The sequence below is a fragment of the Pseudomonas lyxosi genome (assembly GCF_047758685.1).
Taxonomy (GTDB): domain Bacteria; phylum Pseudomonadota; class Gammaproteobacteria; order Pseudomonadales; family Pseudomonadaceae; genus Aquipseudomonas; species Aquipseudomonas lyxosi.
Genome location: NZ_CP180481.1, coordinates 5865343 through 5923013 on the forward strand (window position 1 = coordinate 5865343; position 57671 = coordinate 5923013).

Here is a 57671-nt window from a genome sequence, read left to right on the forward strand (position 1 = left end):
GTCGTAGCGATCGAGCTTGAAACCGTGACCGCTTTCTTCGGCGCGCATGGCGTTGTCGTGACCGTCCCAGACGTACGACATGACAATCGCCGGTTTGCCGAAGAACAGGCACTCGGTAAAGCTGTTGTTGCCGCCGTGGTGGATCACCGCATCGACCTGGGCAATCACCGACGGCTGTGGGAACCAGTTGGAGATCAGCACGTTGTCCGGCAGGTCCGGGTATTCATCGAGGTGCTCACCAACATTGAACAGCGCGCGGTAAGGCAACTTGCCCACCGTCGCAATCAGGCGCTTGAGCAAATCGACATCGCCGGAACCGAGGCTGCCAAAACTGACGTAGAGCAATGGCTTGTCGTTGTTGGCGCGGAACTCGGGAATCTCGTACGTCGTATCGTGACGCACGCACCCTTGCAGGTAGTGGAAGCGCTCGGCCGGCAACGGATGACGGCGCTCGAACTTGACCGCGTCCGGGTACAGCAACAGGTTCATGTAAGGCGAGGCTTCGAAGAACGTGCCGAGTGGATACGGCTGCTCGCCATGGGCTTGCAGGAACTGGTTGAAGTCTTCGTGAATCGGCCCGATCACTTCGTCAAAACGCTGCCGAAACTGGGCGTGACCGGCCTTGTCGTCGATGCTCATGCCTGACAGGTGCGGTGGGATATCCGGGTCTTCGATTTCGTTTTCCGAGCAGGAAATAATCCGCACCCAGGGCTTGCCGTATTGCTTGATCGCTGGAAACAGGATCACGTTGTCGACGCAGATCAGGTCGGGTTTGACCTTGTCCAGCACCGCCGGCAGATCCTTTTGCGCCCACTTCGCGGTGTCGACGATGGCGGCCCAGCATTCCTTTACGTAGTTGTCGATTTGATCCAGCGGGGATTTGCGGAAGTTGGGAATGTGGCTGTTGATGAAATCGACCCAGTAACGGGCCATTTCTTCGGTGGGCATTGGCGCCGACATGTTGACCATGTGTTCTTCAAAACCATACCCGGCATACACGCCGCTCATGCCGGGGTCGGTGAGGAATACAGCTTTGTGGCCGAGGGCCTCGCACGCCTGGGCGATACCGACTGAGTTCAGCGCCGGGCCATAAGCGGCTTCCGGAAAGAAGGCGATCACTTTCTGTTTCATCGAGCGGTACTCCTGCCTGGTCTTTTTTTATTGTTCAGCGCGTCAGAACACGGGCATGGCGAGCCTGCCAGCCGAGCCGGACGCTCATACCGATAGCAAAATGAGCAAATTCGAATTGCGAGGACGGCACCCGGACGATCAAGGCCTTGTCGCTGAGCGCCGTTTGCACATGCACGTTGGTATCGAGGCCGTGATAGGCGATTTCGACGATATTGCCGGTCACCCGATTGGCACAGTCGTCGCCCTCCTCCGCCAGCACCTGTAAACGTTCCGGGCGAACGACGACGGCAACTTTTTGGCCCGGAATCAACGGTGCGTCGGTCTCGACTACTAGCTCATGACCGTTGACGCGCACCGTGCGCTCACCCGAACGCTCGCCTTCAAACAGGTTGCTGACGCCGATAAAGTTGGCAACAAATCGGCTGTTGGGGTTTTCGTAAAGTTCGGTCGGGCTGCCGCACTGGCAGACCTTGCCGCCATCGAGCACGGCCATGCGATCCGACATCACCAACGCTTCCTCCTGATCGTGGGTGACGATGATGAAAGTGATACCGCTCTCGAGTTGCAGGCGTTTGAGTTCGAGCTGCATTTTTTCCCGCAGCTTTTTGTCGAGTGCACCCAACGGTTCATCGAGCAGCAACACCCGCGGTCGTTTAACCAGCGCCCGCGCCAGTGCGACACGCTGACGTTGACCACCGGAGAGCTGATCCGGTTTGCGGTCCGCCAGCTCACCGAGCTGCGCGGTGCTCAGCACTTCATCGACCCGGCGACGGATCTCCGACTCAGGCAGACGCTCCATCTCCAGCCCGTAGGCGATGTTCTTGCGCACGGTCATGTTGGGAAACAGCGCGTAAGACTGGAACATCAGGTTCAGTGGGCGCTTGTTGGCCGGCAGCGGCGAGATGTCTTTGCCATCCAGATAAATGCAACCGGCGCTGGGTGTTTCGAAACCGGCGAGCATGCGCAATAGCGTGGTCTTGCCGCAGCCGGACGGACCCAGCAGCGCAAAGAACTCGTTCTCGCGGATGTTCAGCGACACCTCGTCGACCGCCAGACCGTTGCCATAAGACTTGCTGACCTTGTCCAGGATCAGTACCGCAGATGAATTATTCATGGGTGCGAGGAGCCTTGTTGAGACGCTGCGAAGCCAGCAGCGCGGTGATGCTGACCAGCATCACCAGCGTCGCCAGAGCGTTGATTTCCGGGGTGACGCCAAATCGGATCATGGCGTAGATCTGCATCGGCAACGTGGTGGAAGCCTGGCCGGAACCGGAGTTGAAAAAGGCGATGATGAATTCGTCCACCGACAGCGTGAACGAGAGCAATCCACCCGCCAGCACGCCGGGGAAAATGGCTGGCAGGAGCACCCGGCGAAAGGTGGTGAACCAGCTCGCGCCCAGATCGATCGAGGCTTCAAGAATCGAATAGTCGAAGTGTTTGAGCCGCGTGCGCACCACCGCGCAGACGAACGCGATGTTGAACACGGCGTGGCTGATGATGATCGAGTGCAAGCCCAGCCCAACCTTGAGCAGGTTGAAAAAGCTCAGCAGCGCAATCGCCAGCACGATGTCGGGAATGATCATCGGCGCCATCAACAAGGTGTCGACGACTTGTCCCTTGTCGTTGCCCTTGCGGCGCAACTCGATGCCCAGCGCCAGGAACGTCCCGAGTACGCAGGCAATGAATGTCGCCGACAGCGCGACGATCAAGGTGTTGAGAGCCGCCGACAAAATGGCCGAGTTATGCGCCAGCGCCACGTACCACTTCAGCGATACGCCGCCCCAGGCCGTGGGCAAACCGGACTTGTTGAACGAGAGCAGGATCAACACCAGGATCGGCACATAAAGGAAGGCGTAAACCAACCCCAGGTGCGTGCCGAGCACCGTGCCGCCAACCGAACGAGGCTGACTCATGCGCGGCCCCCTTCTGCACGACGGGCAACCAATGCCTGAACGAACAACAGAATCAGCATGATCGCGATCAGGAAGAAGCTCAGCGCTGCACCGAACGGCCAGTCCCGCGCCGTGAGGAATTGCGAATAGATCAGGTTGCCGACCATCTGCACCTGCTTGCCGCCCAACAGGTCGGCAGTAATGAAGTTGCCGATGCTCAGGACGAAGACAAACACGGCACCGGCCGCAACTCCGGGAACGCTCAGCGGCAGGATGATCCGCCGAAAAGTCATCCAGCCCGAGGCACCAAGGTCTTTCGACGCATCCCAGAGTTCGTTGTTGATCCGTGACAGCGACGAGAAAATCGCCAGGATCACAAAGGGGATGTAGTTGTAGACCAGGCCCAGCACCACCGACGCTTCGGTGTACAGCAGGCTGATCGGTTCGCCGCTGTAGCCGAACATCTGCAGCATCCGGTTGATCAAGCCTTCGCGATTAAGCAGGACGATCCAGGCGTAGGTGCGGATCAGGTAGTTGCTCCAGAACGGCAGCATCACCAGAAACAGGAACACCGCTTGCCGGCGCCGCGGAGCACGAGCAATGGCGTAGGCGGCCGGGTAGCCGATCAGCACCGCAAACACCGTCGCCAGACCGGCGATCTTTGCCGATTTGAGCAAGATGCCCAGGTACAGCGGATCGAACGCGCGCTGGTAGTTTTCCCAGGTAAACAGCCAGTCGATACCGCCATAAGCACCGCGTTCGACGAAGCTGTAGACCAGCACCAGCAGGCACGGAATCACCAAAAAGGTCAGCAGCCAGCCAAAGCCGGGCGCAAGAAGCCAGGCCGACAGACGCCTGTCAGCATGCAAAGCACTCATTACCCATATCCTCCCGCCCCGGAACGGAGGCGGCTTGCGAGCGTGGCGAGGCATGCCGGGCATGCCTCGGATCGGTGCGGCTTACGGCTTTGTGAGGCTTAGTTCTGTGCCGCCATGATTTCGGTGACGGCCCGGGTGTAGGCCTTTTGCGTAGTGCCACCCAGATCGCGCAACTGTTCCATCTTCAACAGCTCGCTCGGGGCGATCGTCAAGTTGGGGTATTGCTTGAGCAGGTCAGCGGACAACCCAGCCATTGCGGCCTGGTTGGGGACTTTGTAGAGGATGTTTTCAGCCACCCAGACGTGGTTTTCCCTGGCGAGCATGAAGTTGACGAACTTGAACGCCTCCTCCTGATGCTTCGAGCTTTTCAGCACGACCATGGTGTCCACCCAAAGATCGGAACCTTCCTTGGGCACAACAAACTTGATGGCCGCATTGGCTTGAGTGCCGTAGTTGCACCAGCCATCCCAGGCGTGCGCCATCAACGATTCGCCGGAAGCGAGCTTGGAGTAGAAGGTGGTGTCGTCGAACGCGAGGATGCGCTGCTTGGTAGCGATCAACTGATCGCGAACGGCGGCGATCTGTTTGGGATCGTTGTCATTGACCGACCAGCCCTTGGCCAGGAACCCGGCGCCGAGCATCCAGCGGTCGGTGGCGAGCATCGTCACTTTGCCTTTGAGCGCATCGCTTGGATTGAGCAGTTCGTTCCAGCTCACCGGCGCCGGCGTGACCTTGTCGGAGCGGTAGCAAATCCCGGTCGTGCCCCAGGTGTACGGCACCGAGAAATGGTTTCCCGGGTCATATTCCAGCTGGGTCGCTTCGGGATAGAGGTTTTTAAGATTGGGGACTTTGACCGGATCAATGTCTGCCAGCAGACCTTGTTTGTGCAGGACTTCGGCGAAGGGAGAGGAGACAAACACAACGTCATAGCCTTCACCGCCAGACGCCATCAGCTTACCCATGATTTCTTCGTTGGTCGCGTGCAACGCCTTGTCGACGTCAACGCCGCTGGCCGCTTTGAACGTGTCCAGCGCATCCGGGGCCATGTAGCCGTCCCAGATCGAAATAACCATGTCTTTTGCACTTGCAGCCTGTGAAGCGATCGCCAGGGAGACGCTCAATCCCAGACACATAAGGCCTTTCAGCTTTCTCATAATACTCACCCGACGATTGATTATTTTTGTGTTCGAAGGCAGTACGGCGTAAAGAGAAACGATTGCATGTGTTTTTTTTTAGAAATTAGGACCAGCATGATTGGATGTCAACGGTTTTTTTTGCGCCTGACGGTTTTGCGATGCATGGCATAAGATGAGCACCGGAGTCGATGCGACTAAAAGAGATCAGACGCTTGAGCACAACACCCGAGAAGAAACCCCGCACCAACCACCTGGAACTCGCCCGCCGGATTCTGGAGCACACCCAGGAAACCGGGCTGGTGGCCGGAGATCCGGTCGCCGAACAAGCGCTGGCGCGGACATTCCAGGTGTCACGCACACTGATTCGTGGCGCACTTAAAGTGCTGCTGGAAGAGAACCTGCTGAGTCATGAGGCCGGCAAAGGCTATCGACTGATCGCTCCGCCGACCGGTCAGGCGTTCAATGCCGCATTGCCACAAGCCGAGGAAGAAGAACTGGCGACCTCGGTGCTGCGCGACCGCATGGCCGGACGCCTCGGGGACAGCATCAGCATCAGCGAACTGATGCGTCGTTACGACATCGGCCGGCCGGCCGCGCAAAAAGCCCTGCAACAATTGAGTGAAAACCAGGCCATCGAGCGCGGCCCCGGCCAGTCCTGGCTGTTTCGCCCTTCGCTGAACAGCCTTGCCGCCCTCGAAGAAAGCCTCAAATTCCGGCTGATTCTGGAGCCGGAAGCCCTGCTCAGTCCCAACTTCAACGCCGACCCTCAACGCTTGGCGTTACTGCGAAGCGCTATGCAAACCTTGCTCTCGAGCCCCGTAGAGCATTTCGATATCCAGCAATTTCGCGAACTGGACATCAGCTTCCATGAACTGATTGGCCAGAGCTGCGGCAACCGTTTTATCGGTGACGCCCTGCTCCAGCATCAGAGCCTTCGGCGCCTGCCGAACCTGCTTCCGACGGTCAGCGTGCACCGCCTCCAGGAAGCCCTGCGCGAACATCTGCAAATCATTGCGCACATCGAGCGCGGACAGCTGGAGATCGCCGCCGACCTGTTGCGACTGCACCTGCGCCTGAGCGCCGCCCAGCGCCCGCAAACCGCAAACCGCGGCATCCCGCAAGGCCAGTTGTTCGGGCGTCGCTGAACAGCCCAAAAAACATGATGATTTTTTTTATAAAATAAGACAGCATCCAGTCATCTTCAGGCACGGCGGGCTGTACCCGCCTCGGACGTCCTCGCCATGCACACACAAAAACTTATCGCCTTGTTTCCGGAAGCCAGTTTCGGCGCGGCCTTGAACTGCATTGGTATCGCCCAATCGCTGCGTGAGCTGGGAGCAAAACCGGTCTTCATCTGCCACGAACATTTTCAGGGACTCTTCGCCGAATACGGCTTCGACGAGTACCCGATTCCACAAGCCAGTCCATTGTCGGCCGCAGAACACCAGCATTACTGGGAACGTTTTATCGAGCGCAACATTCCCTACTTCGACCAGACTCCGCTGGCACAGATCGACAGTTATATAGCGCCGGCCTGGGAAGCCATTATCGACACCGCGATTGAAGCGGAAAAACCGCTGCAACAGTTGCTCGTGCGCCTTAAACCGGACGTCATCGTCCTCGACAACGTGGTCATGTTCCCCGCCATCGCCAACGCGGGATGCCCGTGGGTGCGGATGGTTTCCTGCGCTGAAACCGAACTGCCGGATGCCGCCGTGCCACCGTATTTGTCAGGCTGCCTGGCCAGCGACGCGGATGCCCGCGAACGTTTTGCCGAGCATTACCGCAAAGCCGTCGCGCCGGCCCATGAACGCTTTTCGCAGTTTCTCGCGAGCAACGGCACGGCGCCCTGCCCGCCCGGCCAGTTCCTCAACGATTCACCGTGGCTCAACCTGTTGCTGTCGCCGACGCCAGTGCGTTATGAACGCCAGTTGCCGCTGGACCCGCAGCACTATGTGTACCTCGACGGTTGCGTACGCCGCGAGGCGCCTTACATCGTTCCCGACTTCCCACGGCACAACGACGCGCCGCTGATCTACATCAGCTTCGGCAGCCTCGGTGCCGCCGACACCGACATGATGAAGCGCCTGATCGGGACCATCGAAACCCTGCCCTATCGCTTTCTCATCAACGTTGGCGCTTATCGGGAGATGTACACCACCGTCCCGGACAACGTGTATCTGGACAGCTGGTTTCCACAGCCAGCCGTGCTCAAGGAGTGCCAGCTGTTCGTCCACCACGGTGGCAACAACAGTTTCTGCGAAGCGCTGTACTTCGGCTTGCCGTCACTGATCATTCCTTACTGCTGGGACGGTCACGACAACGCCGCACGCGCCGAGGAAGTCGGCGTCGGCCGCTACTTGCCGCGTTTTGCCGATCCACTGTCCGCGCTGCCCGCCGCCCTCGAACAACTGCTGGCCGATCAGTCGATGAGACAGCGCCTCAAAACGTTCAGCGAAAGTATGCAGGCGACTCGCGGCACTGACATTGCGGCGCGAGCGATCATGGCGTTGCCTGACGCCTAGCGGTTCCGACGCCACCCCTGAGGATCATGAACACCTTGCGCACCGGCGTCAGGTTTTCCCAGGTGCCTTTGAAGCCGGCGGCGACCACAAACGTGGCGCCGGCCTTGAACTCCTGGCTGACGCCATTGCTGTCGGTCAGACGAACGTGTCCTTCGAGCAAATGACAGAGTTCGTCGTAGTCGCATTCACATCGCTCAAGGTGCTCCGGCGCTTCCCAGATGCCGCCGACCGCTTTTTTCTCCGGCGCCACAAAGTGCCGCCAGCTACGACTTCGATACGGGGTGTCGACCGCTTCGGGATCGCTGGTTTCCAACTCGACGATGGGCAAATCGGGGTTGGCAAAATCGATGATGTGATCAGGTTTACTCATGGTCATTCTCACTCCAGTTCAAGAATCAAAACCGATACCCAGCACATCAAACCCTTTGAGCAGCCAGTCGCGGTGTCCGGTAAGGTCTTCGCGGGCCAGTGAGCGTTGCGCCAGCGAAACACCCACATAACGCAGGGGCTCGGGTGGAAACGGAAAAGGGGCTGTCGAGGTCATTGCCAGTTTCGTGCGCTCGGTAGATTTTCCCTCGAGCAAATCGAGCATGGTCAACGCCGCGAAACGACTGGCAGACACGCCCTGCCCCGTGAACCCTTGGGCGTAGGCAATGCAGCCGTTGGACGATGTTCCGCAGAACATGGTGGTGCGCGCGGAGGTATCGATGATGCCACCCCAGGCATGGCTGAACGTGACGTCCGCCAACGCCGGGAAAGCCGATTGAAATTGCCGAGCCAATGTCGCGAAGCTGTCGGGGCGTTGCGTCAACGCCTCATCACGCCGGCTCCCGAAGTGATAGATGGCGTCGTAACCGCCCCAGAGGATGCGGTTGTCTTCGGTTTTGCGCAGGTAATGAAACTGGTTGCCACTGTCGGCAATGCCATAGCGGCCGACCCAACCGATGGCGCGCAGTTGAGCATCGTCGAGCGGCTGAGTCGCTAATGCGTAGTCATAAATGGGAATGACCTTGGACTTCAGCTCCCCCAGCAACGGCGGCGCGATGTTGGTGCCGAGTGCGACTTTGACCGCTTTGACAGAGCCCAGTCCGGTTTCCAGTACCTGATGATTGCCGTCTTGATGCAGTGCGGTCACCGGCGAATGCTCGAACAGCTGCACACCTTGCGCAAGACACACGCGCCGCAGTTCCTCGACCATCTTGACCGGGTTCAGCAGCGCGTAATTGGGCTCGAAAACGGCCGCAACATAGGCCGGTGAGTCGAGGTGCGACTTGAGCCTCTCGCCATCCAGAAATTCACAGGCGATGCCAAAACGCTCGTAGTTACGCTGCATCAACCTTAGCCCTTCAACCTGCCAGGGCTGACTCGCGGCATTCAATTTCCCGGAGCGCTCAAACGCTACGTCCATGCCATAGCGCTGCAGATCCTCCTCAAATGCCACCAGGTTTTCCCTGCCCAGTCGCACCAGTTGCTCTGCTTCCTTGGGCCAACGTTTCAGCGCATTGGAAACACCGTGGGAAATACTCGGCGCACAGAACCCGCCATTACGCCCACTCGCCTCGCCCCCGCACTGCCCGGCTTCAAGCACAACGATGGTTGCTTCAGGCCAGCGCTGACGCGCCATCAGCGCAGTCCATAGCCCGACAAATCCGCCGCCCACAATCGCAATATCACACGTCACTTCACCTGTGAGCCTCGGCGCGGCGATCGCTGGCGTTCCTGTTTCCTGCCAGACAGGATAAGGCCGAGCGTCTGCCAGGGACTGGTTCGCGATGTGAAGTGTCATGCGCTCATGCTCCGTAAAATTCCTGGGCTGACGCTAAAGCAATAACCGACGTTTTCACAGGCACAACGGGCAGGCAAACATCGCAGCGGACACGGGCGGAAAAGTACGGCTTCTGGAATACTCTGGGCTTTGCCCTGATCTGCACCCTGGAGTTCGTCGTGGAAGTACCTGATTTACCCACCACCCCAACCTTCCTGGCGGATCCTTCGAGCACACAGACTCATGAAGTTGTGGTGCGTTATCACGAGGCATGGAAGCGGCGCGACTTGGACGCGGTGATGTTGCTCTATCACCCGGCCATCGAGTACAACGATTTTTTCCAGAACCGGACCATCGACTACTCGCAATTGCGCGACTATCTCGCGGCAAGCATGCCGGTGGGATCAGAAGAGTTTCAGATTTATACCGATCGCTTGCGCATCGATGGCGACACCGCGTTCTTGCAGTACCGGGTGACGCTCAATGGCAGCGAGGGTCTTGTTTCATTCCGCACTGTTGAAGCGCTGTCGGTACGGGACGGGCTGATCATTAAAGTCAACGAACACGCGATGCTGGTCAGCCATGCCCCAACGTTAACCCGCCCGGCCTATAGCGCTGAGGCGGTCAGTCGTTTGGGATTATCAGCCCGTCAGGTCGGGGCGCTTGCCAATGATTTGCAGCAGTACTTCGAGCAAACCAAGCCCTACCTCGATCCACGGCTGGACCTGTCGCATGTCGCGGCATCAACTGGCTACACACGCAACCAGATCTCGTTCTTTCTCAATCAGGTTCGGGGGCAAACGTTTTATACGCTGCTCAACCAGCTGCGCCTGGATGAAGCCCTTTCACGCTTGAATGCGCAACGCCACGCCTCGCGCATTGACGAGATTGCCAGCGCCTCAGGCTTTAACTCGCTGTCCACGTTCTACCGTTGCTTCAAGCAAAAAACAGGGTGTTCGCCGAAGGCCTATCTGCAGCAACTGTCTCGTCCTGAATAAGGCTTACACCCATCCATAAGCCTTTAACTAGCCCTCCAAAACCTGCACAATCGCCGGCTTTTTTCGCGACAGGAAGTCCTCATGCAACGGATTGTAATTCTGGGAAATGCCGGTAGCGGCAAATCTACATTCGCCCGTGCCCTCGGCAAGCTTCTGAGCCTGCCCGTGGTTCACCTGGACACGCTGTTCTGGGAGCCTGGCTGGGTCGAACCCGACGCTGAGCAGTTCCGCGCACGGGTCCGCGAAGCGATCGCACCGGATGCCTGGATTTGTGAAGGCAACTATGCGCGGCGAACCTTCGACCTTCGCCTACCCCGTACCGACCTGATCATCTGGCTCGATACGTCCCGGCTCACCTGTTTCACCCGGGTGATCATGCGCAGCGTAATGAACCGCCCTCGCCCTGACCTTGCAGCAGGCTGCACAGAGAAACTCGACCGGGCGTTCCTGACCTTTCTGAACTTCGTGTGGACTTTCGATCGTGGCTATCGCCCTGGTATCGAGGCGGTGCGCCTGGCCATAGGCCCGCAAATTCCTACGGTGCACTTGCGCGGTAGACAGCAGATTGCCGCATTTCTCGATAGCTTGCCCCAGGCCCAACGAGGGTTCTGAGAGAAACCCCTCGGGTTCGCGAAGAAGGCCGTATGTCGCACAAAGGAGAGTCAGGTTTCGATGTGGCTTTTTTACGACTACCGTTATCCGTCAGAACTACCACTGCCCCCATAGGCGAGCAATAAGCGGCACGGATGCTTATGAATACACGCCCCCACTTCGAGGATCAGACATGCATCCATCCTTTCTGCAGCGCATCGATGAGCTCGGCGCTCTGCTCGTCCACTCCAACGCAGCACGCATCGATTTCTTCCGGCGCACTAATCGACAGAAGTCGCGCCGCGGTGTTCGCTTTCAGGTGGTGACCCTGCAGCTCGGCATCTTCCAGGTCATCGAGCGATACACTGGCAAGACCTGGGCCTACCGTTTCAACTACCGAGAGGCCATGGATTTCGCCATCCAACTCGAGGAAAAGTCCAACCGTCGAAAGGGAGTTGCGCGGTCTTCGGCGAGCTGATGCCGCATCCGCGAGACGCGGTCGACGCATTGCGGATTGACCGCCACCGCAGTCGATAGCTAACACAAGTTAGATCCGAGCGATGGATGATGCTGGATGGCATAATCGCGAACGGTTCATAACAGGGGCGGATCAATGACCGCTGATAGCTACGACCAACTTGCGATCTTTTCGGCCGTGGCACAGGAGCGCAGTTTCACCCGCGCCGCTGCCAAACTGGGCATGTCACAGCCGGCCTTGAGCCGGACCATGCGTCAGTTGGAGGAACGACTGGGCGTCAGGTTACTTGCTCGCACCACTCGCAGCGTATCCCCCACGGAAGCGGGGGAACATCTGCTGCGAGTGATCGCCCCCAGATTCGAAGAGATCGACAACGAGCTGGCATTGCTCAGCGAATTCCGTGACAAGCCTTCAGGCAAACTGCGTATCACGGCCGGCGAGCATTCAGCGATCACGATCCTGCATCCCGTGCTCGCAAAGCTGCTGCCCGACAATCCCGATCTCAAGATCGAGATCATCGTCGACTACGGCCTGACCGACATCGTGGCTGAAGGCTTCGACGCCGGCGTCCGGTTGGGTGAGCAGGTCGCCAAGGACATGATCGCGATGCGTATCGGCCCCGACATGCGCATGGCAGTGGTCAGCTCCCCAGCGTATTTCGCTCGGTATCCGAAACCAAAAATCCCGAGCGATCTCATGCAGCACAACTGCATCACACTGCGCATGCCGACTTATGGTGGCCTCTTCCTCTGGGAGTTCGAGAAGAACGGGCAAGAATTGAAAGTACGTGTGGAAGGCCAATTGGTGTTCAACAACATTGCCATGCGCCTGGAGGCCGCCCTCCAGGGGTTGGGGCTGGCTTATATGCCAGAAGACCTGGTGCAGGAGCATGTCGCACAGGGTCGGTTGATTCGCGTACTCGCGGATTGGTGCGAGCCTTTCTCGGGATACCACCTCTACTATCCAAGCCGACGCCAGAGTTCACCCGCCTTTACGTTGCTGCGTGAAGCCCTGCGCTATTCCAGCTGACAGGCCTGCGCGCTTGACGGGTGGCCGATCCCTGACTCACGGCCGCCCGGCCATTTCAGCCAGAAGCTTGTCCAGCGCTTCGCCGGCACGCTTGGCCGCATCAGCGTCACCTTGGTCGGCCAGTACCTGAACGAGTTGACGCAATTGTGCAGCGCTCAGACCTACTCTCATGCTGGCAGCCATGTGCGATCGCAGTTGCGGCTCCACGCCGGGCGTGGCGGCCAGCGCTGCGACCGTAGCCAGTTCACGACTTTGCCAATCCAGGTTGTCTCGCTCGAAAATGTCGCCGAACAAATGCGCCTGCAAATATTGATTGATGACAGGTGCAAAGTCGAACAGCGGGCCCTGGACGGGTGCACCGGAAAGGCGGGTCTGATTGGCCTTGCCCACCACCAGCAATTCAGCGCCGGTTGGAATCACACGACCGGGCTCGCGTCCCGGATCATCCTGAATGCCGCGTTGTTTGCGCGCGTCCACCACTTTCATCAGCTCGCCGAGTGCGTTGAGACTGCGAGGAAAACCGGTGTAAGCGTAGAGCTGCACCAGGATTTCTTTCGCCTCGCTGACGGTCAGTCCCGCATCCAGTCCCTTGTTCAAGGCAGCATTGAGCATGGGCATGTTGCTTGTGGCCATGGAGGCTGCAATCAACGGGATAGCCTGCTGCTTGGCTGACAGCACCTCGGAAACGGCATGTTCGGCAGACGTTGCTTGCGGCGTCGCCGGACTTTGCGCGTTGTTTGGGTAATCGGTGACTTTTTCCAGCCATTGCACGCTCTTGCCATCCACCACGCCGGTCACAGCCAAGTGAGTCATGGCGCTTGTCGGAGCTGCACCGTGCCAGTGCTTGACGCCCGGTGGGCAGACGATCACGTCTCCCGGACGGATTTCCTGCACGGGCTTGCCCCATTCCTGAGTCAGGCCCACACCGGCGATCACCACCAATCGCTGGCCTGCTGGATGGGTATGCCAAGCCGAACGCGCGCCCGGCTCGAAGGTAACGTAGGCGCCGGACGCATTGATTTCGCCAGTGGCGGCAAACAAAGGATCGACGCGCACCCGCCCGGAGAAATAATCCGCCGGCCCCGCTGCCGAAGCCTGTGTACCTGCACGGCGAATCTGCTGGGCAGTCAGGGATTCACTGGCATTGTCTGGTCCGGCGGCGCTGGCGAAGGGCGTCGCTGCGCACATCGCGATCCCCAATAGGGTCTTGTTCATGATGACGGCTCCTTGAATTTAGAGCGTTCTGGCGTAAAACGCGGTCAGTTGGTCCATTGCGACGTCCACATAGGCAGGCACCCAGTAGGTTTCGATATGGGTCGCGCCATCGATCAAGAACAGTTTTTTATCCTTCGTACCTGTGGCCTTGGCAAACGCCTGCTCCGACATGTACAGGCTGTCGGCCTTGCTGCCCGCGATCATCAGCAATGGCTTGTCGATCAGTTCGATCTGGTCCGTTGCATCGAAGCTCATCAAGTCCAGCAAACTGCTCAAGGTGTATCTGAAGGTCGAGTTAGGATGGACATGGGTTTTGCCGTAATACTCAAAACCCTGCCGATACAGATCAAACGGCAATTTGGCAATCTGCTCGTCCGTCAACTTGGCATCCCCGGTGTAGAGAATTTCCCCGCCGGCCGCTTCTTGGGCGCGGGCAGCGGAAGCTTGCTGCAAGCGCTCCTGGACCGTGGACAGTTGCGAATCCCGGTAGCCATTACGGCGAACCAGCCCTGAGTTGAACATGCTCAAGGTTGCGGTCGACTGGAATCGCTTGTCGGTTTGCGCCGCCTTCAATGAATAGCCGCCACCACCACAGATGCCGAGCAAGCCCAAACGCGTACTGTCGACGCCGGGGTAGCGGGCGATAAAGTCCGCCATGCCGTGGATGTCCTCGATGCGATACGCGGGTTTATCGACGTTACGCGGCTGACCGCCGCTGGCGCCCTGATACGCCGCATCCGCAGTGATCGTAATGTAGCCCTGATCTGCCAGGCGTTGGGCATACAGACCTGCAACCTGCTCCTTCACCCCGCCATTGGGATGCGCCACCACGACAACCGGATATTTCTTCGCCGAGTCATAGTTCGCGGGGGTGTAAACGTTGGCGGAAATGTCCAGACCATTGAGCTTGTAGGTGACCGGATGGAGGTTGACCTTGCCCGGCTCGTTCTTCGTCAGCGCGCCACCGTAGGTCAATGTGAAGGGGTTCTGCTTGTAGTCCGCGGCCTCAACTTCGGCTGCCGATATACCGATCATGGCGGCCAGAACGGTGGCCTTTATCGTGGTTCGCGTCATATGAATAATCCTGCCTATTGCGACTTCTGAGGGGCTCGGCGGCCATCGCCGGGCTCGTTTTCAATCCAGGTCTTTCTCTGCGAGAAACTTCGAAACCAGATCCGCAATCTCGACGTTGTTGAGGTCCGAGAAGGGAAAGTGGGAATTGCCCTTGATCCCGATCTCAGGCAAATGGATCAGCCTTACATCGCCGCCATGCCGGTTCACGGTATCTCGCCAAAGGCGCGCCATCTCAAGCCGGGCGCGCCAGCTGTCTTGCGCAGGCAGACGCACCGGTTTTTCGGGGATGTTGTCGCCATAGAAGATGACGATGGGGATGCGGGTCAGCGCTTCGAACTGCGCCTTGGAGACGACCTGCGCCGAGAGTGTGTCGAACGCACTAGGGATCGGCGCGGGAATCTCACCTTCTGGAAACACGAAGCTGCTACCCGGCTCGAACGCCACGATGGCTCGCACATTGTGGTTCTTGATCGACGTCAGCCAACCGGGACCGCCACCCTGCGAATGGGTAAACAAGATGGCCGGCCCTGTCTTTTCCAGCAGCGCGGACACGCCATCGGAAACCACATCAATGTCGTAAGGACCGGTGTTGGGCGTCATCGAGCGGAAGAATTGCTCCAGCGCCTCCTGCCCACGTGGAAACTGACTGCCCTCGAAGGAGTTTGGCCACACACCAATGCGGAACTGGTTAAACCACAGCTGCTCGTCCGCCACCGGTTTAATTGTGGTTTCAACCAGACTGCGTCCCGCATCGCCACGGCGCGGCTGGTCGATCAGGTAGGTGGAAAAGCCGCGACGCAGAAAAATGTTCTGGAACCCTTCTCGACCGTCGGCCGTCGTTTCCCAGGACTTCGCGGACTGCCCTGCACCATGCAACATGACAATCGGGAGCGGGCGAGCGTCGACCGGAACCTGGTAGAACGCATACACGTGATCGCCATGATAGGTCTGGCCATCAGGCTTCATCGGTGCGTACGGATCAAAGACACCCAGTTGGGTCATCAGCCCGCCGCCGGCCATCAGACTTCCCTGTTTCTCGATGATCAGCGGACTGCGATCGCCCGCCTCTACGACCGCAGCGGTGCACAGAGCGAAACAAAGGGTGCCCGCCTTCGCTACGGCGGGCATGCACTTGCGGATGATGTGCTGGGTCATGGATTGCTCTCGGCTTGAATTCGCAGAGAAGCAACTTACCCTTCGACTATTGATTGATAAACAGCACTAATCGGATAGCACTAATATCAGAATCACATAAATGTGATTTATGAGCCGAGGATGGGCACTGGCAGGCCGTGGTGCTAGGCCACGCATATCAACTGTTTTTTTTCGGCAGCCATGCGGCTCCTGAACCCCCAATAGTGATGGCTTTGCACAACTTCATTATTTTTATCTCTAAGTTCTCGCACGATGCAGTAATCGTATTCTTCGTCATCAGCGGTTACCTGGTGGGCGGCAATGCGCTAGCCTCGATCAGAAGCCGAACCTTCCAATGGCAGGACTTCCTCATTAGCAGACTGACGCGACTTTGGGTTGTCCTGTTGCCCTGTCGTCATCACCTTGTTACTTGACACTGCGTCCTTGCGGCTAGGCAACGGCGAGTATTTCATCTCGCATTGGGCCTCAATGTTCCCAGAGGGATGGATGGCAGCAGATCCGTGGAGCTTCTCAAGGTTCGTTGCCAACGCCCTATTTCTTGCGCGTATCGTTGAGCCAATGTTCGGAACCAACATGTCCCTGTGGAGCCTGACTAATGAGTTCTGGTATTACCTGCTGCTACCGGCGCTCGCAACCATCCACATTTTTAATGGGAAGCGCTTAGTGTTCTCGATCAGCGTCCTCGCAGTGTTAGGGACAGTGATTTATATGCTGTCAAATCCGATAGATTTTCTCATCTACTTCGCGATTTGGTTCCTTGGCGCGGCGGTTTATTATGCGCAGAACCTCTTACGATAGTGCCCCAGCCGGCCAGCAGTCTAATCATTGGTTCATCCAGCGACGGAAGATAATGGTTGCCGCTGGCGGGTGGATTGTTATGCGAGGCAAGTCATGCTGGAGCTGTGAACTTCCCGCCAGAATATGTCCACTTCTGCTCTGGCTGCGGGGTTGTGGCAGTCACATCCACCAGCGTTGCGACAAAGGCAGGATGGGATGGCGGGGCTCTTTGTTCGTTTTAAATCAGGCAGGAATAACAGGCCAGTCGATGGTGGCTGGGTAGCCGGGCTGATTGGGCAATCGGTTCAATGCAACGCGATACTACTTCCACGCTTTGAGCATAAAGGCTGGGTGGCAACATCAGCGATAAGACAAGCGCGCCAAGGAGAAAGCTTTGCTGGAGAGGATCGGCACCGAGAAACGGTCGCTGCCGTTTCGTGAGCATGTCGCGACACGAAATCACGATAAGCGAAAACGTGTCGCGAAAATTGGAGCGGGCTTACAGGCACGAAGAGTTACGCGGCTGCGGCGATGAAAGCTGAAGCTTATTCGGCATCCTCTGGAGTGGGTGCCTCAATCACAGCCTGCAAGATTGTTGCGAATATTTGGTAGCTGTAGCGATCATCTTGAGGATTTACGAGAACCGATCCGTCGCTGCTTACAATCGCTCCGTCACGACGAATGCTAAATCGACCAATCTGTGATTTTGAACCTCCAACTTGGCACAAGAACAATACAGCTTCTACCAGTCCAGCTTTATCCAAGGAAATTGGGTTGAGCTCGATGGAAAATTGTTTGCCCAATACCTCTCCCTCGATGCTGCGCTCCTTTGCAGCTACAGAGGTCATACCTATGAAATGATTTATCGACAACTTTTGCCAATGCTCAACTAGGCCGAGGAACTCCGCGGAAGCGTGAGTCCAGTCCCTTTTGACTGTGGCGATGTAACGGAGAAAATTGTTTGGGTCTCGCGTGAAGTCCATTGCACTTGCTCTGATTGAGTCCATTGTCGGACGAATTAAAACTTTGTCTTAGTAACTGATGCACGGCATCAACAATCAGCAGGACATTCACCAGCGGCTGCTGATCAACCTGATCAATGCCGACTTCGATACCGCCGCTCTGATGCTTCGCTGTGCCGCGACAACTTACGAGATGAGCGAAAAGGTGTCGCCGACCTTTCGGGATCAGAGTTTGATAGAGCTGAAGCGTGATCCCGGAGATGAAATAGTTACTCCGCCGCAGGTTCCGGCTTAGTAGGTTGCGCCGGTGACGTAGTAAATTCAGCAATGTTATCTATTTGATGAGCCCCTAGGACGCTACCGCACGCGTCATAAACGACATATTTCCCGCCTTCTTCCTTCACTTCCTTAGCCGAATCGTAGGTGAAATATTCGTCGTCATAGTTTTTGAAAATTGCTGCCATTTGAATCTCCTTGAACCGGCTCCATGCCGGGATAAGACAAATACCTCATCCCAAATCAAATTGCCACTACTCCACTGTCGCATCCGGTCACGGAGGGCCGCTGTGTGAAAGTCATAAGCCGAAATACCGTGTCAAACCTGCTCAGGTAAAACCCTTGCTGGGAATGCTTCCACTTTTAGCTTCTCCATCACCAGTCCTATAAAAGCTGATACCGCCAACGGCAAATGTTGCCGACTGGGATAAAGCACATGCAGGCCGTATCCAGTGCGATGGTAATGCGGTAGCACAGGCACAAGGCGACCAGCCTGAAGATCGAAATTAACTATTGTGGGCGGCAGCAACGCAATGCCCAAGCCAGCCACCGTGGCCTTACGCAATGCCTGAGCCGTGTTTCCATTGAAACGGCTGGTAATCTGCACGTCTTCCTCAACACCGTTTGGCCCATTAAGACGCCACGTGGTGACGCCGCTAGGATGACCGAAACTCACACAGTCGTGATTGACCAGATCCTCTAGCGTAGCGGGCACACCTCGGTTATTGAGGTATTTGGGGCTGGCGACCAGACCTTCATTGCCTGCGCCAATGAGTTGGCGACCGACGTATCCCGAATCCTGCAAAGTGCCCCCTCGAAACGCGATGTCGATCCGATCAGCGATCAAATCGGCGCGTGCATCACTTAGCACGAAGTCAAGCTGAACCCGTGGATGCAAGGCTAGAAAATCGGCCACCCATTCCATAGGGAAGAAGTCGAAGAAATCAGCCATCGCCGCAATGCGCACGATGCCACTCGGCTCCTGGTTTCCCGTCATTAATTGCTGTCCGGCATCGATCAGGCCTTCTACCGCGCCAGAGCACCGGTCATGAAAAGCCTGCCCTGAATGGGTAAGTGTGAGCTTGCGCGTGGAGCGCTGCAGCAGCCGCGTGCCGAGCTGCGCCTCGAGTTGTTGAACGCGTCTGCTTAAGGTGTTGGGCGGCATTCCAAGCTGCCGCGCCGCTTCGGCAAAGCTGCCGTTGCGTACCACTTGTACAAACAAGGCGATGTCATTCAGGTCAATCATCTTACCGCCACCACTTCGTTAAATGGATTAGTTCAATCCAATTATGCCATCTAATAAAGCAATCCGAAGACGCATATCCTTCAGGCATTGCTGCATTTGACCTTCAGTCTGCCGGAACAACCTATGACCTCAGCTCTCCCTCTCATCGGCATCGTCGTCGGTTCGGCCCGTGAAGCTCGCTTCGTTGGTTATGGCGGTACTGGTCGCGCCATCGAACAACTGCAGCTGGTGGCCATTGAGTTGCAGATGGCCCCGGTACGCAATGCCGTGCACATCGGCATCGCTGAATTCATCGGCATCTGGCAACAGGGAAAGAACTTCAACGATTACCCGCATCTGGCCCAGGCAGCCAAAGCGCTGCTCGATGACATTGTCTGGTGGGCCCAGGCGCTCAAAACCCCGAGAGAAAACTTATGACCGCCACCGTCGCTGTTCTGCAACGCGCCATTGTCCATCGCACCAAGGGCAGTAGCCATGGCCCGATAACGCGGCTTATGAGCCCGGGCGATCTGGGCGAGCTTTTGAAGCCTTTCATTTTCCTTGATATTTTCAGTTTGAACGCCAGTCGCGGTAAGTCCAATTTCGGCATGCACCCGCACTCAGGGATCGCGACGGTTACCTTCATGATCAAAGGCGACGTCGCCTATGAAGACACCACTGGCGCGGCAGGTGTATTGCTTGCCGGTGGTGTTGAGTGGATGCGCGCCGGCAACGGGGTGTGGCACGACGCTACGCTAGCCAATGAGTCCTCAATGCAGGGATTCCAGCTCTGGGTGGCACTACCGCCATCGTTGGAAAACGCCCCCGCGCTGAGTGTCTATCTTGCGCCCTCCCAAGTTCCGCAATCAGGCCCGGCGCGCGTGCTCCTGGGCCGCTACGGTAATGCGCAGAGCCTGATTGAAGCGCCGAGTGACATGAACTATCTCGCCGTAAATTTGAAAGACGGCGAGCGCTGGCGGTATACCCCGCCGTCCGGACACACCGTGGCCTGGCTCGCGGTTGATGCAGGACGGCTGGACACAGGGGGCCTGATTAATGCCGGCGAACTCGCCGTATTCGAGGAGTCCGAGCAATACATCGATTTCGTGGCTCAAGGCGAATGCTCATTCGTACTGGGCTCAGCAGTGAAGCATCCGCACGAACTGGTGACGGGCTACTACTCGGTACACACGAGCAGGGCAGCTCTGGCACAAGGCGAAACTGAGATACAGCGCATCGGCGAACGCCTGCGGCAGGAGGGACGACTGAGCTAGCCCTTGAGGCGCGCCTTCAGTTGATACGACTCCCCGCTAAACATCCCGCCAATCCCGAATTATTAATCCTCAACCTACTGAGATACATCATGACCACGAGCAATCTCGACCTGCTTTTGTCCCCTGCACAAATCGGCTCCCTCCCTCTGAAAAACCACATGGTCATGGCGCCTTTGACGCGAAGCCGCGCCGGTGAAGGTGATGCTCCGACGCCCACCGTGGTTGAGTATTACCGGCAACGTGCCGGTGCCGGCCTCATCATCACCGAGGGTTCTCAGGTCTCGGCACAAGGCAAAGGCTATATGAGAACGCCGGGCATCTTCACCTCCGAACAAATCGCCGGCTGGAGACAAGTAACCGACGCTGTTCATGCAGAAGGTGGACGGATATTCCTGCAACTCTGGCATGTCGGACGGCTCTCACATCCATTGGTGCAGATCAACAGCGCCCTGCCAGTAGCACCTTCAGCGATCAAGGCTGATGGCGAGATTTATACGCCTGAGGGACTGAAGTCTTACGAATTGCCACGGGCTCTGGAGCTCGATGAGATTCCCGGCGTGATCGCTGATTTTCGCCAAGGTGCTGAAAACGCAAAACGCGCTGGATTCGACGGCGTTGAAATCCATGGTGCGAACGGTTATTTGATCGACCAGTTCCTGCGCGATGGCACCAATACCCGAACCGATACCTACGGCGGACCTGTAGAGAATCGCGCTCGATTTCTCAAGGAGGTAGTCGAGTCCGTCATTGAGGTCTTCGGGGCCAGCCGCGTAGGCGTTCGCCTGTCGCCAATCTTCAATTATTTCTCCATGAGCGACAGCGATCCCCAAGCGACTTTCAACTTCGCGGCGAAGATGCTCAGTCGCTATGGGTTGGCCTACCTTCACGTGGTTGAACTTGGTGCAGGGCCATTCGATTTCGGAGAACTAAAGCGTCGTTTCGGTGGCACCTACATCGCCAATGGTGGCTATGACGCAGAGCGAGCCGGAACGGCGCTGAGCTTAGGTGCTGCTGATCTGGTGTCGTTTGGCACCGGGTTCCTGGCCAACCCGGATTTGGTAGAGCGATTCAAACACAATAGCGCCCTGAACGAAGCCGACCCGACGACGTTCTACCAAGGTGAGGATCGCGGTTACACGGACTATCCGACCATGGCGCAATCCCGATAGGCACTATGAGCAAAATACTGGATTAGACGTCAGTCAGCGTAATGTCTCACGGCGATCGCGAGCCATTCGCTGGCGCTTACTGGGCTGCTTAGTAAAAGCTCCAACTAATCAGCCTTGGACTCGCCGTCCGCTATCCCAGCGCCTCCAACTCGGCCAGCATGTCAGGCGCGATGACCAATTCACTCGCGGTGAGATTCTCTCGAAGGTGTGCCACCGAGGAAGTACCAGGAATCAACAAGATATTAGGAGCACGTTGCAGCAGCCACGCCAGCGCCACGCACAGAGGTGAAGCTCCCATGCGCGTCGCTACGTTCGAGAGTACTTGCGACTGCAACGGCGTGAAACCACCTAGAGGAAAGAACGGCACATAAGCAATGCCCTGCTGACCCAACTCAGAAATAAGTGTCTCGTCTTCACGATGAGACAGATTGTAGTGATTCTGCACGCAGACGATGTCAGCGATCCCCTGCGCTTGCTTGACCTGCGATGGCGTGACATTGCTTACGCCCAAGTGGCGAATGAGCCCCTGGCGTTGTAATTCTACAAGTGTGGTAAATGATTCCTCGATGGACCCCTCGGCGGGCGATTGCTGGTTGCCCATTGCCCTAAGGTTCACCACATCCAGTACGTCCACACCAAGATTGCGCAGGTTGTCATGCACGGCCTGGGTCAATTCAGCGGGGCTCTGCGCTGGATTCCAAGAGCCATCAGAACCGCGGAGTGCGCCGACCTTTGTCACGATCACCAGGTTTTCAGCGTAAGGGTGTAAAGCTTCGCGGATCAGTTGGTTGGTCACGTGAGGGCCGTAAAAATCTGCGGTATCAATGTGGTTTACACCCGACGCCAGCGCTTCACGCAGCACGGCAATGGCCGCTTTCGGATCCTTGGGAGGGCCAAAAACGTTAGGTCCCGCCAATTGCATCGCACCGTAGCCCATACGATTTACCGCCCGATCGCCCAATAAGAACGAACCTGCTTTGGCCACTTTGCTCATTTTGTCTACCTCAATCAGAGTATGTGTGGCGAACTATAGGCATTGACCACTTCATTGGTAATAGGGTGCAATCGGCACAGGTTGTACGGCTGAGAGAACAATGCAAACCAACATTCAAGACTTGCTGGCCTTTGTAGCAGTGGTCAACGCAGGAGGCTTCCGCGAAGGAGCCAAGTCCTGCGGTAAATCCGCTTCAAGCCTCAGTGACGCCGTGCGACGCCTGGAAGCCAGGCTAGGTGTGAGGCTGCTCAATCGCACCACCCGGAGCGTGGCTCCGACTGAAGCTGGCGCAAGGCTGATGGAACGCATCGTGCCCGCATTGGGCGAAGTCGAGTCCGCTCTTGATGTGGTGAACGACTTCCGCGACCGCCCCTCAGGCACCCTCAAGCTGAATGTTCCTGCCAGCGCCGCAAGACTTGTGCTGCCGTCGATCATTACCCCCTTCCTGCAAACCTATCCCGACATCAGCCTGGAAGTGATGATCGAAGAGAGCTTCGTCGACATGCTTGCGGCAGGTTGTGACGCAGGTATTCGTTACGATGAACGTCTTGAGCAGGATATGATTGCGGTCCCCATCGGCCCACGATTTCAACGCTTCGCGACGGCCGCATCACCGGCTTATCTTGATGCCAGAGGTCGACCAGAGCACCCACGAGATCTGTTGAAACACGCATGCCTGCGGGGCAGATTTCCCAGTGGCGCGATGCCGCTCTGGGAGTACGAACGTCATGGCGAAACCGTTAGCGTGGACCCGACCGGGCCGTTGATTGTCAGGGTGGGAGGCGCCGTGGACCTGACTGTTCAGGCTGCGATTGATGGACTGGGTATCGTCTACCTGTTTGAGGACTGGCTTCAGCCCCATCTGGACAGTGGGGCACTTGAACCGGTGCTGGAACCATGGTGGCAGAGCTTTACCGGGCCGTTTCTCTATTACCCTGGTAGACGCTATCTGCCCTCGCCTCTGAGGGCATTTATAGACTTTATCAATGCCCAGCGAACGTAGTTCATCAATAACCATTCGACGAATGTTAAACGCGGAAATGGAGGTTATTCATCACCGGTTCAATGAACGCCTAAACCGCTATAGGCAATATCGCCGACTCAAATAAAGCAGGTACAGGCCTCTATTGGTGCGCTGATAGTGCGACAGAACACCAACCAGCTCCTTGATATCCACTGAGATTCCAGCCAGAGCCAGTGGTTTTGTAGGGGTAAAAACGATTCAAAATAAAAAAGGGTCGCGAGATAAAATCTCGCAACCCCTTGAATTATATGGTCGGGACGGAGTGATTCGAACACTCGACCCCTAGCACCCCATCTCCTTTTTCATACTTCTTGAAAGCTTCCAAAATTTTACTCTGGATTTTTCCAAGCTAGTATTTACTTGAGCTCCAGCGGTGCTCTGCTCTACGAGAGTCCAGTAACGTCCATCAAGAGCCGACGTTTTTGTGGGGGGAAAAGTAGGGGGAGTCCATTTTATGGCCAAAATCACCATCAATGAACTCGAGTCGCTGACCGCCAATGATGCCGGCCGAATCCTCAGGGAGGATGGCAATCTCGCCGGTCGAATCTCAGTCCGTAAGAACGGTGTGTCGGTCAGTTTTTTCTATCGGTATCAGTGGGGAGACCAGAACAGAGAGTACTCCTGCGGAGTCCTGGCCGCGCAAATCCCTGACGGACATCCGCAAGGCACGCAACCAGGCCCGGGCGCTCATTGATGAGCAAATCAATCCCAACAAACACAAGAAAACCGCCAAGGCACAGGCGCATGCCGCAACGAACGCAGAGGCCGAACAGGAAAAGATCAGGAAGGTGCAAACACTGACCGTCCAGGATCTGGCCAAGGCCTGGCTGTTGGATGGTGTGGCGCGTAAAGACGGCAATGCCGAGCTGCAGCGCCGTTTTAACAAGGACCTTTATCCGGCACTCGGCAAGACGTCAGTCAGTAGTGTGTCCGAGCACGATATTCGGGCGCTGATCCGAGCGGTCCTCAGCCGCGGCGCTCACCGGCAAGCCATCAGTTTCTTCGCCGACCTCACTCAGATGTTCGGCTGGGCCAGAAAATGCCAGCCCTGGCGTGCCCTATTAGTCGAGGGCGATCCAACGGAACTGGTCGACATCACCCCACTGATCCCTGCGACTACGAGGCAGAAAGAAGCCGCATCCTTTCGCCGGCGGAGCTGTTGGAACTGCACAACCGCTTCCAGCGAATGACCGCCGATTACAACGCCCTCCCCGCCGGTCAAAAGTACGAGGGCATTCGACCGTTAAAGAAAGAAACCCAACTCGCGCTCTGGATCAGCCTGGGTACGCTGTGCCGGATTGGCGAGTTACTGCAGGCCGAATGGAAAAATGTCGATCTGGACCTGCAGACGTGGTTCCTCCCCAGTGAAAACGTCAAAGGCACACGCGGCAAGAAACAGGACCACCATGTCTTCCTCTTGCCCTTCGCCCTGCATTTCTTTCAGGAACTCAAGACCCTGACGGGAGATTCCCAGTGGTGCTTTCCGAACAAGCAGGATGATGGGCATGTGGACGTGAAAGTGGTGAGTAAACAGGTCGGCGATCGCCAGGCCCGGTTCAAAAACCGCAAGGCCCTCTCAAGACGGCGTCACGACGATACGCTGGTCCTTGCCGACGGCCAAAATGGCGACTGGACACCGCATGATCTACGTCGTACCGGCGCGACCATGATGCAGGCTTTGGGTGTCAGCCTGGATGTTATCGATCGCTGCCAAAACCATGTGCTGGCCGGCTCCCGAGTGAGGCGCCACTACCTGCATCACGATTATGCCGAAGAGAAGAAACGCGCCTGGAATCTGTTGGGTGATCGACTCGATGCCGTGTTGTCCTCAACCTACGAACACCCACCGACCGAGTCAATGATGTCTTTTCCAGCGTATACCGCGACTGGATCACTGCCGACTCCATAGGTCAGATTCATAGTTTTGTAGACATCGCTGAGCGCTTGTTTCCGGTCATTCGGGCGCTATCCGGAATAACTTTAGGCCTCGACGTTAAACCTGCTCAATAACGCGGCACCATCCGTGACACCAAGAACCTGATCGATCGCAGCGATTTTCTGAGTTGCGTGGCCGAACTGAGAGTCAGCGTTGTGTACGCAACCTCTGCATCATTGTGGAGCGCATAGGTCATGTAGGCCGCGATGCGGACGCTCATTGGCAGCCGGGATAGGTCGATGCCGAACGGGTCGCCACTGTCGTACTGCGCCTGGTTGTCGAAAACAATAGCAAGTTCTTGCGCGGCAGAAAGCGAGCCCGGGAAACGTCGAGCATGCCTGGAACCCTACGGGATGAAACAGATGGAGTCGGACAATTACGAGCTGGCCACACCTATCGGAGCGATGAAGAGCTGGATAAGGCTGTTCACTATCGGCGGGCCAAAATCAGCCAGGAAGCCGATATGCGCAATATTGCTTCATCGAGGCTGACGCTTAGGAAGTCAGCGCTTTACTAAGCTCGTGTCAGATAGCTACTTTGTCGGAAAGCTGAATTGAAAACTGTCTGGACGCTTTCAATCAACTGTTCCTCTAACAGCGTTGTGGCTGATGGTAGCTTGCTCGGTGCTCGATGCAAAACGATCTCGATCTCGGGCAATTGAGGAAAATCATCCTCGACCCCGAGGATCCGCCACTCAACCGGCACCATGCTCTGAGCCATTACAGTCACTGCTAAACCTCCGTTTACAGCGATTGTTCCTCCAGCAAAGCTCCGACTGGAATAGGCAATTCGCCAAGGCCGTCCCTGGGCATTAAGAGCAGCTATGGCATGCTCACGGAACACACACCCTTCGGGGAAAAACGCCAGCGGAACTGGCTCCATGCTCTGTGCCATATGTTGGCGCGAGCCTACCCAGACTAACTGTTCTTTGCGCAAAATCTTTCCGCAGCTTCTATTTGGCTGTCGCGTGATCAGAGCCACGTCAAGATCTCCTGCCTCAAGTAGGTCAAGTAGCTCCCCACTCAAAGCCCCGGTTACTTCAAGCTGCACTCGTGGGTAAGCATGTGCAAAACGCGTCAATACAGAAGGTAAAAAAAACTGAGCGTAATCATCAGGTATGCCTAGTCTGAGGTGCCCCTCGGTGAATGGCTTTCCAACGGCCGCAAAGGCACTTTCATTTAGATGGATCATACGACGCGCATAACCGAGAAGTATCTCGCCGTCTTCCGTCAATCTTATTTGACGGTTATCCCGTTGAATCAACGGTTTACCCATCTGTTCTTCAAGCTTTCGCAGCTGCATGCTTACTGCCGACTGAGTACGGCATAGGACATGAGCGGCACGCGTGAAGCCTCCACTGTCAACAATGGCTAAAAAAGCCTGGAGCAGGTTCAAATCAAGGTTTTTCAATTGCTTACCTCGCATCATCACGTTTCATGATTGACGCCATAATAATATTTCATTTGTTTATAGCCAACAAGCATTTTATGTTACTCGCAGGTACAAATCGCCCCATCAATAAAAACGAGAAATATTATGAAAATTGGATTTGTTGGTTTAGGAACAATGGGACTTCCCGCGGCTCGGAACATTCAGGCTCTAGGTTTTGACTTGGTTGTATATGACCTGCGCAGGGAAGTAGCAGAGTCTTTGTTAGCCAATGGTGCTGTTTTGGCTGATAGCCCTCGAGAAGTGATTGAGAATGTAGATATCGTAGTTAGCATGGTCTTCGGACCCGTGCAAATTGATCAAGTTGTACGTGGTACCGGCGGTTTTTTTGAAGCCGATATTACTGGTAAATACTGGATCGACCTGACAACCAGCAGTCCGTTTATGATGCGCAAGCTTGCCGACGAGTTCGTCGCGCGGGGTGGATTTCCTATTGATGCACCCGTTACTGGGTCAGTTGATTCTTCCATACGTGGTGACATGATTTTGTTTGTAGGTGGGCAGGATGCTCATATCGAAAAAACGCGCCCTGTTCTTGAAGCCATGGGTGTAATTCGAAAAGTTGGCCGCTACGGCAACGGTTACGTCGCTAAGCTGGTTAACAATCAGCTTTGGAAAATCCATGCTGCCGCTATAGGCGAAGCTATGGTGGCCGCAAAGGTTGCAGGTTTGGAGCCAGATGTATGGTGGGAAGCAATGAAGGGCGGGGCCGCCGATAGTTTCGTAATGCAACACGATGTACCGTCGATATTTGCCGGCCACTACGACCCATCCTTCCCGCTTGCGCTGTGTCTGAAAGATCTTGGTCTCATAGAAGAATTGTTAAATGAAACCGGAACACGCTGCGAACTTACCCGCGCAACTCATGCGCGCTTCGAAGAAGCGAAGCAGCGTTACGGTGAGCGTTCCGGTGAAATGAGTGTCTGCCGGCTCATTGAAGATGATGCAAAGATAGCGTTGCGAGTTGCAGGTGACTGGATAGCACCGTGGGAAGTCCTCCCCGTGCACGCATAGGTAGCCGCTTAATTAAGATCTTCTCTGAACTCAGGAACTCCAAGAGTTTGCGCTGGCGTAAATTGATCTTCCATACACCACCAAAAATCTAAAAATAATAGGATGATTAAAATGAAGCTTGATTTTATGTATGTATTCAGGTGTGCGACGTTGGCGGTTGTACCCTTAATGTCATTAGGCGTTCAAGCGACGGAGTCTGAATCCAGGGAAGATCAAACCTTGCGATTGAGTTTTATTTCAGAGCCAGACTCTGAAATCGTTACGAATATGGCCAAGAAAATTCTAGAACAACAACTCGATTATAAAGTAAAACTCTCACTGCTAGCACTCGGCGTGCAATATCAAAGCATCTCAACTAAAAAGCTCGATGCCATGCTCATGGCGTGGCTCCCTAATACCCAAGCTGCTTATTGGGACAAGTACAAAAACAGTGTTGATGATCTAGGTATAATCTATGGAGGGAAGCTTGGATGGGTGGTGCCAGACTATGTGCCGATTAACGAGGTAAGAACAATCGCCGATTTGGAAAGCCCCGAAGTCGCAAAGAAATTTAAAGGAACAATACAAGGCATTGACCCTGGCGCAGGCCTAATGCGGAAGTCCGAAGAAACGATAAAAAATTACAACCTGGTCGATTACAAACTCTCCGCTAGCAGTGCAACTGCAATGACTATCGCGATGGATCGAGCTATTCTTAAAAAAGACTGGATCGTTGCAACAGCCTGGACCCCTCATTGGATGTTCGGAAAATGGAATCTACGCTATTTGGAAGATCCAAAGGGCTCTTTAGGTGGTGCTGAAGGCGTACATGCCCTTTCTCGCAAAGGGTTCGGTGACGATTTCCCTCGAGCAGCGAATTTCCTTCAAAACTACAAAATCCCCCTTGCCGACTTGCAGGGAATTATGGCCGAGTCTCACGAAACTTCAAACACCGATGGGGCTATCACTCATTATCTTGACTCACACCCAGAGAAAATCACTGAGTGGACAGAAAGTGCCAAAAAACTTCCACTCTACAAAAATTAACGTAACCCTTGCTATGTCAAGCAACCAAAGTGCACTTCCTTTAGAGGTCGAATGAAACCGGACACCATTTAGGTGAGAGTCTTTTTTCGCTGAATTCAAACGCGAGGCCACAGGCCTCGTGCTTGATCAAGGCAACAACCTTATCGAAACCTGCCGCTCGCTGGAGTTGTTGAGTCCGCTTGACCTCGCTGGGTTAATCAGCTTCAGCAGGAGCGTAAGGGTGTTACTCCGCAGAGCAAGGCGCTGACGCCAGAGCAGCAGAAAATCCAGGAACTGGAAGCTCGAATCGCTCGCCTTGAGCGGGAGAAATCCATTTTAAAAGCTAACGCGCTCTTGATGTCGGAAGAGCTCAAACGCACACGCTGATTGATCTATTGAGCGCCCAAGAGCCAGTTGTGCCTTGACCAAGACCTCACCAATACAAGTCACTGATAGATAAACAGCGTAGTTGCTGTCTGCTCATCCACCGAGCGCGATGATCGCGGTGATGAGAACAGCGCCGGTGACTGCCAACGCAATTGCGCCTTCCCACGGTTTTGCACCTGCGTATCGCGCAAGCACCCAACCGGCGAGGAACAACACGCCGAGCCCGACCAAGTTAGAAACGCGTACGGCAAGCGCCGTCTGCTCGAGCAACAGAAACGGCACTACAAGCGGGAATGTCGATAACACCACCAACAGGAAAACGCCGATTGCCCCCTTGAAATCATCCCAGCCGAGGCGCGGCTGTGCCGGCATCGCTGAATAATCGACCAGGCGGCGACGCAACGATTCCAGCTCTTCAGGGCCGGCCGCTGCTGCGATTCGCGGTGGTAACGCATCAGCAATGAGCGCTTGCCCAGTGGCCGCGTCGGTCGCACCGCACAGGTTTGTGCGTAGTGTGCGGTTGCGCGTGCGCTCGATCAGGGTTCGCAGTAAATACATCACCGCGTCCGCGAGTCCCCAGGCGAGGTTGCAACCCAGCGCGGCGATCATCATCGTACGTTCCGCCTCCTGGCCAGCCGTCGCCACACTGATCGTTCCAGTGAAGGTCATTGCCATGAGCAAGCCGAAGATGACCTCCGTGACACGCTCGACCGGATCAAGCACACGTGCCCGCTTTGGTTCTCCAGTGCTTTGCATGCGGTCATCCTCGCCACGGCTACGTCAGCGTGATCCCCTTCACATAAGGGTTCACAGGCTAGCGCACCGGTCTTTTTCCAGAGGGCGGTTTCAACCCCCTTCAGTGTAGTTTGGAAAGACCTTTTCGCTCCTATGAGTCGAATTTCCACCAATGGAATTCAATGCCAGCGCGCGCCCGAGCAGCAACCCTAACCACGCATGGCCAGCAAACTAGGATGGCCAGCAGATGATAGTGACGAGCTAATCAATTGCCCAACCCGCGACATGACAGGCTTCGGTTCGAGCGCGGCGACGCTTTGGGTGTTCTAAAAGTCATAGCAACGCAAGCGTATAGGTAATGTACAACCGGTTCTCATCCAAGTCGCGCTGTGCGGCATAGGTGCTGCGTAGCGAGGCATTGCGCCAGGACACGCCGAGCCCCTTGAGCACTTCGCCCTGGAAGGCGTAGCTGACCCAGAAGTTGCGCTCCCACTCGTGGGCATCGCCAATCGCCGACTTGATGTGGTCGCCGCGCTGGTAGGCCAGCAGGGTGGTCAGGCCGGGAATGCCGACCTGAGCGAAATCATAAGTGTGTTGGGCCACCCATGTGCGCTCGCCGGCCTTCTGGAAGCGCGCCCCGGTCTGGCGGTCGGTGATCAGGTAGGTGGCCGAACCATCACCCTGGTTGACGAAGGGGAAGTCGCTGCTGCCGCTCATGTGCTGGTAGCCAAGGCCGAAGGCATGGCCGGCCAGGCCGTAGGTGAACAGGCCCGACAGCACGCGGTTGTCGACTTTACCGTCATTGCCGAAACCGGCGCTGCGATAGCCATCCTGACGCCCGGCTGCGCTTGCGCTGCGCCCCGAGTTACCGCTGTCGAAGACACGCAGGTCGCTTTTCAGGCTGCCCACCGACAGTTGGTACTGGTGCACCAGGCCAATGAAATGCTGGCGGTAGAAGTCTTTCAGTTCGCCGTAGTAGTACTGTAGGGTCAACTCGCGGCTCAATCTGTAATCGACACCTGCGAAGTTGAACTCGTTGCTGCGCTTGCCGACAGGGCCGCCAGCACCGGCAATGGCCATGCCTTCGTTGTTCGAGGAGTTGCGGCTCTTGACCCGCTGGATCTGCCCGCCGGTGAGTGTCAGTTTATCGAGATCGCGCGAGGTCACCTGCAGACCCTCGAAAGTTTCCGGCAGCAGACGGCCATCGTTGAATACCAGCACCGGCATTTTCGGCCGCAGGGCACCCAGGCGCGCCTCGGTCTTGGCGAAGCGCAGCTTGGCGGTCACGCCCAGGGTGCTGAACTCGTCCACCGCGCGGCCATCACTGTCCGTGGGGAAGACCATGCCGGAACGGTTGGTACTCTGCGGGTTATAGTGCGTGCCTTTACCCGAGTCCAGACGCAGGCCGAGCATGCCCAGGGCATCGACGCCAATACCGACGGTGCCTTCGGAGTAGCCGGAGGTGAAGTCTAACAAGAAGCCCTGGCCCCATTCCTCCTGCCTGGACGGATTGGCGCTGCCGCTGCGGTTGTCCTGATTGAAGTAGATATTGCGCGCCTCCAGACGCGCATGGGCATCCTCGATCAGGCCGGCGGCCTGGGTAGCGAAGGGCAGCACGACAAGGGCGAAGGAGCCAAGGATGAGAGACAGACGGTTGTGGGACATGGTGTTCTCCGTTGTTTTTGTAGTTATTGCGGAAAAATGCCGGGCGCGGGCAAGCCGCTCCCGACACCGCTCTCGGTGAAGAGCGGCGGAGTTGGCACAGCGGAATCAGGCGCTGGTGACGGGCGCCCTGATAACACTCAACATTCTTGGGGGATGACGTGGGGGACGGTTTCAGCGGTGTGGCTTTCGAGAGAAATTGCGACACCTCAGACCATTAATCCGGCCGTTATGGATTTCCTGTGCAGGATGGCTTGTACGGGGCGACTATCTACAACTGAGTTGCCTCAATCTTCGCTTCCCTGACGCTACTCATGGCGAACAGGGCGAAGCTGGCGACCAGCATTGGCAGCGCGATCCAGATGAAGAATTTCTCCAGATCGCCCGCAGTGGTAAATATCCAGCCACCCAGCATGGAGCCAAGGATAGCGCCGGCCCGTCCAGCGCCCAGCGCCCAACTGACACCGGTCGCACGGCAGTGGGTTGAATAAAGTGTTGCGGCAAGAATGCTCAGGTTGTTCAGCGTTCCGGTCAGGCTGAATCCGGCGAGAAAGACGATGGTCAACAAGCGAGGCCCGCTTTCCAGTTGAGTTCCGGTCACAGCCAGGGTCAGAGCTCCACATAAGCACAACATCGGCAGTACGCGCCACGGCCCGATACGATCCATCAGAAGCGCCATGACAATACCGCCTACGACTCCGCCGAATGGAATCATTGCGCTGATTTGCGCGGCATTACTGGTGTTGTAGCCACTACCACGCAGAACTGTAGGCAGCCAGTTGGTCAGCAGGTAGAACACAAAGAGGCTGCAAAAGAATGTCAGCCAGAGCATCAGGGTGCGCAAAATTTGATCTTTGGCGAAAAGCGCCGAGACCCGCGAGGGACTTGAACTGTGTACTGCATCGCCAATGAAACGAACATTCTCCCAGTCTGACCGTCCACTGATCTGCTCCACCGTACAACGTAATGCTGTGCTGTGGCGTGGGCTGTTAGCCATGAAACAGACCGATTCCGGTAGGGCGAAAAACAGCACCGGCAATAGCAACAACGGCATTAAACCACCCATCAACAACAGACCTTGCCATCCAACTACCGGTAGTAACAGGCCGGCGATGCCTCCACCCAATGCCATCCCCAAGGTGAAGCCAGAATAACTGAGAGTGACCAACAACATCCGTCGCCGGGCGGGCGAGTACTCAGAACTGAGGGTGATGCAGTTCGGCAGCACGCCCCCCAAGCCGATACCGGTCAGGAAGCGTAACCCGGCCAGCACTGCGATTGATGGCGAAAGTGCCGAGGCCAGCGTCCCCAGAGCGAAGATCAATACGCAGATAAGCAACACTGTCTTGCGTCCATACTTATCGGCCAAGGGGCCAAAGCAAAAGCTGCCAATCAGCATGCCGACAAGTCCCGCACCGAAGGCAGGCGCCAGTTGAGCACGGTCGATCTGCCAATTCTGGATCAATTCCGGAGCGATATAGCCGATGGCAGCGGTATCGAATCCATCCAGCAGCACGACCAAAAAGCACAGAAGCGGAACCCTAATCTGCAGGCGCGAGAGGGGGTTGTCATTGATGATATCAGCGAGTTTTTGCGTTCTGTCGTACATGAGCTGCTCCTTGTTGGTTTTATTGGAGTTGACCGGAACGAATCTGTCGAAAGCGGTAGGTGAGAGTCGAGTAAATCCCGAAGGCGCGCCGTAGTCAGTCTGCTACAGCGCTTCCAGGCCTCGGTTAACTCAGACCAAAAAAGACCTGGGCGTTACCCCCGAGGATGCGGGTCTTGTCGGCTTGTGCCAGGTCGGGATGCTCGATAACGCCGGAACCGATGTGTTGCTCGCCGAGGGGAAAGGGGGAGTCGGAGCCGAGCATTACCCGGTCGTTCCCCATGACATCCACGAGTAGCTTCAGTGAGCGCGGGTCGAACACTGCCGAGTCGACAAAGAAGCGTTTGACGTAGCTCGACGGCAGGTTCGGGCAATCTTCGCGGACGATGTCACGGTGCCGCCAGGCGTTATCGACGCGCCCCAGCAGGAACGCGAAACCGCCTCCGCCGTGGGCGAAGCACAGCCGCAAGGATGTCGGAATGCGCTCGAAGGCACCCGATAGAATCAGCGACAGAATGCCCAGCTGAGTTTCCGCCGGCATCGCCACCAGCCATGGCAGCATCCACTTACGCATGCGTTCACCGCCCATCATGTCCCAGGGATGAACCAACACCGGGATATCGTTTTCAGCACAGTGGATGAAGAAGGTCACCAAACCTTCGTTATCCAGATCCTGATTGCCAACGTGGTTACCAATCTGCACGCCGACGTGCCCGGAAGCCTTGGCTCGGCTGGCTTCACGGCAGGCGGCGTCGATGTTTTGCAGCGGCACCTGGGCCAACACCTTGAGACGTTTGGAGGTATCGGCGGTCATTTCCAGTGCGCGGTCGTTCATCAATTGCGCCCAGGGCAGAGCGCGTTCGATGGGCGCATCGTAGGCGAACATCACCGGTGTGGCACACATGATCTGTACGTCCAGTTGCTGCTCGTCGAGGTGCTCAATGCGCCGCTGCATGTCCCATAGCACGTCGTGCACCGGGCGAAACGGTTTGTCGCCAACCATGATCTGCCCACTGCGGCCGTTGGTTTGCAACCACGGTCCACGCGCCGGATCGAGCCGGGCCGCTTCGCCCTGGCTGATGGTCGGAAAAAAGTGCGAATGCATGTCGATTTTCATGGACGCGTTACTGCTTCGAGGGTTCGGTGCCAAGTCTGGTAATTGCATCCAGGGTGTATTTCACCGCATCCCGTGCAACGGCGCTCTTCGTCGCTGCTGGCGTAAAACTGTTCATAAACGGGTGGCAGGTCGTTAACAATGCTTTGTAGTTGCAACTCGTAGCGTTTGACCACCGTCCCGCAACGCGCGCAGGACCACTGCAATGCATCGAACAAGCCCGCCGGCCGCGCCCGTTCGATCACCAGACACAGACTGCCGGGTTCAGGCCGTTGCGGCGAATGGATGACGTGCGGAGCCATCAAGTACAGATCGCCTTCGCGCAAATCAATGCGCTCGTAGCGGCCGCGATCCCAGATGTTCAGGTAGGCGTTGCCCTTGAACTGGTAAAAAAACTCTTCCACCGGATCGTCATGAAAATCGGTGCGCTGGTTCGGGCCACCGACGATGGTGACTATGGTGTCGGCGTCCTTCCAGATCTGCTGGTTGCCCACAGGTGGTTTGAGCAGATGAGCGTGTTCTTCAATCCAGCGATTGAAGTTCAGGGGTGGACTGAAGTGATGCTTGTCCATCTTGTTTGTCCTTAGCGGTTGAGGGGCGAATAGGCCACAGCTTTGATTTCAATACGCAGGTGCGGGTGCGGCAATTGATGCACGGCAACGGTGGTACGGGTCGGGCCGGTTTCGTCGAAATACTCTGCATAAACCTGGTTGTAGCTGCCGAAGTCGTTCATATCGACGAGGTAGCTGCTGATTTCTACCAAGTCGCTGAGAGTTGCCCCTTCGCTGCTCAGTATGTCGCGAATGTTTTCGATCACCGCACGGGTCTGCGCTTGGATGTCGAGGCAGGTGGTGCCGAGACCGTCCACTTCGACGCCGACAAAAGTGTTGTCCGGGCGCCGCGAACTGGTACCCGACACATAGAGAAAATCACCGGCACGCTTGATGTGCGGGAAACGTCCGCGAGGCGTCGCCTTCCCAGCGACGACAGTCGATCGGTTGGTGCTCATGCGCAAGTTCCCTGGGTGCCTGGAACGCTGAAACTGCATTCACCAAAACCAGCAATCTCGACGCTGACGTGGGCGCCAGGGCTCAAGGTCTCGGCGGCGGTAGCGGCACCGGCCATTATCAAGCTGCCGGCCGGCAAAGCGATTTCAGCCTTGGCCAGCAGTTGCGAAGCCTGCACCAGGCTGCGCAACGGATGACCGAGAATCGCCGCTGTCGAACCGGCCTGAACCACTCGACCATTGATTCGCATCAGCACCCCGGCGTTGGCCAGGCTTGCGAAGTCCCGGGACCACGCACCGACCACCAGACCGGACGATGAGCAGTTGTCGGCAACCACGTCTTCAAGGGTGAATTTGAAAGCCTGATACCGCGAGTCGATGATCTCGATGGCCGGCGCTACGGCTTCCAGATAGTCAATGGCTTCGAGTTGAGTCAGCGGCCGGTCGATGGTCCGTCGCGTGAGAAAACACACTTCCGGCTCGACGCGCGGATGGATGAAACGACCCAGATCCACCAAGCCTCCGTCTTCTTCGAGCATGGCGTCGGTGAGCCATCCCCAGATCAAACTGTCAACGCCCATTTGAATCATCTTGGCGCGACTGGTGAAGCCCAGTTTCAAGCCGATCATGCGTTCGCCAGCGTCATAGCGATGCTGCATCGAAGCGCGCTGAATCAGGTAGGCCTCGTCGAGGGAAAACGGGGTGTGCGTACTGAACTGAGCCAGTGCTTCAGCTTTTTGCGCGGCCTGATCAAGGGCCTTGGCGATGTGCGCGATATTGGTGTTCATGGGCGGTGCTCCTTACGGGTGGACAGCAAGTCGAGGGCGACGTCGACGATCATGTCTTCCTGGCCGCCGACCATCCGGCGCTTGCCCAACTCGACCAGAATGTCCACGGCTTTGAGGCCGTACTTATTGGCAGCCACTTCGGCGTGGCGCAGGAAACTTGAGTAGACGCCGGCATAACCGAGGGCGAGGGTTTCGCGGTCGACCCGCACCGGGCGATCCTGCAGTGGACGGACGATATCGTCAGCGGCGTCCATCAGCGTGTACAGGTCGGTGCCGTGGTTCCAGCCCAAGCGTTCGGCGGCGGCGATGAACACTTCCAGCGGTGCGTTGCCCGCCCCCGCCCCCATCCCGGCGAGGCTGGCATCGATGCGGTCGCAGCCCTCCTCGACCGCCGTGATCGAGTTGGCCACGCCGAGCGACAGGTTGTGGTGTGCGTGCATGCCGGTTTCGGTTTCTGGTTTGAGCACCGCTTTGAAGGCGCGAAATCGATCCCGCACATCCTGCATGTTCATCGCGCCGCCGGAGTCGGCCATGTACACGCACGTCGCGCCGTAGCTCTCCATCTGCTTTGCTTGGGCCGCCAACTGCTCGGCCGGGATCATGTGGCTCATCATCAGGAAACCGACGGTGTCCATGCCCAGTTCTCGGGCGTACTCGATGTGCTGTTTCGAGACGTCGGCCTCGGTGCAATGGGTGGCGATGCGCACCACCCGCGCCCCGGCGTTGTAGGCCGCTTTAAGGTCATGCACCGTGCCGATGCCAGGCAGCAACAGCGTCGTGATTTTCGCGTGGCTGATCACGTCAGCCGCCGCTTCGATCCACTCCAGATCGGTGTGCGCGGCGAAGCCGTAGTTGAAGCTCGACCCTTGCAGGCCGTCGCCGTGGGCGACTTCGATCGAGTCGACCTTGGCCTTGTCCAGGGCGCGGGCGATGTCCTGCACGTTCTGCAGCGAGTACTGGTGACGAATCGCGTGGCTACCGTCGCGCAGGGTCACGTCGGAGATGTAGAGTTTTTTACCGTTCATGAAATTCTCCTCAGGCCTGTTGCATCGACTGCGCCATGCGCTCGGCAGTGGCCAAGGCAGCGGAGGTCATGATGTCGAGGTTGCCGGCGTAGGCTGGCAGGTAATGGGCGGCGCCTTCGACTTCGAGGAATACCGAAGTCTTGAGACCGGAGAATTTTCCGAGGCCGGGGATGTTCAGTGGTGCGTCTTCAGGGATGACGTCGAACTGCACTTTCTGCTTCAAACGATAGCCCGGCACATAGGCCTGCACGGCCGCCGCCATCTCGACAATCGAGGCCTCGACCAGTGCCTGGTCCGCCGCTTCGGACAGCACGAAAACCGTGTCGCGCATCATCAGCGGTGGCTCGGCCGGGTTCATCACGATGATCGCCTTACCCTTGGTCGCACCACCGATCACTTCAATTGCCTTGGAGGTGGTTTCGGTGAATTCATCGATGTTGGCGCGGGTGCCGGGGCCGGCGGATTTGCTCGCAATCGAGGCAACGATTTCGGCGTAGTGCACCTTGGCCACGCGCGATACCGCCGCCACCATCGGGATGGTTGCCTGGCCACCGCAAGTGACCATGTTGACGTTGAGCTGAGCAAGGTTCTGCTCCAGGTTGACCACCGGCACGCAGTAAGGGCCGATCGCTGCGGGCGTCAGGTCGATCAGGCGAATGCCGGGTTTGATCGAACGCAGGAAGGCGTCGTTCTTCACGTGGGCACCAGCCGAGGTGGCGTCGAAGACAAAGTCGATGTCCTTGAACACGTCCATGCGGGTCAGGCCCTCGACCCCTTCATGGGTGGTGGCCACGCCCATGCGTTGGGCACGCGCCAGACCATCGGAGTTCGGGTCGATGCCGACCATCGCCGCCATTTCCAAGTATTTGGCGTTGCGCAGAATCTTGATCATCAGATCAGTGCCGATGTTGCCGGAGCCGATGATCGCTACTTTAAGTTTTTTGTTCACTGTACGGTCCTCGCTCACTGTTGATGGTCGAAGGCAGCGGTAACACTGCCCAAGCCCTGGATATGCGCGGTGAACACGTTCCCCGGCCGTGCGGCAACCATCGGCCCGAGTGCGCCAGTCAGCAAAATGTCGCCGGCCCGTAGCGGTGCACCGAAACGCACCATGGTGTCGGCCAGCCATAGTGCCGCGTTGAGCGGATTGCCGAGGCACGCCGCACCGGCGCCGACTGACACGGGTTCGCCGCACAGGGTCATGCTCATGCCGCAGCGCACCAGGTCGAGTTTTTGCAGTTGGACCGGACGGCTGCCGAGTACGAACAGCCCCGAGGAGGCGTTGTCGGCGATGGTGTCGACCAAGCGGATGTCCCAATTGGCGATGCGGCTACCAACGATCTCGATGGCCGGTATCGCGAACGCGGTGGCGCGGATCAGGTCAGCCATGGTGTGGCGTTCGTGGCACAGGTCGTGTTCCAGCACTAACGCGATTTCCGCTTCGACTTTCGGCTGCTCGGTGTCAGCCCAGACGATGGGTTTGTCGTCGCCACGGGACATGCTGGCGAACAGCAAACCGAAGTCCGGTTGATTGACCCCGAGTTGTTGCTGCACGGCGCATGAAGTCAGACCGATTTTACGACCCACCGGGCGCTGCCCCGCGTCGATCGAGGCCTGGGTGTTGTACTGCTGCACGGCATAAGCGAGGGCGACCGGATCGGCCGTCGGGTCGGCGGCGAGTGCGCTGGCGATCAAGTCGCGCACCGGCGCGCAAGGCTGACCACTGAGTTCGGCCTGGCGCAGCCGACTGGCCGCTTCGATGAGAGCTGCATGCATGGTCGATGACTCCAGGGGGTTCAAGGATTGACGCAAATGGTGGTGATTTCGGAGTAGAAATCCAGAGAGTGGCGCCCGCCTTCACGACCAATGCCAGACAGTCGCGTGCCGCCAAACGGTGTGCGCAAATCGCGCAAGAACCAGGTGTTGACCCAGACCATGCCCACACGGAATCGCCGCGTAACGGTATGTGCGCGTTTCAAATCGCGGGTCCAGACTGCGGTGGCCAAACCATAGGCACAGTCGTTGACGCGCCGCACCACTTCGTCGTCGCTGTCGAATGGGGCGATGTGGCACACCGGGCCGAATACTTCCTCGCGCAGGCAACGGGCATCGTCGCTGAGGTCGGCCCAGATCGTCGGCTGCACATAGGCCCCGTTGTCGCGTTCATCGCCAAAAGCCGGCACACCGCCGCCACTGACCACAGTGGCACCCTCGGCGCGGGCGAGGTCGAAGTAACCAAGCACTTTGTCCCGATGTTTATGCGAGATCAGCGAGCCCATATTGACCCCGTCTTCGTCCGGGTAACCAATTTTGAGCGCCTCAGCGCCGACCTTCATGGCCGCGACAAACCGCTCATAGATTGGCCGCTCGACGTACACCCGTTCCGAACACAGGCATACCTGCCCGGAGTTGGTGAAACTGGAGCGCAGCACGCCGGCTACTGCCGCGTCGAAATCGCAATCGGCAAATACCACGGCGGCGTTCTTGCCGCCGAGCTCGAAGGAAACATCGCGCACACCTTCAGCGGCAACTTTCATGATGGTCGCGCCGGTACGTGATTCGCCGGTGAAGGTGATCGCATCGACGTCCGGGTTGCGGGTGAGAAACTCCCCCGCCGAGTTCGGGCCGAAACCATGGACCAGATTGAACACACCCACCGGCAGCCCAACTTCGTGCATGACTTCGGCAAGCAGGGTGGCGGTGGACGGCGAATCTTCCGATGGTTTGACCACTACCGAATTACCGCAGGCCAGCGCTGGCGCAACTTTCCAGGTCATCAACAGCATCGGCAGGTTCCACGGCGAAATGATCGCCACCACACCGTGGGGCTTGCGCACCGAGAAGCTGAACACGTCCGAGCCGTCGGCCGTACGCATCTCGAAACATTCACTGCCGGCCTGATTGATCAGCTCGGCAAAGGTTCGAAAGTTATGGATACCACGGGCGATATCGAGGCTGCGTGCCTGGTGCACCGGGCGGCCAGTGTCAGCCACTTCAGCGGCGACAAAATCTTCAAAGCGGCGCTCGATGCCATCGGCAATTTTGTGCAGCATCTGCGCCCGCTGGCTCGCACTGAAGTCAGCCCACGGCCCGGACTGTGCGGCTTTGGCTGCAGCCACAGCGCGCTCGACCAGAGTGCTGTCAGCCTCGCAGACCTGGCTCAGGGTCCGGCCATCGATGGGCGAAATATTGGGGAAGGTCTGCTCGCTGGCGACAAATTCGCCCGAGATGTAATTACGCAACAACTGTAAGGGTGCAGACACATCAACCTCCGAAACTGGACTATTCGGAGGAAGTTTAGGGAGAGTAGATATTAGTGAATAATCAAAATATTGAGCTCTGGTATTGTTAAATGGAATACCTGTTGCGAGCTATCAAGGAACTGTTTCGCTTTGCTTATCCGATTCTGCACGCGCCTCGTAAAGGCACTCGCGGAACAGCCGCGCAGCGGGGCCAAGAGCCCGAGTGTTGGAGAAAAAACAGCCAATATCACCAAATTGCATCGGGGCACCCAGGTCGAAGGCCTTGAGCAATCCCGCGCTGATGAATTGCTGCGAGGCTTCATAGGGCATCAGAGCTACCGTTTGCTGATCCTGCATCAGGGTAATGTTGGTCAGGATCGACAACGACTCGACGACGTTGTCTGGCGTCGGTAACGCAGCGTTGGAAAACAACTTATCGGCGGTACGGCGTAACAGCGAATCCCGGGTCGGCAGCACCCATGGGAATGCGTGTAGGTTCGCCAGGCTGACCGACGCCCCGGTATGAAGCGGATGATCGGCGCCGGCGACGATGCTCAACTCTTCAGCATAGAGCACATCCACCTCAAGCAAGGGCGACTCGTTGCGCCAGCACCAATCGTCGGGCACCCGCCCCACTACCAGATCGACCTCGCCCACGGCGAGCGCCGGAAACAGCTGATCCATCTGACCCACCCGCAGCGACACCAAAACGCCCGGAGCTTGCTGCTTGAGCAACTGCATGGCACGAGGTAGCAAGGAGGTTGATGCCGAAATAAGCGTGCCTACCATGACATGACCGGACATGCCCTCCTGAAATGCATTCACCTCGTCCGTAAGCGAACGCAATTCCGCCAGCAGTGACTTGGCCCGCCGGACCACCAATTCCCCAAGCTCCGTAGCAGTGACCCCGCGATTGCCACGGATTAGCAAAGGCGCATCAAAATACGATTCCAGCTCATGGATGATCTTGGTCACCGCCGGCTGAGTCAGGTTCAGTGTCTGAGCCGCGCGAACCAAAGAGCCGCTCTGCAGCACCTGGTCGAATACGACCAATTGATAAAACTTGAGCTTGCGTGCAACAGAGATCGTCGTGAACTTCATGCGAAGCCTCGAGTTGACGTTTGGATTCAAGTGAGAGGCCTACAGCCTTCCCCATGGCCGCGTTCCCAGACTTCAATGACTCGGAGTCAAAGGTCATTTAGTCGAAGAAGAAAGAGCATTCTTTCGATAGCGTAAGTGCGGACGGAAATCGGAGCATACGGTCGATACGACCACACTGCAACGCGCCCCATTCAACGAATTGTGAAGCCTGCCATGGAGGGGCTGCCGAGCATCTTGGCTGGGCCGCCAATCCTGATGCCCTACCCAATACCGGATTTTCAATCTCGTTAGGCATGGTATCCAGTAGAGCAAGTGCTTGTTCCGTTAGGGGAATGATGTGGGCGCGATGTTTTTTCATGTGACTGGCAGCAAACGACCCAGTCAGCCTGTTGCGCAACAATAGATCATGGTCACTAGCAAGGCTCTCAAAAGCGACTACGAAATTTATGGATGATTCACTTGGCAATGAGGATGAATGACGAGGCTCAGTTGAAGCCTCGCCTGAAACTTAGGCTGGCTTGAAACAGTATGCGGCCAGCTTGTTACCGTCGAGGTCTCGGGCGTAAGCGGCATAGGCGTTAGGGGCCCAGCCTCGTGGTCCCGGCGCACCTTCATCGGTACCGCCGCTGGCTAGAGCTGCGGCGTGGAAGGCGTCAATTGCGGCTCGATCTGGCGCTTCAAAGCTGACGGTGACACCGTTACCTATGCTGGCAGGGGCGCCGTTGGCCGGTTTCAGTACGAAGAAGGAGGGGGCGTTCTCACCCCAGATCGAACCATTGTTGTCCAGATCGGCGATGCGCTTTTGACCCAATGTGCCCAGCACATTGTCGTAAAAATCGCGGGCTTTTTGCAGATTGTTGGTACCGACGGTGACGTGAGTGAAGATGGTCATTTTTTTGTTCTCTTTGGTGGAAACGCGGTGGGTGGGTATTACAGTTTCGCCCAGGCGAAAATCGCCTGGCGGCCATCGCCAAGCCGGTTGGGTCAGCGATCGAAATGGATAACGGTGCGGATGCTTTTGCCTTCATGCATCAGGTCGAAGGCCTTGTTGATATCCTCTAGGCCCATGGTGTGAGTGATAAAAGTATCCAGCGGGATTTCACCCTTCTGAGACCTCTCGACATAGCTCGGCAGTTCACTGCGACCTTTCACCCCGCCAAAAGCCGAGCCACGCCAGACGCGTCCGGTCACCAGCTGGAACGGTCGGGTACTGATTTCCTGGCCGGCGCCGGCGACACCAATGATCACTGATTCGCCCCAGCCCTTGTGGCAGGACTCCAGGGCCGCGCGCATAAGAGTGACGTTGCCGATGCATTCGAAGGAGTAATCCACACCTCCCTCGGTCATCTCGACTATTACGTCCTGGATCGGCTTGTCGTAATCCTTCGGATTGATGAAGTCGGTGGCGCCCAATTGCCTGGCGATGTCGAACTTGGCCGGGTTGATATCGATCGCGATTATTCGACCCGCCTTGGCCATGGTGGCGCCGATAATGGCTGCCAGGCCGATGCCTCCCAGACCGAAGATGGCCACGCTGGCGCCCTCCTCCACCTTGGCCGTGTTGAGCACCGCGCCAATACCGGTCGTTACACCGCAACCGAGCAGGCAAACCTTCTCTAGCGGAGCTTCCTTCGGGATTTTGGCCAGCGAGATTTCTGGTAATACCGTGTACTCGGAGAACGTCGAAGTGCCCATGTAGTGGAATATGGGTTGGCCCTTGTAGGAGAAACGGCTGGTGCCGTCCGGCATCAAGCCTTTCCCCTGAGTGGCGCGAATTTTCTGGCAGAGGTTGGTCTTCCCGGACGTGCAGAATTTGCACTCGCCGCATTCCGGGGTGTAAAGCGGGATCACATGATCGCCCACCGCCACTGAGGTGACGTCCTCGCCAACCGCCTCGACGATACCGCCGCCTTCGTGACCAAGAATGACTGGGAAGATGCCTTCCGGATCGGCGCCGGACAGGGTAAAGGCATCGGTATGGCAGACACCTGTTGCAATGATGCGTACCAGCACCTCCCCGGCTTGTGGTGCAGCCACATCGACTTCGACAATTTGCAGGGGCTGGTTCGCCGCGAAGGCTACGGCAGCTCGTGATTTGATCATATTCATAATTCCCGGGCGCAATGAGGCGCCGCCTCTTTGTGGAAGCAAAAAATCAGTAGTGAGATTGTGTTTACGCAGATCACGCTGGGAGGGGCATTACAACGGACAGGCGTCCTTGCCCTCTTGCAGACTAGAGCGTTGCGTCGATCTTTTTCGCGACCGCTTCACTGACCCAGGCGTGCCACACTTCCGGGTGTTCCTTGAGGAACATCCGCGCCAGTTTGGGTGACTCGATACGTTCCTTGGTCATCCTCGCCAAATTCTGATTCAACAGATCGATCGGGATGTTGACCTTCTCCAGCACCGCAACCAGCTCCGGGGCCTGCTCGTGAAAAGCCTTGGAGAGACCGACTTTGGTAATGACGGCCTTGTCGACGCCCGGTTTCTCTTCCAGTCTTATTGCATCGATCTGCCCCATCAGCGGAGTCGGTGACCAGTAATAGAACAACACCGGTTCACCGCGCTTATAGCTGGACAATACGGCCGCATCCAGAGCAGCGCCGGTACCCGGGCGGAAATTGACGTATGTGTTTTCAAGACCGTATTCCTTCAACATCTCGGTATTGTCCTGTTCACAAATCCAACCCGCGGGACAGTTGTAGAAGCGCCCTTTGGCAGGCTCCTCAGAGTCTCGAAAGACTTCTGGATACTTGCTCAGGTCGGCCACCGTCTTGAGGTCTGGCGCGCGAGCGGGTTTATTACGTTTTGCATCCCCTTCAACCACGTAACGCGGCACGTACCAACCCTGAACCGCACCAATGATCGGTGAGCCAACTGCAATGACCTTCCCGGCTGCCGCGGCTTTTTTCCAGACCTCGCTACGCTCCATCCACTCTTCGCCAAATACTTGAATGTCGTTGCTGGCCAGTGCCGTCTCAAGAATGATGGTATTACCCACCAACTGGTCGGTTTCACAGCCGTAACCATCCTTGAGCACGATCATCATGATGTCGGTGAGGAGCATTCCGCTCTCCCAATTCAGACCGGCAAATTTCACCGGCTTGCCTGAGTCGCACCACCCTGCAGCCTGACTTGAAGCGCTACCAGCGAGTAAGCCAAGGGTCAGTAATGAGGCCAGCAAAGTCTTCTTGTATTTCATGATCAGACGCTCCGAAACATTATTGGGGGCAGGGAGCTCTTGCTTGCCACAAACGAGGCGAGCGAGTGCCATCAGATCTAACGTGGACAGGTGCCTGCATACACGTGAAGCGATGGAGTGAGTGAATAGCTTTATTGTTAATGGGGTAACTTAATTCAAAGGCTCTACCGTGGTACGTCCGTAAAACAATTGTCGGGCATAGGCGCTGAATTCGACGTTGGGCTGATCCACGTAAGCAAAAACAGCGTTGAGTCTTAATCTGTCACCCACCACCGGCGTTACCCGATGCAATGAATAGCGGCCGCGAAACAACGTCAGGGTGCCGGGCACTTGAGGCAGAACCTCAATCTGCTGGGTGTCGGGGTTATCCAGAAACTGCCTGACCGCGTCATAGCAATCGTCGTCCTCGTTGCGCAGCATGCGTACGTACTCGAAATCCCCACCGGCGCTGGCGGCCTGGAGTGAAAGCGTGACGCTGAAGTCGGACCGATCAAAGTGCCAACCCAATTGCTGCCCCACCGTAAAGCCCTGCAAGTTAAGCGCGGCCAGCGGATCTGCATGGCGATAGAGCGTGTCCAGACCCAACACATCTTTGATGAAAGAAAGCACTTCGTCCGATTCATAGATCCGCCTGATCAAGTTGTCGGCAGGAATATCCGCGTAGGCGACAGTATCTTTTTCGGTTTTCATCAAACGCCGCAGGGGATGCCCTGAATCAACGCTTTCCTCTTGAGGCTTGAAATAAACCGTGTGGTTTTCCCGGAAATGAAACATGCGTGGGTGCAGTGCAAGCGTTTGGTCCGCCATTGTCGCAATCGGTTCATTGCGGACAAAACCAGGGAAGATCGCGACGCCTTCTTGCCCTAGCAATGATTGACTATCAGTGACCAGCGCCCGGTAAGCGGGGCTGCTCCGATCAGTAATGGGATAACGCGCGAGATCGACGATATCGCCAAGGGTTACGGCAGGTGTGAGAGGCAGCATAGGCATGATTGTTGGTCTCCGGTGGCTCTTGCTGGAACCAGATTGCATCGGTGGCAAAAACAAGTCACGCTCATATTTTTACGTAATTTTGTGAATTATTTTCAGGTCGCGCCCTATGAGACTTACCCTGGATCACCTCGTCATGCTGCAAACCCTGTCGGAAGTCGATTCGATAACGGCGGTTGCCGAGCGTTTATGGCTGACGCCGTCGGCGGTGAGTCATCGCATGCGGGAGGCGGAGCGAAGGCTGGGTGTGCCCCTGACAGAGCGCTCGGGGGGAAAGTTGCGACTCAGCCCCGCCGGGGTGCGGCTGGAACGTGCCGCCAGGGACATCATCGTCATTCTGAATGAAGCCGAGGCTGAGGCCAGATCCATGGCCGGCGGGGTTACAGCCTTCGTTCGCATGGGCGTCACCTCATACGGTCCGTTTCGCTGGATTCCAAAATTCATCAAGCATTACTCAATGCTGCGTCCAGACATCGAGATAACACTGGTGACCGTACCTCGTAACGACGTTTATGCCAGCCTGATGCAAGGAAAGCTCGATGTGTCGATTATCGATGACGGCATGGTGCCTAGCGGCGTCGCCAAGTTGCCGCTTTTCCGGGACGACCTGATTGCGATCATGGCAACCGATCACCCACTTGCGGGGAGGAAAAACATCTATGCCGAAGACTTCAAAACCTACAACCTGGTGACGTACTCGACGGATCGTGCCAGTGGCTGGGAATATGACCGTTTCTTCGCACCCGCGAGTATTTTGCCGCGTCGAATGATCACAGTGGAGTTGATAGAAGCCATCGTCGAGTTAGTCCGTTCAGGATACGGAATCAGCATCTTGCAACGCGACCTGGTGACGCCCAGCCTTGAGCGCGGGGAGCTTGCATGGGCAGCCCTCAATGACGGCCTGGATATCGCCTGGAACGCTATTATTCGCCCCTCCGAGCCTGAAGGCAGTGAAGTCAATCAAATGGTCAATGAGCTTACTAGTTGGATTAAACAGGGAACCTCGAGCGAATGATGAATATCTTCGCGTCTAGGGATTACTTGAGGCGAAAAAACAGTGAGGTAAACCTCCTAATGGTCAGTCTGAGAGTGACCAGACTCCCGAGTCGGCTGAGCAGCCACATTCCAGTCTGAACAATCTGCGTGGACCAACATGGCGTTCTCTTGCCAATTCGTTTTCGCACAGCCTGGGTTGCATTCTGCCATTCGTGGCAGGCAGCTATCGATGTGTTCATGGCCTTCGCAGACGAGCGTGAAGCCGATGCCAGCGCCTAGCCTGAATCTGAAACGGCGTACGTCCTCCCACCGGAGTTGACTTGTTAACCAATGGGAAGACATACCTGCATGGGCTTGAGTAGCTGGGTATCACGGTATAGATCGTTGATCAGAATTGAGCGGCGTCCAGCAGATATAAGCTTTCGCTACCGGCCTTGACTGTGGCGGTTAGCGATTGGATCCGCGGCAGCAGACGCGCGAAGAAAAATCGCGCAGTGCTCAACTTGGTCTTGTAGAACGAGTCCTGTTCTTGCTTCGCCAGCGAGGTACGCGCCATCAGGGCCCACATGTAGGCATAAGCGGTATAGCCGAACACATGCAGGTATTCGACCGAGGCCGCACCGACTTCATTCGGGTTGTCCTTGGCACGCTCTAACAAATCGACCGTCATCTGCTCCAGATTGGCGATGGCGGCCTTCAGCGGCTCGACGAACTCTGCCAATGAAGCGTCGGCACTGTCAGTGAAGGCCTTGATCTCTTCAGCGAAGTGCTTGTAGAACGCACCGCCACTCCCGACCACTTTACGACCCAATAGGTCGAGTGCCTGGATGCCATTGGTGCCTTCGTAGATCTGGGTGATGCGGCAGTCACGGATCAATTGCTCCTGGCCCCACTCACGGATGAAGCCGTGACCGCCGAAGATCTGCTGTCCATGCACCGTGGTTTCCAGTGCCATGTCGGTGAGGAAGGCCTTGGCGACTGGCGTCAGCAGGTCGACCAGTTCTTGCGCGCGTTTGCGTGTGGCAGCGTCTTCACTGAATTTGGCGGTATCCAATTGCATGGCCACATAGCTGGAGAAGGCGCGACCGCCTTCGTTCAGCGCTTTCATGGTCAGCAGCATGCGGCGCACGTCCGGGTGCACGATGATCGGGTCGGCGGCTTTGTCCTGATCGGTCGGGCCGGTCGGCGCACGGCTCTGGATACGGTCGCGGGCGTATTCGACGGCGTTCTGGTAGGAGCGCTCACCCAGGGACAGGCCCTGAACACCGACACCCAGACGTTCGTAGTTCATCATCGTGAACATGGCGGCAAGGCCCTTGTTCGGCGCGTCGATGATCCAGCCGGTAGCCCCGTCAAAATTCATCACACAGGTGGCCGAGGCCTTGATACCCATCTTGTGCTCGATCGAACCGCAGGAAAGGCTGTTCTGCTCGCCCAGCGAGCCGTCGGCATTGACCATGAACTTGGGCACCAAAAACAGCGAAATGCCTTTCGGACCCGCCGGAGCATCCGGCAGTCTGGCCAGAACCAGGTGGATGATGTTTTCGGTGAGGTCTTGCTCGCCACCGGTGATGAAAATCTTGGTGCCGCTGACCTTGTAACTGCCATTGGCCTGAGGCTCGGCTTTGGTGCGGATGATACCTAGGTCGGTACCGGCATGCGGTTCGGTCAGGCACATAGAGCCGGTCCAGACGCCGGCATACAGGTTCGGCAGATACTTATCTTTCAGCTCTTCGCTAGCGTGAGCATTGATCGACAGGCAGGCGCCGGCGGTCAGCATCGGGTACAGGCTGAACGACAGATTGGCCGAGTTGACCATTTCATCAATCTGGGTGGAAATCACCTTGGGCATGCCCATGCCACCGAACTGCGGGTCACCACCGACACTGGTCCAACCGCCTTCGGCGTAGACCCGATAGGCCTCGGGGAAACCGGCCGGGGTCTTCACGGAGCCGTTGGTCCAGGTGCAGCCTTCTTCGTCGCCGCTGCGGTTCAGCGGGGCGACAGTACCCGCGATGACTTTACCGGCTTCTTCGAGGACAGCGCTGGCGGTGTCTTCGTCCACCACCTCGGCCAAGGCCGGCAGTTGGGCCCACAATTTTGAGATTTCGAATACTTCGTTGAGTACGAAGCGCATATCACGCAGGGGAGCTTTGTAGTCAGTCATGATGGATCGCTCGGATGGTGTTTGGGCATCGCCCGGAGTTTGTTATTGGCAATAGGATAGAAACGCTAGGAGACTTCGCCTTGAGCTTGCAGGACAGCGGGGCTTGCAGGCAGCGTGACGACTCCCTGCTTGCGCCGTTCACCGTTCAGAAGGAAGTACGACAGCGCCGGAATGAGGACCAACGCCCCGAGCATGTTCCACAGGAACATGAAGGTCAGCAGGATGCCCATGTCGGCCTGAAACTTGATCCGCGACCAGGCCCAGCAAATGACCCCGGCCGCCAGAGTGATACCGACCAGTCCCACTACTCGCCCGGTGAAAGCCACGGCATTGCGGTAGGCATCCGACAGCGACAGGCCCTGGCGTTGGTACTGCAGTTGGACGCTGAGCAAGTACAGCGCGTAGTCCACACCGATCCCGACACCCAGTGCGATCACCGGCAGCGTTGCCACCTTCACGCCGATGCCCATGATCACCATCAAGGCTTCGCAGAGGATCGAGGTCAGCACCAGCGGAAGCAACGCCACCAGCGTTGCCCGCCAACTGCGGAAGGTAATCAGGCAGAACAGGGTCACCGCCAGGTACACGTACAGCAACATGGTCCGGTTGGCTTCGCGCACCACAATGTTGGTCGCCGCCTCGATTCCGGCGGTGCCGGCAGCCAGCAGGAACTGGCGATCCTCGGTGCTGTTTTCCCGGGCGAACTTGTCGGCGATGGCCACCACCGCATCGAGAGTCTCGGCTTTGTGGTCCTTGAGGAAGGCGATCACGGGCATCAGCGAACAATCTGTGTTGAACAGCTCCGGGGAATTGACCGAGGCTTGTTGCGCGGCATAGTTCAGCACGTTCTGGTTGCGCTGGATGCTGTTGAGCTTGGGATTGCCCTCGTAGGATCCGGCGGTGATCTGGCGCACCGCATTGACCAGCGATGCCGTGGCCTGCACCCCGGGATACTGCTGAAGTTCCCAGGCCAGACGGTCGGCGAGGATCAGCGTCTGATAATTCAGGCAGCCTTCCGCCGGGGTCTTGATCATCACCGCGAACAGGTCGCTGGACAGCGCGTAATGCTGGGTGATGTAGGCGTTGTCGCGGTTGTAGCGCGATTCCGCACGCAACTCCGGAGCACCGCTGTCGAGGTCGCCGATCTTCAGGTGCAGGCTGACCACAAAGCCACCGATTCCCAGCAAGGCCGCCACCAGTACGGCGCCAGTGGCCCACTTCCGTGTCGTGAAGCGATCCAGTTTGTCCCACAGTCTGCCGAAACCCTTATGCGCGGCCGCCCGCGTGTCGATTTTCAATGCGCGATCGGCGGCTTTTGCACCGACGCCGACAAAGGACAGCGCCACCGGCATGAGCAGCAGCGAGGTGAAGATCAGGACGGCCACACCGATGCTGGCGGTGATAGCCAAGTCCTGGATCACGGGTATGTCGATCAGCATCAACACGGCAAAACCCACCGCATCAGCCAGCAACGCGGTGACACCGGCGATAAACAGGCGACGGAAGGTGTAGCGTGCGGCCACTTGTTTATGAGTGCCACGGGCGATGTCCTGCATGATCCCGTTCATCTTTTGCGCGGCGTGGGACACGCCGATGGCGAAGATCAGGAACGGCACCAGGACCGAGTATGGGTCGATGGCGTAACCCAGCCAGGCGACGATACCCAGCTGCCAGACCACTGCGGTCAGCGAACAGCCGACCACCAGCAGCGTGCTGCGCACACATCGGGTGTAGAGGTAGATGATAACCAGCGAGGTGACCACGGCCAGGCCGAAGAACATCATCACCTGAATCAAACCATCGATCAGGTCGCCGATCAGCTTGGCAAAACCGATCACCCGGACCTTGTAGTGACCCTTGCCCTCCTCTCCAGACTTGCGCGCCGCGCCGTCACCGGCGAACTCGATCTTGTCGCGCAACTGCTCTTCGAGCATCCGCGAAAACTGGTGATAGTTGATGCTCTGGCCAGTGGCCGAGGCTTTGTCCAGCAGCGGCACGATCAGCATGCTCGACTTGAAATCACTGGCGACCAGGCTGCCGACGATGCCGGCGCGGGTGATGTTCTGCCGCAGTTGTTCGATGTCTGATGGTGAACCCTGATAACTGTCGGGCATCACCGGGCCGCCCTGAAAGCCTTCTTCAGTGACTTCAGTCCAGCGCACGGCCGGCGTCCACAGCGACTTCATCCAGGCGCGGTCGACCCCTTCGGCGAGGAACAGTTCGTCGTTGACCTGCTTGAGCACGTTCAGGTAGTCGGGGTCGAAGATGTCGCCCTGGGTGTTTTCCACCACCACCCGCACCGAGTTGCCCAGACCGCGCAGCGACTGGCGGTTCTCCAGGAAATTCTGAATGTACGGCTGGCTTTGCGGGATCATTTTTTCGAAACTGGGGCGCAACTCGAGACGGGTTGCCGCCATGTAGCCCAGCACCAGCGTGGCCAGGGTCATGAGCACGATGAACAGCGGGCGGTAGTTGAACACCAGCCGTTCCAGCAGGTTGCCGGAGCGCCGATCAAAGTCATGCAGATCGCGGATCACCGGCATGTTGTCTTGCTTGGTAGTGGCCATGTCTGAATACTCGCTCTTATTGTTCTGGCTCTTATTCTTTGAGAAGCGCACGTGCACCACGGCTGCCGACCACGATCAGCGCACCATCGCTGGCCACGGCGGCGCCCGCCACCGGTGACGGGTTCTGTTGTGGCAACAGTTGCAATCGGGCGGTGTTGGCCTGATCGACCAGCATGTGCCCCGCCTGGGTGAACAACCGATAGTGACCCTGGGCATCAATCGCGGCGGCGGTGACACTGACTTGCAGGCCGGTATCGAACGGCATCCAGCTCAACCCGCCATCCGAGCTGCGCAGCACATTGCCGCGCAGGCCGTAGACGACGACTTCGCCAGGCTTGCCGACGACACCGAAAAAGCTGCCCTGATACGGGGTGCTCAGGGCGGAGAAACGCTGCTGCGCGTCGTCCCATTTCAGCACCAGGCCTTGTTCGCCGACGATATACAGCGCGTCGCCGGTCGACGCGATGGCGTTCAAGTGAAAGTTCTGCGGGTTGTCGGTGCGATCCTGAAAAGGTGTCCAGCTCTGACCACCGTCTTCGGTGCGCAAGATCAGGTTGAACACACCGACCGCATAACCGCGTTTGTCATCGGCGAACCAGACGTCGAGCAAGGGTTTGTCGGCGCCCTCCTCGACCAGCCGCTGGCCTTCAGCAACCAGCAGCGGCCATTGTTCGTTAGACGGCTCGGCATTCGCCAGCGCCGCGTAATGCTTGACCAACAACCCACCGATCGCTCGGCCGTCCAGTTGTTTTTTCCAGGTCGCGCCGGCGTCGTTGCTGTGCAAAATCACGCCATCGTTGCCGACTGCCCAGCCTTGTTCAGGGGTAGAAAAGTACACAGCATTCAAGTCACTGCTGATCGGCACATTGGCCTGCTGCCATTGCTGGCCGGCATCGTCGGAATAAAGAATGTGGCCCCGCTGCCCGACCGCGACCAAACGCTGCCCGGCATTCGCAACGTCAAGCAAAGGGCTGCGCACGGCCAATGCGCTGGGCTTGGCGGGTAGGTCCAGCACATCAACGTACCCGGAGGCCAGTGCAAGCGTCTGCCACAGCGCCAACAGCATCGCCAACATCAGCGGCACGCGCGTTTTGAATGAACACATAGTGCGTCCTCTTGGCCGGGCCGGAGCTTGGCAGCAACCGGCCCAGTCTCTTGTTGTGCGGTGCTTAGCGAACGCCATTACCGGCTAGCGCGTCCGGCGACCACTGCGACTTGGAGAGCGGTGCGATGTATTTGATGCCGCCGTAGGCACCCGACAAACCATTGATGTTGTAGGTCCCGCCCACCAGGTCATAGATCACGTGCGGCGTGGTGTTGGGGGTCGTCACGTCGTAGCTTTGCGAGAGGAAGCTGAAAGAGCCCCGATACAGCTGACCACGGGCATCGTATTGGTCGGATGCCAGAGCGACCCAGCTGTCCTCGTCCAGATAGAAACGACGCTTGGCGTAGACGTGACGGGCACCGGACTTGAGCGTGCCTTCCACGACCCACACACGGTGCTTCTCCCAACGCACGAATTGCGGCGCCAGGTGGTTCGGTGTGGTCAGGGCTTTCGGATCCTTGATGTAGCTCAGCGCGTAGGTGTTGTACGGCACGATCATTTCCTGCTTGCCGACCAGTTTCCAGTCATAGCGATCCAGCGCACCGTTGAAGACATAAACGTCGTCATAGGTGCCGGAACCTGCGGTGCCCGGGTTTGGCGTGTCGTAAGCCAGGGTCGGTGCCAGTTTCACGCGGCGTTGCCCCGGCAAGTATTGCCAGGCGCGGCGAGCCTGCACCAGCGGATTGGCTGCGTCCTTGAGCATGATCGCTTCGCCTGCACGGCGCGCGGGGCCGGTGTAGAACAGGCGGGTCTGGAAGTAGGTGTCTTTGCCATCGATAACCTTGTTCGGGTCTTCGAAGATCGGAAACGAGTTGATGATCTCGCCGCTGGTGGCCAGGTTCTGTGATCCGGACGAGTCGACGTTCCAGGAATCGTACTTGGTTGAATAAGCGACGCCCTGATAACGCAGCAAGTGGTTCCACATGGCCTCGGCACCCGATTGCGGGATCGGGAAAGGCACGCCCGGCAGCACGTTCTCGATAGCGTTGCCACCTTCCAGCGACTTGGCGCCGGTGGCGTTCTTCAAGGTGTTATCCAGCACACTTTGAGGCAACGCCACGCTGCGGTGGGTCGGGTAGACCTCAACGCGAAAACTCGGAAAACGCTTCGTCAATTCGACGGTGACGGCAGTTAGCTGATCCTTGTACTGGGCGACATTCTTGCCATCGATTACCAGCAGCGGCTTCTCGTTGGTGTAGGGGTCCGGGCGAAAGGTGTCACCGGCCTTGAACCCTGCCGGCAGGCTGGTCAGCCCGCCTGAATAAGCCGGAATGGAGCCATCGGCATTCCCCGCTTTTTCGGCGCCTACGGCGGTCAGGTTGCTCCCGAGTTTAGCGGCGTCTGCGGCGGGCACGGCGGCCTGCACGAGACCAGCGAAGGTCAGCGCCAGGGAGGCGGTCAACAGCGTGTACATGCATTTCATTTTTGTCGTTCTCCTGATTGTTTTTAAGCAATCGCAAATCAGAAAGTTGTCTTGAAGGTGGCCGTGACCATGCCGCGATCCTTGAGCTGGGCCGGTGTACCGCCGAACGCGGTGGTTTGACCGGGCACGCAGTTGTACTGCCCGTTGGCACCTGGTGCAGCGCCGTCTCCTGGATTGCCAGCGCTGCCTGGCGAACTGCAGGTGTCGAATGGACCGAAGTTGTCCACGTATTTCAGGTCGAAGCGGTACTGGTTGCGTACATCCATGCCGACGCCGATCGAATAGCTGCCGGAGTCCTCGTTACCGCCGAGCTGCACGGCGGAGTTGCCGTTGAGGCCGACGTTGTAGGTCATCGGCATGTACATATCGATGCCGGGGAAGACCTGATACCAGGTCGGGTTGAAGTTGACGCCGATGATGTAGTTGTCTTTGGTGACCTTGTCGATCCCGTGGTACCAGTCCTCACCCTTGAACAGTTGCTTGTTGTCGGTCACCTTCAGCCAGCGGCTGTAGCCGAGTTCGACCAGCAACGAGGAGCTGTCCCACAGCGGCGTGTCGCCAAAGGTGGTCAGGCCGTTGAGCACCGCGTGCACGGTGTTGCCGCGGGCCACGCCGTTTTCGCCGTTAAAGCTGCCGATAAAGCCTGGCAAGCCGGCGGCGGCCGCAGCTGGGCTGACAGAGCCTGCCACGCTGGCCAGTGGCATGTTTTCGCGATAGTTCAGGTCGAAACCGACGCTGACATCGCCGACGCTTTTCGACAGGCTGATGCCATAGATATCGATGTCATCGACGTAGAACTGGTTGTAGCTGCCGATGTTGCCGGAGATCAGCTGTGCAGGGCCGACGGCGGTCGGCTGCAGCACCAGGTTAGGCAGGATGTCGGAGGTTTTGCGGTAGTAGAAACCGAGGGTACCGTTCAGCCATTCCGGGCTCCACTTGGCCATCAAACCGAAGTCGCCGCGCTTGTCGGGGGTGAAGGTATGGCCATTGCTCAGGCGCAGAAACTGGTTCGCACCGAGCGGCCCTGGCGTACCAAAACGCGGATTCAAACCACCGATCAGCGACAGGTTGTGCCCGCCGTTCTGGATGCCGTCGTTGAAACCCAAATACGTGCCGGACTCCGGCAGGCGCGACGCGTCCCAATCAAGGAAGTATTGCGCGGCGAGGGTCAGTTCCGGGTTGACCGTGAAGCTCGCGGACAACTGATTACGCGGGATGAACAATTCCTTGGCTTCGGTGCCCGGCACCGCCAGTGCCTTGGAAATGTCCAGACCCGACTGGCCGTAGCTGTTGCCGTGGGCGAAGGCCAGGACACTCTCGCCCCAGTACTGGGTGTGCTTGCCGAGTTTGGCGCTGAGGATCGATTCCTCACCGACTTCGGTGCTGCCAAACACGAAGGCATCGAGGATCTCGGCCGACGGGCCGTTGTAGTAGCGATCGGCGTAGCCGCTGATATGGCGTGAGTCCGGCACCCCATGGTTAAGCTGGTTGGTCGCCGCATTGTCGCTGCCGACATTGTCATAGGCATGGTCGTACCAACTGTTGGTGCTGACGCGAAAACCCATCTTCTTTTGATAGGCCACATCCAGCTCAGAGAGCACATCAAGACGCTGGGACACCGCACTCCCCGAGGAGAAGTTGCGGTTACCGTCGTTGTTGTTCCATGAATTGGCCAACTTGCTGTTGGGACTTTCAACCCGCTGGGCGTAGTTGAACTTGAACGTGTTGTCGAAACGCACCGTCCAGTCTTCATTTCCGGTATTGAGTTCGAAGGCATGGGCCGCTGGCAACGCAGCGACGAACAGTGCCGAGGCCAGCAGCGTTGGCTCCCATACACTCACACCAGTAATTTTGTTTATTCGCATACGTTGGCTCCGATTTTTTTTGTTGTTGTTTTTGTGTTTATGAAAAAACGTCTGGCCACCCAAGACGGGCGCGACAGTGCTCACCACTCTTATCCCCATCAGGGGAGTGTTCGATTCATTCAAAGTGACCCAATCAATACCGCCGGAGTCAGCACACCCCAGGGTATTGAGCGACCAGACTCAACTACCAAGTCGTATCAACAGCAACACCAGTCCCAGCAAGAAAACGGTTTCACCGACCATCAATAGAATGGGTTTGATCCCCACCGTGGCCAGCTCCCTCAACTGGATTTTCATCCCGAGCGCACTGATGGCGACGACCAGACACCAGCTCGATAATTGGTTGCCCAGCGTCTGCACCGCTGAAGGCAGCCAACCGAAACTGGTCACTGCAGCCAAGGCGATGAACGCCACGGCAAACCAGGGCAATAACGGTGGTCTCTCACCGGTCCCCTGCCCGCCCTGAGAACGGGTGATCAACACTGCGCAAACGATGACCGGCAGGAGCATGGCGATGCGCATCAGTTTCACCACCGTGGCGGTATCGCCGATGTCATGGGACATGCTGTACCCGGCACCGACCACTTGGGCGACGTCATGGATGGTGGCGCCGAGAAACACCCCGGCTTGCAGCGGGTCCAGTCCAATCGCCCGGGCAATTGCCGGATAAAGGATCATGGCCAGCGTCGACAGGCTGGACACGCCAATGACCGTGAACAGCGTCGCGCGCTCCTTGGCATGATGGGCAGGCAGCGCCGCTGCCAATGCCAGCGCTGCGGATGCACCGCAGATCGCCGTAGCACCACCCGACAACAGACCGAACAACACATTGAAGCCCAGGGCGCGCGCCGCCAGCATGGACACCAGAATGGTGACCACCACCGACACGACAACGATCAGCACCGGATGCCAACCGAGCGCCGCAATCTGCTCCAGCGAAATGCGCATCCCGAGCAAGGCCACTCCGATACGCAGCACTTCACGAGCGGTGAAATCGATGCCCGCTTTGCTCGGCCCTGCCGCCAGAAAATTCATGGCCATGCCGAGCAAGAGTGCCAACAGCATCACCGGCGCCTGGTACTGGTCAGCCAGAAACCGCGCCGCAATAGCGACGACGATGCTGGCAAGGACGCCCGGCAGGTGCTGGCTGACGACCGACTGAAATTGAATGACGGCGGATCTGGACATAGCTAAACCTCGATCCCCATGGCCGGCAGCGAACGCGTGCTTTCACGCTTGATCCGCGCCGCCACATAAAAGAAGAATCCACCCAGCACCAGCGCGAGAATGTCGCTGACCAACAACACATGAGTCAGCGGCGAATCCACTCCGGCAGCCGTCAGCGCGTCGCTGATCCAGCCCACGACAAACGTGCCGAGTGCCACCGAGAAGAGGTTCAGCAGGAGCATCGAACAGCCCATCACCGTCGAACGCATGCGCACGGGGACTGCGCCCTGAATCGCCGTGGTTGCAGAACCGTAAAGCGACATCAGCATGAAAATGCCGACCGCCATCCCTACGAAGAACAGCGGCGAGTCGGCCGGTACGAGGCGATAAGCAATCATGAATGGCGCGCTCAGTAGCATGAGCAACACCAACACACTGGCGTGGCCGCCTTTGAAACGAGGGGCCAGACGATCACTCAAAACGCCGCCGGCCAAGGCGCCCAACGAACCGAATACGATCTGCATGACACCCATGGTCGTGGCGATCGTGGC

General features: G+C 57.4%; 53 protein-coding genes and 2 pseudogenes (2 of these 55 only partly in view). 17 read left to right on the forward strand and 38 right to left on the reverse strand.

Features of this window, described 5'->3' with window-relative positions:
- The 5 genes from ACMXYI_RS26880 to ACMXYI_RS26900 all read right to left on the reverse strand — a co-directional run.
- Positions 1–1131 carry the 5' portion of a nucleotide disphospho-sugar-binding domain-containing protein gene (locus tag ACMXYI_RS26880; RefSeq protein WP_415769946.1) on the reverse strand. It extends 153 nt beyond the left edge of the window, so the window shows 1131 of its 1284 coding nt (coding positions 1–1131); it begins with the start codon at positions 1129–1131; the stop codon falls past the left edge of the window.
- Between the two features lie 34 nt (positions 1132–1165).
- Positions 1166–2245, reverse strand: a complete 1080-nt coding sequence (locus ACMXYI_RS26885) for an ABC transporter ATP-binding protein (protein WP_415769948.1) — start codon at positions 2243–2245, stop codon at positions 1166–1168.
- The gene (locus tag ACMXYI_RS26890) at positions 2238–3044 is read right to left on the reverse strand and encodes an ABC transporter permease (protein ID WP_415769950.1); all 807 of its coding nucleotides are present in this window, start codon (positions 3042–3044) and stop codon (positions 2238–2240) included. Before ACMXYI_RS26890 ends, ACMXYI_RS26885 begins: the two co-directional genes overlap by 8 nt.
- A complete protein-coding gene (locus tag ACMXYI_RS26895) occupies positions 3041–3901 on the reverse strand; it encodes an ABC transporter permease (protein WP_008145697.1) in 861 nt (286 codons plus the stop codon). Before ACMXYI_RS26895 ends, ACMXYI_RS26890 begins: the two co-directional genes overlap by 4 nt.
- 98 nt (positions 3902–3999) lie before the next feature.
- Positions 4000–4974, reverse strand: coding sequence for a polyamine ABC transporter substrate-binding protein (locus ACMXYI_RS26900; protein ID WP_415769951.1), 975 nt, complete (start codon positions 4972–4974; stop codon positions 4000–4002).
- A 275-nt stretch (positions 4975–5249) separates the two neighbouring features.
- Here ACMXYI_RS26900 and ACMXYI_RS26905 point away from each other — a divergent pair, with 275 nt between their 5' ends.
- Together ACMXYI_RS26905 and ACMXYI_RS26910 are read left to right on the forward strand one after the other, a co-directional pair.
- Positions 5250–6182: an FCD domain-containing protein gene (locus tag ACMXYI_RS26905; RefSeq protein ID WP_415769952.1), complete on the forward strand. Its 933-nt coding sequence runs from the start codon at positions 5250–5252 to the stop codon at positions 6180–6182.
- A gap of 96 nt (positions 6183–6278) precedes the next feature.
- Positions 6279–7562 (forward strand): nucleotide disphospho-sugar-binding domain-containing protein, encoded by a 1284-nt coding sequence (locus ACMXYI_RS26910; protein ID WP_415769954.1) that lies wholly within the window; start codon positions 6279–6281, stop codon positions 7560–7562.
- Here ACMXYI_RS26910 and ACMXYI_RS26915 read toward each other — a convergent pair.
- Entirely contained in the window at positions 7540–7932 is a 393-nt protein-coding gene (locus tag ACMXYI_RS26915; protein WP_415769956.1) for a cupin domain-containing protein, read from the reverse strand. The two genes, ACMXYI_RS26910 and ACMXYI_RS26915, sit on opposite strands and share 23 nt — an antisense overlap.
- Before the next feature lie 18 nt (positions 7933–7950).
- Positions 7951–9348 carry an NAD(P)/FAD-dependent oxidoreductase gene (locus tag ACMXYI_RS26920; protein ID WP_415769958.1) on the reverse strand — a complete coding sequence of 466 codons (1398 nt, stop codon included), beginning with the start codon at positions 9346–9348 and terminating at the stop codon, positions 7951–7953.
- 158 nt (positions 9349–9506) lie between these two features.
- Between ACMXYI_RS26920 and ACMXYI_RS26925 the strand changes: the two genes are divergently transcribed.
- The 4 genes from ACMXYI_RS26925 to ACMXYI_RS26940 all read left to right on the forward strand — a co-directional run bounded on the left by ACMXYI_RS26925 (position 9507) and on the right by ACMXYI_RS26940 (position 12423).
- A complete protein-coding gene (locus tag ACMXYI_RS26925; protein WP_415769960.1) occupies positions 9507–10325 on the forward strand; it encodes a helix-turn-helix domain-containing protein in 819 nt (272 codons plus the stop codon).
- 81 nt (positions 10326–10406) lie between these two features.
- The gene (locus ACMXYI_RS26930) at positions 10407–10937 is read left to right on the forward strand and encodes an AAA family ATPase (RefSeq protein ID WP_415769962.1); all 531 of its coding nucleotides are present in this window, start codon (positions 10407–10409) and stop codon (positions 10935–10937) included.
- 172 nt (positions 10938–11109) lie between these two features.
- The gene (locus ACMXYI_RS26935; protein ID WP_415769964.1) at positions 11110–11394 is read left to right on the forward strand and encodes a hypothetical protein; all 285 of its coding nucleotides are present in this window, start codon (positions 11110–11112) and stop codon (positions 11392–11394) included.
- Between the two features lie 135 nt (positions 11395–11529).
- Entirely contained in the window at positions 11530–12423 is an 894-nt protein-coding gene (locus ACMXYI_RS26940; RefSeq protein ID WP_415769966.1) for a LysR family transcriptional regulator, read from the forward strand.
- Positions 12424–12459: 36 nt separating this feature from the next.
- On the opposite strand, the gene ACMXYI_RS26945 is transcribed toward ACMXYI_RS26940, so the two are convergent.
- The 3 genes from ACMXYI_RS26945 to ACMXYI_RS26955 are packed head-to-tail and all read right to left on the reverse strand — an operon-like array spanning position 12460 to position 15867.
- Entirely contained in the window at positions 12460–13638 is a 1179-nt protein-coding gene (locus ACMXYI_RS26945) for a (R)-mandelonitrile lyase (RefSeq protein ID WP_415769968.1), read from the reverse strand.
- An 18-nt stretch (positions 13639–13656) separates the two neighbouring features.
- Positions 13657–14712 (reverse strand): alpha/beta hydrolase, encoded by a 1056-nt coding sequence (locus tag ACMXYI_RS26950; RefSeq protein WP_415769970.1) that lies wholly within the window; start codon positions 14710–14712, stop codon positions 13657–13659.
- Between the two features lie 60 nt (positions 14713–14772).
- Positions 14773–15867 carry an alpha/beta hydrolase gene (locus ACMXYI_RS26955; RefSeq protein WP_415769971.1) on the reverse strand — a complete coding sequence of 365 codons (1095 nt, stop codon included), beginning with the start codon at positions 15865–15867 and terminating at the stop codon, positions 14773–14775.
- Positions 15868–16353: 486 nt separating this feature from the next.
- On the opposite strand from ACMXYI_RS26955, the gene ACMXYI_RS26960 reads away from it, so the two are divergent.
- Positions 16354–16665 carry a hypothetical protein gene (locus ACMXYI_RS26960; RefSeq protein ID WP_415769973.1) on the forward strand — a complete coding sequence of 104 codons (312 nt, stop codon included), beginning with the start codon at positions 16354–16356 and terminating at the stop codon, positions 16663–16665.
- Between the two features lie 524 nt (positions 16666–17189).
- Here the strand turns inward: ACMXYI_RS26960 and ACMXYI_RS26965 are convergent.
- Positions 17190–17627, reverse strand: coding sequence for a hypothetical protein (locus ACMXYI_RS26965; RefSeq protein ID WP_415769974.1), 438 nt, complete (start codon positions 17625–17627; stop codon positions 17190–17192).
- Positions 17628–17685: 58 nt separating this feature from the next.
- Between ACMXYI_RS26965 and ACMXYI_RS26970 the strand changes: the two genes are divergently transcribed.
- A complete protein-coding gene (locus ACMXYI_RS26970) occupies positions 17686–17901 on the forward strand; it encodes a hypothetical protein (protein WP_415769976.1) in 216 nt (71 codons plus the stop codon).
- Here the strand turns inward: ACMXYI_RS26970 and ACMXYI_RS26975 are convergent.
- Entirely contained in the window at positions 17876–18070 is a 195-nt protein-coding gene (locus tag ACMXYI_RS26975; RefSeq protein ID WP_415769978.1) for a hypothetical protein, read from the reverse strand. The genes ACMXYI_RS26970 and ACMXYI_RS26975 overlap by 26 nt on opposite strands.
- Positions 18071–18201: 131 nt before the next feature.
- On the reverse strand, positions 18202–19128 hold the full coding sequence (locus tag ACMXYI_RS26980) for a LysR family transcriptional regulator (protein ID WP_140679557.1): 927 nt from the start codon (positions 19126–19128) through the stop codon (positions 18202–18204).
- Positions 19129–19251: 123 nt separating this feature from the next.
- Here ACMXYI_RS26980 and ACMXYI_RS26985 point away from each other — a divergent pair, with 123 nt between their 5' ends.
- The 3 genes from ACMXYI_RS26985 to ACMXYI_RS26995 all read left to right on the forward strand — a co-directional run bounded on the left by ACMXYI_RS26985 (position 19252) and on the right by ACMXYI_RS26995 (position 21550).
- Positions 19252–19545, forward strand: a complete 294-nt coding sequence (locus tag ACMXYI_RS26985) for a hypothetical protein (protein WP_415769980.1) — start codon at positions 19252–19254, stop codon at positions 19543–19545.
- Positions 19542–20381, forward strand: a complete 840-nt coding sequence (locus tag ACMXYI_RS26990; protein WP_415769982.1) for a pirin family protein — start codon at positions 19542–19544, stop codon at positions 20379–20381. The genes ACMXYI_RS26985 and ACMXYI_RS26990 overlap by 4 nt, the downstream gene beginning before the upstream one ends.
- A gap of 89 nt (positions 20382–20470) precedes the next feature.
- A complete protein-coding gene (locus ACMXYI_RS26995; protein WP_415773985.1) occupies positions 20471–21550 on the forward strand; it encodes an alkene reductase in 1080 nt (359 codons plus the stop codon).
- A gap of 130 nt (positions 21551–21680) precedes the next feature.
- On the opposite strand, the gene ACMXYI_RS27000 is transcribed toward ACMXYI_RS26995, so the two are convergent.
- Positions 21681–22544 carry an aldo/keto reductase family oxidoreductase gene (locus tag ACMXYI_RS27000; protein WP_415769983.1) on the reverse strand — a complete coding sequence of 288 codons (864 nt, stop codon included), beginning with the start codon at positions 22542–22544 and terminating at the stop codon, positions 21681–21683.
- A 100-nt stretch (positions 22545–22644) separates the two neighbouring features.
- On the opposite strand from ACMXYI_RS27000, the gene ACMXYI_RS27005 reads away from it, so the two are divergent.
- Positions 22645–23547 carry a LysR family transcriptional regulator gene (locus ACMXYI_RS27005; RefSeq protein WP_415769984.1) on the forward strand — a complete coding sequence of 301 codons (903 nt, stop codon included), beginning with the start codon at positions 22645–22647 and terminating at the stop codon, positions 23545–23547.
- A 475-nt stretch (positions 23548–24022) separates the two neighbouring features.
- A pseudogene (locus ACMXYI_RS27010) lies at positions 24023–25477 on the forward strand (tyrosine-type recombinase/integrase).
- A 540-nt stretch (positions 25478–26017) separates the two neighbouring features.
- On the opposite strand, the gene ACMXYI_RS27015 reads toward ACMXYI_RS27010, so the two are convergent.
- Positions 26018–26932: a LysR substrate-binding domain-containing protein gene (locus tag ACMXYI_RS27015; RefSeq protein ID WP_415769986.1), complete on the reverse strand. Its 915-nt coding sequence runs from the start codon at positions 26930–26932 to the stop codon at positions 26018–26020.
- Between the two features lie 108 nt (positions 26933–27040).
- On the opposite strand from ACMXYI_RS27015, the gene ACMXYI_RS27020 reads away from it, so the two are divergent.
- The 3 genes and pseudogenes from ACMXYI_RS27020 to ACMXYI_RS27030 form a co-directional block, all read left to right on the forward strand.
- Positions 27041–27967 (forward strand): NAD(P)-dependent oxidoreductase, encoded by a 927-nt coding sequence (locus tag ACMXYI_RS27020; protein ID WP_415769988.1) that lies wholly within the window; start codon positions 27041–27043, stop codon positions 27965–27967.
- Between the two features lie 111 nt (positions 27968–28078).
- Positions 28079–28993 carry a glycine betaine ABC transporter substrate-binding protein gene (locus ACMXYI_RS27025; protein WP_415769990.1) on the forward strand — a complete coding sequence of 305 codons (915 nt, stop codon included), beginning with the start codon at positions 28079–28081 and terminating at the stop codon, positions 28991–28993.
- A 118-nt stretch (positions 28994–29111) separates the two neighbouring features.
- A pseudogene (locus ACMXYI_RS27030) lies at positions 29112–29388 on the forward strand (transposase); the annotation flags it as partial.
- Positions 29389–29452: 64 nt separating this feature from the next.
- On the opposite strand, the gene ACMXYI_RS27035 reads toward ACMXYI_RS27030, so the two are convergent.
- From ACMXYI_RS27035 to ACMXYI_RS27110, 16 genes are all read right to left on the reverse strand, one after another.
- Positions 29453–30115, reverse strand: a complete 663-nt coding sequence (locus tag ACMXYI_RS27035; RefSeq protein WP_415769992.1) for a hypothetical protein — start codon at positions 30113–30115, stop codon at positions 29453–29455.
- Positions 30116–30427: 312 nt separating this feature from the next.
- Positions 30428–31759, reverse strand: coding sequence for an OprD family porin (locus tag ACMXYI_RS27040; RefSeq protein WP_415769994.1), 1332 nt, complete (start codon positions 31757–31759; stop codon positions 30428–30430).
- Positions 31760–32027: 268 nt separating this feature from the next.
- Positions 32028–33365 carry an MFS transporter gene (locus ACMXYI_RS27045; protein WP_415769996.1) on the reverse strand — a complete coding sequence of 446 codons (1338 nt, stop codon included), beginning with the start codon at positions 33363–33365 and terminating at the stop codon, positions 32028–32030.
- Positions 33366–33489: 124 nt separating this feature from the next.
- Entirely contained in the window at positions 33490–34467 is a 978-nt protein-coding gene (locus ACMXYI_RS27050) for an amidohydrolase family protein (protein WP_415769998.1), read from the reverse strand.
- A gap of 8 nt (positions 34468–34475) precedes the next feature.
- The gene (locus ACMXYI_RS27055) at positions 34476–35048 is read right to left on the reverse strand and encodes a 3-hydroxyanthranilate 3,4-dioxygenase (protein ID WP_415770000.1); all 573 of its coding nucleotides are present in this window, start codon (positions 35046–35048) and stop codon (positions 34476–34478) included.
- An 11-nt stretch (positions 35049–35059) separates the two neighbouring features.
- Positions 35060–35485 (reverse strand): RidA family protein, encoded by a 426-nt coding sequence (locus tag ACMXYI_RS27060; protein ID WP_415770002.1) that lies wholly within the window; start codon positions 35483–35485, stop codon positions 35060–35062.
- Positions 35482–36270: a 2-keto-4-pentenoate hydratase gene (locus tag ACMXYI_RS27065; RefSeq protein WP_415770003.1), complete on the reverse strand. Its 789-nt coding sequence runs from the start codon at positions 36268–36270 to the stop codon at positions 35482–35484. The genes ACMXYI_RS27060 and ACMXYI_RS27065 overlap by 4 nt, the downstream gene beginning before the upstream one ends.
- Positions 36267–37295, reverse strand: coding sequence for a 4-hydroxy-2-oxovalerate aldolase (dmpG, locus tag ACMXYI_RS27070; RefSeq protein WP_415770005.1), 1029 nt, complete (start codon positions 37293–37295; stop codon positions 36267–36269). Before dmpG ends, ACMXYI_RS27065 begins: the two co-directional genes overlap by 4 nt.
- A 10-nt stretch (positions 37296–37305) precedes the next feature.
- Positions 37306–38244, reverse strand: a complete 939-nt coding sequence (locus tag ACMXYI_RS27075) for an acetaldehyde dehydrogenase (acetylating) (protein ID WP_415770007.1) — start codon at positions 38242–38244, stop codon at positions 37306–37308.
- A gap of 14 nt (positions 38245–38258) precedes the next feature.
- Positions 38259–39071, reverse strand: coding sequence for a fumarylacetoacetate hydrolase family protein (locus ACMXYI_RS27080; RefSeq protein ID WP_415770009.1), 813 nt, complete (start codon positions 39069–39071; stop codon positions 38259–38261).
- A 20-nt stretch (positions 39072–39091) separates the two neighbouring features.
- Entirely contained in the window at positions 39092–40558 is a 1467-nt protein-coding gene (locus tag ACMXYI_RS27085; RefSeq protein ID WP_415770011.1) for a 2-hydroxymuconic semialdehyde dehydrogenase, read from the reverse strand.
- 111 nt (positions 40559–40669) lie between these two features.
- The gene (locus ACMXYI_RS27090; RefSeq protein WP_415770013.1) at positions 40670–41638 is read right to left on the reverse strand and encodes a LysR substrate-binding domain-containing protein; all 969 of its coding nucleotides are present in this window, start codon (positions 41636–41638) and stop codon (positions 40670–40672) included.
- A 508-nt stretch (positions 41639–42146) separates the two neighbouring features.
- Complete coding sequence (locus ACMXYI_RS27095; RefSeq protein WP_415770015.1) at positions 42147–42530, reverse strand: VOC family protein; 384 nt, start codon at positions 42528–42530, stop codon at positions 42147–42149.
- Between the two features lie 92 nt (positions 42531–42622).
- Entirely contained in the window at positions 42623–43741 is a 1119-nt protein-coding gene (locus tag ACMXYI_RS27100) for an S-(hydroxymethyl)glutathione dehydrogenase/class III alcohol dehydrogenase (protein WP_415770017.1), read from the reverse strand.
- Between the two features lie 130 nt (positions 43742–43871).
- Positions 43872–44840, reverse strand: a complete 969-nt coding sequence (locus ACMXYI_RS27105; protein WP_415773986.1) for an ABC transporter substrate-binding protein — start codon at positions 44838–44840, stop codon at positions 43872–43874.
- Between the two features lie 150 nt (positions 44841–44990).
- Complete coding sequence (locus tag ACMXYI_RS27110) at positions 44991–45830, reverse strand: HalD/BesD family halogenase (protein ID WP_415770018.1); 840 nt, start codon at positions 45828–45830, stop codon at positions 44991–44993.
- Between the two features lie 136 nt (positions 45831–45966).
- Here ACMXYI_RS27110 and ACMXYI_RS27115 point away from each other — a divergent pair, with 136 nt between their 5' ends.
- Positions 45967–46845 carry a LysR family transcriptional regulator gene (locus ACMXYI_RS27115; protein WP_415770020.1) on the forward strand — a complete coding sequence of 293 codons (879 nt, stop codon included), beginning with the start codon at positions 45967–45969 and terminating at the stop codon, positions 46843–46845.
- A 369-nt stretch (positions 46846–47214) separates the two neighbouring features.
- Here ACMXYI_RS27115 and ACMXYI_RS27120 read toward each other — a convergent pair whose 3' ends face one another.
- The 7 genes from ACMXYI_RS27120 to ACMXYI_RS27150 all read right to left on the reverse strand — a co-directional run.
- Entirely contained in the window at positions 47215–48993 is a 1779-nt protein-coding gene (locus tag ACMXYI_RS27120) for an acyl-CoA dehydrogenase C-terminal domain-containing protein (RefSeq protein ID WP_415770022.1), read from the reverse strand.
- A 65-nt stretch (positions 48994–49058) separates the two neighbouring features.
- Positions 49059–51560 (reverse strand): efflux RND transporter permease subunit, encoded by a 2502-nt coding sequence (locus ACMXYI_RS27125; RefSeq protein ID WP_415770024.1) that lies wholly within the window; start codon positions 51558–51560, stop codon positions 49059–49061.
- Between the two features lie 31 nt (positions 51561–51591).
- Entirely contained in the window at positions 51592–52665 is a 1074-nt protein-coding gene (locus ACMXYI_RS27130) for a WD40/YVTN/BNR-like repeat-containing protein (RefSeq protein WP_415770026.1), read from the reverse strand.
- A gap of 64 nt (positions 52666–52729) precedes the next feature.
- Positions 52730–54088, reverse strand: a complete 1359-nt coding sequence (locus ACMXYI_RS27135; RefSeq protein ID WP_415770028.1) for a DUF1329 domain-containing protein — start codon at positions 54086–54088, stop codon at positions 52730–52732.
- 38 nt (positions 54089–54126) lie between these two features.
- Positions 54127–55953 carry a DUF1302 domain-containing protein gene (locus ACMXYI_RS27140; protein ID WP_415770029.1) on the reverse strand — a complete coding sequence of 609 codons (1827 nt, stop codon included), beginning with the start codon at positions 55951–55953 and terminating at the stop codon, positions 54127–54129.
- 180 nt (positions 55954–56133) lie between these two features.
- Positions 56134–57141 carry a YeiH family protein gene (locus ACMXYI_RS27145; protein ID WP_415770031.1) on the reverse strand — a complete coding sequence of 336 codons (1008 nt, stop codon included), beginning with the start codon at positions 57139–57141 and terminating at the stop codon, positions 56134–56136.
- Positions 57142–57143: 2 nt separating this feature from the next.
- Positions 57144–57671: the 3' end of an MFS transporter gene (locus ACMXYI_RS27150; RefSeq protein ID WP_415770033.1), read on the reverse strand. Its footprint extends 747 nt past the window's final position; only the last 528 of its 1275 coding nucleotides appear in the window; its start codon lies off the right edge, out of view; it ends in the stop codon at positions 57144–57146.

Coding starts and splice junctions, on each gene's coding strand:
- ACMXYI_RS26885 (WP_415769948.1), bottom strand. CDS start 2,245: ATGAATAATTCATCTGCGGTACTGATCCTGGACAAGGTCAGCAAGTCT.
- ACMXYI_RS26890 (WP_415769950.1), bottom strand. CDS start 3,044: ATGAGTCAGCCTCGTTCGGTTGGCGGCACGGTGCTCGGCACGCACCTG.
- ACMXYI_RS26895 (WP_008145697.1), bottom strand. CDS start 3,901: ATGAGTGCTTTGCATGCTGACAGGCGTCTGTCGGCCTGGCTTCTTGCG.
- ACMXYI_RS26900 (WP_415769951.1), bottom strand. CDS start 4,974: ATGGTTATTTCGATCTGGGACGGCTACATGGCCCCGGATGCGCTGGAC.
- ACMXYI_RS26910 (WP_415769954.1), top strand. CDS start 6,279: ATGCACACACAAAAACTTATCGCCTTGTTTCCGGAAGCCAGTTTCGGC.
- ACMXYI_RS26915 (WP_415769956.1), bottom strand. CDS start 7,932: ATGAGTAAACCTGATCACATCATCGATTTTGCCAACCCCGATTTGCCC.
- ACMXYI_RS26920 (WP_415769958.1), bottom strand. CDS start 9,348: ATGACACTTCACATCGCGAACCAGTCCCTGGCAGACGCTCGGCCTTAT.
- ACMXYI_RS26930 (WP_415769962.1), top strand. CDS start 10,407: ATGCAACGGATTGTAATTCTGGGAAATGCCGGTAGCGGCAAATCTACA.
- ACMXYI_RS26935 (WP_415769964.1), top strand. CDS start 11,110: ATGCATCCATCCTTTCTGCAGCGCATCGATGAGCTCGGCGCTCTGCTC.
- ACMXYI_RS26940 (WP_415769966.1), top strand. CDS start 11,530: ATGACCGCTGATAGCTACGACCAACTTGCGATCTTTTCGGCCGTGGCA.
- ACMXYI_RS26945 (WP_415769968.1), bottom strand. CDS start 13,638: ATGAACAAGACCCTATTGGGGATCGCGATGTGCGCAGCGACGCCCTTC.
- ACMXYI_RS26950 (WP_415769970.1), bottom strand. CDS start 14,712: ATGACGCGAACCACGATAAAGGCCACCGTTCTGGCCGCCATGATCGGT.
- ACMXYI_RS26955 (WP_415769971.1), bottom strand. CDS start 15,867: ATGACCCAGCACATCATCCGCAAGTGCATGCCCGCCGTAGCGAAGGCG.
- ACMXYI_RS26960 (WP_415769973.1), top strand. CDS start 16,354: ATGGCAGCAGATCCGTGGAGCTTCTCAAGGTTCGTTGCCAACGCCCTA.
- ACMXYI_RS26965 (WP_415769974.1), bottom strand. CDS start 17,627: ATGGACTTCACGCGAGACCCAAACAATTTTCTCCGTTACATCGCCACA.
- ACMXYI_RS26970 (WP_415769976.1), top strand. CDS start 17,686: ATGCACGGCATCAACAATCAGCAGGACATTCACCAGCGGCTGCTGATC.
- ACMXYI_RS26975 (WP_415769978.1), bottom strand. CDS start 18,070: ATGGCAGCAATTTTCAAAAACTATGACGACGAATATTTCACCTACGAT.
- ACMXYI_RS26980 (WP_140679557.1), bottom strand. CDS start 19,128: ATGATTGACCTGAATGACATCGCCTTGTTTGTACAAGTGGTACGCAAC.
- ACMXYI_RS26985 (WP_415769980.1), top strand. CDS start 19,252: ATGACCTCAGCTCTCCCTCTCATCGGCATCGTCGTCGGTTCGGCCCGT.
- ACMXYI_RS26990 (WP_415769982.1), top strand. CDS start 19,542: ATGACCGCCACCGTCGCTGTTCTGCAACGCGCCATTGTCCATCGCACC.
- ACMXYI_RS26995 (WP_415773985.1), top strand. CDS start 20,471: ATGACCACGAGCAATCTCGACCTGCTTTTGTCCCCTGCACAAATCGGC.
- ACMXYI_RS27000 (WP_415769983.1), bottom strand. CDS start 22,544: ATGAGCAAAGTGGCCAAAGCAGGTTCGTTCTTATTGGGCGATCGGGCG.
- ACMXYI_RS27005 (WP_415769984.1), top strand. CDS start 22,645: ATGCAAACCAACATTCAAGACTTGCTGGCCTTTGTAGCAGTGGTCAAC.
- ACMXYI_RS27015 (WP_415769986.1), bottom strand. CDS start 26,932: ATGATGCGAGGTAAGCAATTGAAAAACCTTGATTTGAACCTGCTCCAG.
- ACMXYI_RS27020 (WP_415769988.1), top strand. CDS start 27,041: ATGAAAATTGGATTTGTTGGTTTAGGAACAATGGGACTTCCCGCGGCT.
- ACMXYI_RS27025 (WP_415769990.1), top strand. CDS start 28,079: ATGAAGCTTGATTTTATGTATGTATTCAGGTGTGCGACGTTGGCGGTT.
- ACMXYI_RS27035 (WP_415769992.1), bottom strand. CDS start 30,115: ATGCAAAGCACTGGAGAACCAAAGCGGGCACGTGTGCTTGATCCGGTC.
- ACMXYI_RS27040 (WP_415769994.1), bottom strand. CDS start 31,759: ATGTCCCACAACCGTCTGTCTCTCATCCTTGGCTCCTTCGCCCTTGTC.
- ACMXYI_RS27045 (WP_415769996.1), bottom strand. CDS start 33,365: ATGTACGACAGAACGCAAAAACTCGCTGATATCATCAATGACAACCCC.
- ACMXYI_RS27050 (WP_415769998.1), bottom strand. CDS start 34,467: ATGCATTCGCACTTTTTTCCGACCATCAGCCAGGGCGAAGCGGCCCGG.
- ACMXYI_RS27055 (WP_415770000.1), bottom strand. CDS start 35,048: ATGGACAAGCATCACTTCAGTCCACCCCTGAACTTCAATCGCTGGATT.
- ACMXYI_RS27060 (WP_415770002.1), bottom strand. CDS start 35,485: ATGAGCACCAACCGATCGACTGTCGTCGCTGGGAAGGCGACGCCTCGC.
- ACMXYI_RS27065 (WP_415770003.1), bottom strand. CDS start 36,270: ATGAACACCAATATCGCGCACATCGCCAAGGCCCTTGATCAGGCCGCG.
- dmpG (WP_415770005.1), bottom strand. CDS start 37,295: ATGAACGGTAAAAAACTCTACATCTCCGACGTGACCCTGCGCGACGGT.
- ACMXYI_RS27080 (WP_415770009.1), bottom strand. CDS start 39,071: ATGCATGCAGCTCTCATCGAAGCGGCCAGTCGGCTGCGCCAGGCCGAA.
- ACMXYI_RS27090 (WP_415770013.1), bottom strand. CDS start 41,638: ATGAAGTTCACGACGATCTCTGTTGCACGCAAGCTCAAGTTTTATCAA.
- ACMXYI_RS27095 (WP_415770015.1), bottom strand. CDS start 42,530: ATGACCATCTTCACTCACGTCACCGTCGGTACCAACAATCTGCAAAAA.
- ACMXYI_RS27100 (WP_415770017.1), bottom strand. CDS start 43,741: ATGATCAAATCACGAGCTGCCGTAGCCTTCGCGGCGAACCAGCCCCTG.
- ACMXYI_RS27105 (WP_415773986.1), bottom strand. CDS start 44,840: ATGAAATACAAGAAGACTTTGCTGGCCTCATTACTGACCCTTGGCTTA.
- ACMXYI_RS27110 (WP_415770018.1), bottom strand. CDS start 45,830: ATGCCTATGCTGCCTCTCACACCTGCCGTAACCCTTGGCGATATCGTC.
- ACMXYI_RS27115 (WP_415770020.1), top strand. CDS start 45,967: ATGCTGCAAACCCTGTCGGAAGTCGATTCGATAACGGCGGTTGCCGAG.
- ACMXYI_RS27120 (WP_415770022.1), bottom strand. CDS start 48,993: ATGACTGACTACAAAGCTCCCCTGCGTGATATGCGCTTCGTACTCAAC.
- ACMXYI_RS27125 (WP_415770024.1), bottom strand. CDS start 51,560: ATGGCCACTACCAAGCAAGACAACATGCCGGTGATCCGCGATCTGCAT.
- ACMXYI_RS27130 (WP_415770026.1), bottom strand. CDS start 52,665: ATGTGTTCATTCAAAACGCGCGTGCCGCTGATGTTGGCGATGCTGTTG.
- ACMXYI_RS27135 (WP_415770028.1), bottom strand. CDS start 54,088: ATGAAATGCATGTACACGCTGTTGACCGCCTCCCTGGCGCTGACCTTC.
- ACMXYI_RS27140 (WP_415770029.1), bottom strand. CDS start 55,953: ATGCGAATAAACAAAATTACTGGTGTGAGTGTATGGGAGCCAACGCTG.
- ACMXYI_RS27145 (WP_415770031.1), bottom strand. CDS start 57,141: ATGTCCAGATCCGCCGTCATTCAATTTCAGTCGGTCGTCAGCCAGCAC.